Source organism: Flagellimonas hymeniacidonis (genome assembly GCF_008040165.1).
GTDB lineage: Bacteria > Bacteroidota > Bacteroidia > Flavobacteriales > Flavobacteriaceae > Flagellimonas > Flagellimonas hymeniacidonis.
In genome coordinates, this window is the sequence record NZ_VRUR01000001.1 from 611142 (window position 1) to 668812 (window position 57671).

A 57671-nucleotide genomic window follows, 5' to 3' on the forward strand; every position below is an offset into this window, starting at 1 on the left:
TGATTGTGTAATTGGCATGCATTTTTACCTGCAAAAGGAGCCATCTCGCCATAGGAATAAAAGCCAGTAATTTTTGCCTGCCCACCTATAACTTCTGCTACTTCTTCAATTTCATCTTCGGTACGTTGATCTAGTACTAGTTTACGTCCTACACAGCTCACCAATATGGCCAATTCAGGTTGATTTTTTCTATCTCGCATTGCTAACTCAGCTGCGTTGCTGGCACCTTCGGCTATATCATCCATAGTGGACATCATCAATTGCACCTTGGAGTTTAAAGGAACATCTCCGGCCAAAATCATGGAGCTCGCCTCTTCATCTATGTTTAGAATAGTACGCACTAGAGCTTCTGATTCCTCATTTTGTTGTACGGTCAGGGGATATAAAAGTGCTGCTTTGGGTAATTCATCAGCTTTTTCTCCTAAATATTTTTTATAAAGATCTAAAGCTGGTGTTCCATCAATTTCAAAAAGCACATTTCCTTCAGACCTGGTAATAGTGCGTTCTGGACCAAAGGGTGTCCAACCGCCAAAGTTGGCATAGGAAACTTCCAAATCCTCACCATAAAACCCTATAGCAATTACTTCTCCTTGTTTTGGGTTTTCATTATAGGAGGTCAATGTTTTTTCAAAACGGGCACCGTCTCCACAAAGTCCTCCAGTAATAGACGCTTTAAATCCATCTGCGGATTCCAAACCTTCTATGAGACCACTTCCATTCACAAAACTACCATCTGAAACAATAAACATATGATTGAGTTCTTCTTGTTGGAATTTATTTGAAATGGCCAATCCCATTTTTTCAATATCCACATGGTTCGAAACATTCTCACTTACGATACTGAACTTTGTTCGCTCAAATTCTATCGCAGTAAGTGCGATACTTTCTTCATAAACACTAGTTTCCATGATTTCTCCAGAGGTAGAGCCAAAAACAATATGCCCATCAGGGTAAAGGTTTTTTACCTCATCAAAAATGTCTTTATTTTCTAATAAATATCGATCTCCGAATACTAAAACCAGAGGTTCTTTTAGTGGTTGCTCTTGGCTAAATTCCCAGGCTCCTCCTTTAAAACGTTTTGCTTGATTTATCTTCATCCTTTTTTATTTTTTTGTTCTTTTTGTAATGTAAAATAGAAGGTTGTTCCTTCTCCTATCGCGCTTTGCAACCAAACTTTACCATGATATCTATCTATGATTCTCTTGACTATGGAAAGCCCAATCCCTGTAGAGCGCTCTTTGTTTCCTATGGATTGAAAAATTTGAAAAATCTTCTCGTGATATTCCTTGGGAATTCCAACGCCATTGTCTTTTATACTAAATTCCCAGTGCGTTTCATCTTCCTTATAATCTATCTCGACCAATCCTTCTTTTTTATCAATATTGACTACTGCATTGCTCAAAAAGTTTTGAAACAATTGGTGGATTTTAGTTTTGTCCGCCTTTATTAATGGTAGCTTCTTTTTGGTCTTTATGGAAACATGTTCTGGAATGTAGATGATTTCCTTTATTTCTTGGATTACCTCATTTACATCAACTTCAGTATGATCAAAAACATCGCTATTTACGGTTGAATACTTGAGAATTCCGGTAATGAGTTTATCCATTCCCTCAATTTTCTCCTGCATCATTTTTAGATTATACAGTCCGGTTTCATCTAAAGTATCTTTGTAATCATCGTATAGCCAGGTGGCCAATGCACTCACACTTCGTAAAGGAGATTTTAAATCATGTGAGACGATATGCGCATATTCTTGAAGTCCTTTATTACTGGATTCCAACTCTTTTAAAAGAGTTTCTTTTTGCAGTTCAAGATGTTTTTGTGCGGTAATATCTAAATGAATGCCTATGGACCCTACAACATTACCTGCGTCATCAAATCTTGGAGCGCCACTTACCAACCAGAATCGTTTTTCTCCATTGGCAATTTTCACCGCTACCTCATAGGAATCGGAAATTCCTTCTTCTCTCTTTTTATTTTGTTGCTTTAATTCATCTTCACCTTCACTAATAATAGGCATGGTCTCATAAACATTTTTCCCTATTAGCTCATCGGAAGTATATCCAATCATGTCGCTAAAACTTTGGTTGACCATTAAGATGTTGCCATCTCCGTCGACCTCAACAAGTCCAAGATTCATGTTTGCAATGATGCTTCCATATTTTTCCTTCTGAATCTCAAGGTTTTTTCTATAATTCTTGCGTAGGGTTACATCACTATAGCTCCATAAATGGCCTTGGTACTCGCTCCCATTAAAAAGGGGGATGTAATCACGCTCAAAAGTTCTTCCGTCCAAAAGTTCCATTTCATCTGCGGTCACCACTTCTTTTTTCTCAATAACATCGCTTATTCTATTTAGGGCCATCTCTGGCTCTAAAAACATTCTTTTGTATTTATGGGTGGATTGTTCACTATTGATTCCTTTAAGGGAATCTGGAGAAACAGAAATTCCAAATAGGTCGCAAAACTTTTTATTGGCAAGTACAATCTTCCTATTTGGATCTTCAAGCAGAATACCGGTTTGTAAATTCTTGATTAATTTGGCCAACCGTTCTTCGGATGCTTTCAGTTTTTCTTCTGAGATTTTTTCATGGGTAATGTCCTCAATCATAGCTACGCTATATTCAATCTCTCCTTTGGAATCCAATACCGAGCTCATTGAGGTTTTTCCATAGAGAGTGTCTCCGTTTTTCTTATGAAATTTTCGAACTATGGAGAATTTTTTTGTGTCGTTTTCTAGGCTTTTCTGGAGAAGGTCATCGTACAAAGTACTGTCTTCCAAAGAAGAAATATCATTGATAGAAACTTTTTTTAGTTCAACTTCTGAATACCCCAAAAGGTCTATAAATGATTTATTGGCCTTTACTATTTTATCCTTTACTATAAGTAAAATCCCCAGAGAGGAATTTTCCACAATAATATCCTGCTGCTTTTTTTGACTTTCCAGAAGTTTACGTATTTCCACTTCTTGTGTAATGTCTCTAATTACTCCTTGAGCCGCAATAGGATTACCACTTTCATTGTAAATAAGGCTTGCATTAATATTTACATATTTCTCTTCATCATTTTTAGTAATAATCTTGGCAGAGTAATTTTTAAGCATCCCTACTTTTAGCAAGGTTTGAAAAGATTCCGCGGTATATTCCACATAATCTGGGTGTACTATATCGGAAAGGCAGACATCCTCCTTGGTATGATCGTATCCTAAAAACTCCTTAGCTGAGGAATTCATGTTGAGCACATTGGTCATCATATCCATGACAACATATGGATCAATAATATTTACAAAAGCACTATCTATACGAGTACCCTTGTTGTTCAACATCGTTTCTAAACGACCATTGGCTTCTTTCAAGTGCAAAGAGGCGTCATAAAGATCTTTGGCTTTATTTTCCAACAGGTTTTCAGCAGTTTTGCGGGCTTTTTTTTCCCGAACCAGTGCTCGTTTTAATATGGAGATTTCGTTATTATCCATTTTGGACGATAGCGAACTTAACTTCTGTGCCGTTTTCATTCAATAGTTTATAATCCACTTTTGCCAACTTTCCGAAGTGTTCAAAAGTTTTTACGATGAGTCCATGAGCCAGAGCATACAATCCTCTAGATGAGATATAAATTAATTCTAGGGAATTTTCTGTTTTTGAAAGGATTTTAAACCGAGGGAGTTCTGCATCTGGATACAACTTCCTTACATGTACATGAATATGATCTTCTATACAGTTGAGAAGTCCAATGGGAGTTCTATATCCTGAGACAACCTCTGGGTGTGCCTCTACCAGACCTACAAACAAATGATGTCCAAAGGAATATAACAAATCTACTTGGGAGATGTTTTTTTCTTTGCCGAGTTGGCCAATTAAACTAACCATCTCATTAAAGTCATATGTACCTACTGATGTATATGCACCGCCAGAGGGAAGATCACAGTTCTCCAATATGGAATCCACGGTCTCTAATCCATACAAGGATTCGACCATTTCTAGAAACTCTGTGAAAACAATTCCTTTCATAATAAAGAATATTATGATTTAAAAGTAGGAATTGTACTACCTATTTATAAAAATAATGTTGTGAAATTAGGGATTTTGTTAGGCTTTAAACAGTTCACTTACTTCCCAATAATCAAAAACTTTTTTAAGCTTTGACTCGTAATCCTCATATTTTAAAGGCTTTATGATATATCCAGCAATACCAATCTCAAAGCATTTTAGCAAATCCACTCGGTTTTCGGATGTGGTCAAAATAATCGTAGGCAGGTATTTAAGTTTCTCATCTGCTTTAATAATGGAAAGAAATTCTATTCCGCTCATCCGAGGCATATTCAGATCAAGAAGAATAATATCTGGCAGACTTCCTGCCTTTAAAACCTCTAAAGCCTCTTCACCATTTTTTGCCTCAACAATCTTATGCTTGCACTGGAACTTTGAAATTGCTCGTTGCAACTTCATTGTCTCTATCATATCATCTTCTATGAATAAAACATTCATGACACTTTGCGTTTAGTATACAAAAGTGCATAAATATCATAGGAAAAAGACTACGAATTAGTCAAATTCAAAAAAACCATCGATGAATGGTAGCATTGTTTCGGTCAATTATCAATTATTTTCCTAACTACCTAAAGGGCATCTAATTGACTTCGCAAGTTCTTGGTAAGTTTAGAAACTACTAAGTCGTATGAATGGTTTACAAGCTGCATTATCAAATCTGGTGGAAGGTTTTCCAAAAACAACGTATTCCAATGTACTTTGCTCATATGGTATCCCGGGGTAATATCTCCATCATATTCTTCCCTAAGTGCTATGGCCCTTTCTGGGTCACACTTTAAATTACATTGGGACGGTATTCTTTCCAAGGGTACCAAAGCAAACATTTTGCCCATAACCTTAAATACCAAAGTGTGTTCATCAAAAGGGAATTCCTCTGTTACACCTTTTTTAGCAACACAGAAGTTTCTAAGTTCTTCAACATTCATCTTTATATCCCATTTGAATCATATACAATTACCTTCTCCCAAAGATCCTTGCACTCTTCAATAAAAATTAAGTGGGCCTCTTCTTTTTGATATCCTTCCTGCGCTTCCGCAGATTCAAACGTTACTATCAAGGAATAGGTGAATGACCCATCCACCACATCTCTAGTCGATGTTGGCGGGGTACCAATAAAGTTGGTCTTTGCATATTTGGAGTTGTTGAGGAAGGTCTTTAAAGAAGTTTCAAATTTTGCCTTGTCCGCACTGCTGTTAGGATTTTTAAACCAAAAGTAAACAGTGTGGGCAAAAGCGGAATCAAAAGTTTTCATAGTGTCTTTAGTTTGTGCATAATTGGTAGTTGCTGCTACGCCAATCAATAATAAAGTGATAATTCCTGTTTTCATACTAATTTATTCTTCTATAAGTTTTTTGTCGCTTTTTGTTATTTCCAGTGTTGAATAATCAAGGGTCCACCCTATGGTCTCCACAATTTTTTCAACCAGTAATACAGCTTGCAAGGCTTCTTTTTTTGCTGTGACCATTAAACCACTCTCCGGTATTTTTTGTTTGATATGGTCTTTGGCTTCCAGGTTCAGTTTTGTCAAATCATCTGGCGAAAAGCTATTAAAAAGACCATTTTTTATATCATAAAACTGAAGGTCTGGCTCAATTGATAAAATTTCTGGTTCTGGAAAATCGGCAAGTATGATTCGCTTATTTTTATTGTCAGCTTTCAAATTCAATTTCTTTAAATCATACCCTATGTGGGCTCTCGCCTTTACAACAACCAATGCTTTTTTCTTGCTACTTAAAAGGCTCATAAAGCCTTCTTTGGTATTTTCATAGTGGTATATTTCGGCAAAATCCCCCTCTACGGAAATCAATTTACACACACTTTGAATTTTGTCCAATAATACCGTGGACTGTTGTTTGGTCAGCTCCTTACTTTTCTTTCTTCTAAAAGCGGAGAACAACCAATACATTAATATTGCTCCTAAAATAAGACCTAAAAAAGCTTCTACAGCGCTATCCACGTTTTAAATATATAAAGATTGTAAAGAACTCCTTACTCCATTGGGGCATATAAAATAGGCCTGCTTGGGCTGGCATCATTTTCAAAAGGGGCTACCTGGAGGTTTAAAAAATAGCAGCCATCTTCTATCTCATTCCCTACATAGATAAACTCTGTAATTGTCGCACTTGATCTTGGTTTATCATTCATCCTCCAAAAGGCATTATGTGCCAAAAGAGCACCGCCATCTTTTTCCTTGTCCACAGAAGGAAGGTCAATTAGTAAGTGTGATATGCCCTTATCAACCAAATAACTAGCCGCCGCCTCTAGCAGATAAGGTGGGTTTTCATTGGAATACTTCATCGACTTCTTGTTTTCAAGGTTCGGAATGGTCCTAATAATCAATGCCTCTCTTTTTTTATTGCCCAAGGCATATTTTAATTGCTTTTCCGATATCACAAAATCATCTCCTTTCTTCTCAGGGGCAACAGTTATTACTTCTGCTAAAAAAAAGAATTGTTTTAATTCTTGATTTATGGAGTAAAACCCTTCTGTAATATGACCCAGACATTCGGTGTGCGTCACATGGGAATGCGGATTGAACCAAATATCATTAAAGTTGGTAGAAGCCCCCTCAGAAACTTTTCCGATAAAACCACCTTCTTGATGCGGACCAATTTTAGGAGAATCCAAGTACCACGCATTTACATTCTCACTCCCATCCCGAAGCGGGATTGAAATATCCAAAGGATTGGATAAATCGATTTTATAATTCTTGGAATTATATTTAATGTTGGCAATCATGATTCCAAATTAATCATAAAAAGGTCCGATGCAATTCCATCGACTAGAAACTTTCCTTTTTTGGTTGCCAACAATTTTCCATCATCCACAAAAAGCAGATGCTTCTCCAAGTATTTTTTGGTTTGTTTATTTAAATAATCAAGATACGTCTGTCCAAAATCGTGTTTGATTTTTTCTAGAGAAACACCCCAAATAGTTCTCAACCCGGTCATCACGTACTCATTATATCTATCTGTTTTGGACAAGGTCTCTGTCTCCTTGGGCAGTACCTCTCCTTCTAAAGCCTTTATATATTTTGGGTTGTTCCTAATGTTCCAACTCCTATTTTGCCCATCAAAAGAGTGAGCCGAAGGACCAATACCTACATATTTCTTCCCTTGCCAATACGAAGTATTGTTTTTTGAAAAATACCCTTGCTTTCCAAAGTTGGAAATCTCATAATTCACAAAGTCATTTTTCTCCAAAACATCCACTAATATATTAAACTGTTCCTGTGCCTGTTCGTCATCCACATTGGCCACGATTCCTTTTTCTATAAACTTTTTAAGTGCCGTTTTTGGTTCAACGGTTAAGGCATAACTAGAGATATGGGGGAGTTCAAAAGAAAGCGCTTTTTCAATATTTGCTTTCCACCTTTTGTTATCCATGCCTGGAATTCCGTAAATTAAATCGATTGAAATATTATCAAAGTACTGAGTTGCCGTTGACAATGATTTGATGGCTTCGTCGGATGAATGTGCTCGATTCATCAACTTTAAATCTTCATCAAAAAAAGATTGGATACCTATACTAAGGCGATTAATGGGACTATTGGATAGCTCAACGATTTTATCATCCGTTAAATCATCAGGATTGGCTTCTAAAGTGATTTCTGGGTTTTCAACAAGCTTGTAATTTTCGTGAACGGCTGTTACTAAAGTTTCTATTTCAGTTGTAGTCAAAATAGAAGGTGTTCCGCCCCCAAAATATATGGTTGCTACCTTATGATTTTCAAACTCATCTTTTCGGAGTTCAATTTCCTTTTTGATTGCTAGCAGCATGGCCTCTTTCTTTCCCAGTTGCGTAGAAAAATGAAAATCACAATAATGGCAAGCTTGTTTACAAAAGGGAATATGGATATAGATTCCGCTCATTTTAGTGTTCAATTATCAATGAACAATTTACAATGAATCATTTGTTCATTCTTGTAGTTTTTAAAATCGAAAACATGATTTTTGAAAGTTCGTCTGCATTTTCAATCAATCTATCCGCTTCCTCAACACTCAAATAATCCGAATCTTTTAAAAGCGAGAGCCAATATTTAGTTTCTAAGCTTTCTTTATATGAAATTGAAATCTTTGCTGAAAAATCGGCTTTAGAAATTGCCCCGTTAGCCTCTGAAATATTAGCACCAATAGAAGTTCCTGAACGCAATAGCTGTTTAGACAAAATATACTCTCTTTTTTCTTTGTTCAGCTTTTTATAAAGTTGAATGATATTTAAGGCAAAATCATACGACTTGCTAGCTAAGGGATTCTTTTTGCTCATATTAAGTAGGTTTTGATTTGTTATTTGGTCTGGTGGTTCATTGTTCATTGTTTATTGGCCATTGTTCATTGCTTATCGATTTTATCAGTGTTCTGCTTTACAAAAGCGTCCCATCCGGTGTAGTGCTTTCCAACCTCAACTCGACCTTCATTATAAAAATGGCAGACAGCAGCAGCAAGTCCATCCGTACTGTCTAAATTTTTAGGTAATGTTTTCAGTTTCAACATACTTTGAAGCATTTTGGCCACCTGCTCTTTGGTAGCATTTCCATTGCCTGTTATGGCCATCTTAATCTTTTTGGGCATGTATTCTGTAATAGGAACTTGTCTGGAGAGCCCAGCGGCCATGGCCACTCCCTGTGCCCTGCCTAGTTTAAGCATGGACTGCACATTCTTGCCATAAAATGGAGCTTCAATGGCAATCTCATCTGGGTGAAAGGTGTCTATCAACTCCAAGGTGCGTTCAAAAATCAATTTCAGCTTGGTATAGGGGTCATCGTATTTTTTTAGCATCAACTCGTTCATTTGAACAAAATGCATTTGTTTATTGATCACCTTGATGATTCCAAAACCCATAACCGTTGTACCTGGGTCAATTCCTAAAATGATTTTTTCTGTTGCCAAGTCTTTAATTCGTATTTAAAACTATGGGAAGTCTAAACTTTAGTCCTACGGGAATACCTCGTTTTAATGCGGGAGCAACCGTAGTTAGATCATTCAATCGGTTGGATATTTTGGCATTAAAATCTGGTATCTCATTTAAAATGGCAGTATTCTCCTCAACATTTAAAACCGATATAAATCCATGCTCATCAATTGAAAAATCTATATACATGGTATCGTTCAAATCCTTATCCACTTGAAATTGTAATCCTTCCAATGCTTTGGAAAAATGATTAAGCATTGCACTTTGAAAACAGTCACGCTGTGCAGGTTTGGTAGCTGTTTCATCACAATCTTCAAAAAGTGGGTATTGGTCAACATCATTCCAATCAATGGACAACAATTCTTCATTGACCATTTTTTGGGTCTTATCTTCTTTGGACATAAAAAGTTCGCAAGAAGCGAGCAAACCAAAAAAACTTAACACAACCAACTTACGCATACAGCCCCAAATATTTGGCTGAAATTACGATTTTTTGGATAACTCAATAACATCTTAAATAGTGAAAACCGAAGATTTCACTCCGGTTTTCACGCTGAGGAAGTTTAACAAACAATAACCAAACTCTGCTGCTTTTACTTCGCTACCTTATAACTCAAATTTAATGGGGATTGAAAACGGAACTTCCACTATCCTTCCTTGGTGTTTGCCCGGTTGCATTTGAGGTAGCTTAGAAATGATTCGGTGGGTCTCTTCTTCTAACAACTCATGTGGCCCTCTCATCCTAATTCCAGTAACCTGGCCTTCCCTTGTAATTGTGAAAAGTACATTCACATTTCCTTGAATACCCATTTCTTCAGCTTTTTCTGGGTATTCAAAATTCGTTGTGATGTGTTCTCTTATTTTTTCCATAAAACAGGATTTTTGATCCTCTGCATTTTCACAACCAGGAAAAATTGGAACCTTATCAACTATATTAAACGGAGTTGGATCTCCATTAATTTTAGATCCAGCTTTTTTATCCTCAACAGAATTTTTTTGTACTTCTACTTTCTTTATTTCGCCCTTATCAATATAAAGTTTTACTGAATTGCTACCATCTTCTACCATCAAAGTTTGTGGGGATTTTAATTGAATCAGTTCATCCGTTAGCCTTTGCTGTATATTCTTTTCACTTTCCGACATATTATTTAAGTCGTCAACAACAAGAAAAGATTCATTCTTTTCTTTTCTAATTGAACTATCAATTCTACCTTTCTCATTTTCACATGAAGTATATAACAACATACTAACCGTAACTGGCAATAATAAAAGATATTTAAGCCGATAGATTTTTCCTGATTTTTCTTTCTGCAACATAACTATTCGTTTTTTGATTAATGATTTTTTAAAAAATTGATTGACAAAACTGATATTTTGAGTTCGAAACACATCCGATAACAATAATTGATATTGCTCTTTTTTATTTCCTTTGGAAACCTCGGAATCTGCGATAAACTCATGTAATTCCGAAGCTTTACTTTGATAAACATAAACCAAAGGATTGAACCAAAAAATTATTCGCATTAGCTCAAAAAAGATAAGATCAATAGTATGTAGCTGTCTCACATGTACCAACTCATGGGCTATAATTTGTTGCTGTTTATCTTGTTTAATATCCTGACCTAAGAAAATGTTTCGGAAAAATGAAAAAGCTGTTCCACTTTTTGGAACTACTATCTTGGTATAATCTTTATGGTAATGGACGTCCCCTTTATGCTTTAATCTAAGGATTTGGAAAAGTTTGATTGAAAACCAACAGTACATTACCAACATACCAATACCAAACACCATATGCTCCCAAGAGATGGATTCGAAAAAGCTTTCGTTATTATTTTTGCTATACACCGTAATCTCATCTAACTGCCATAAAAAAGAGGGATACACTATTAACTCATTTGGAACCAAGGCTTGAAGTGCTTCAATTCTTATCCAAGGGAGTATCAAAGAAAGTGTAAATGTCCCTATAAGGTAAATTCGATTCCATTGAAAAAAAGTTTCTTTTTTCAAGAACAAATCATACGTCAATAAAAAGATTAACTGAAAGACCAAACTTTCTAAAACATACTGTATCATTCTTCCTCTTCTTTTATTTGATCCATAATACTCTCTAATTCACTAAGGCTAATGTCATTTTTCTTCATAAAAAAGGACACCATACTTTTAAATGATCCTTGAAAATAACCTTCCATTAGTTTGTTGATGGATTGGTTACTATAGTCCGATTTTTTAATTAATGGAAAATAGATATGTCCTTTCCCTACCTTCTCGTGACTCACAAAACCCTTGTCTTCTAATATGCGAACAATGGTAGAAATTGTGTTATATGCTGGCTTTGGTTCTGGTAGTTCCTCAAGAACTGCTGCGACATTGCATTTTTCAAGTTTCCACAAAATATGCATTACCTCCTCTTCCGCTTTGGTCAATTGCTTCATCATTTAACTAAGTTTTTAGTTATAACATGAAGCAAATATAACTAAATTTTTAGTTTAAACTAATTTTTTAGTTCAATTAAATAATCTAAACTCGGTTTTAGAATAGACTTGTAACATTTCATTACTAAATTTGTCTTATAGTCAAAACCAAAAATGGACATTGCTTTACTTGTTTTAGGGTTTATATTAATGCTAGTAGGTATTTTGGGTAGTTTTCTACCAGTGTTACCCGGTCCACCGGTAAGTTGGCTAGGATTATTGCTGTTGTATTTGACCAAAGCTGTTCCAGATGATTGGTGGATGCTGGGTATAACGCTCTTTTTTGCGCTACTGATTACGGTAATGGATTATGTGATTCCAGCCATGGGGACTAAAAAATTTGGCGGCAGTAAAGCAGGTATGTTAGGGACCGTAATCGGATTGTTGGTCGCTATATTTTTCCCCATATTAGGCCCGTTCGGAATTATCATTTGGCCTTTTGTAGGTGCTTTGGTTGGCGAACTTATTAATAAAGCAGATCAAAAAACCGCATTGAAAGCTGCTTTTGGTTCCTTCTTAGGTTTTCTTACAGGAACATTTATGAAGTTCTTAATAGGGGTAATCTATTTTGGGATCTTTATTTGGAAAGCCATTGAATACGGTTCGGAACTGTTCACTTTTAGTTAATCAAACCACTCTACTTTTTCTTCAATAGGAGTTCTTGTTGATGGTTCTACCGGATTATCATAATACCCCATATATAGGAATCCAAGACATTTCTCACCTTCATTAAGATTGAAAAACTCATCCATGTATTTTATCAAACCAGGAGAACTCCAATAACATCCAATTCCCATTTCCGTGCTGCAAAGCCACATATTTTGCACTGCCATCGCTGTAGCTGCCAATTCTTCCCACTCGGGTATACATTCATTAGGATCACGTTGCATACAAATGGCAATTACCGCTCCTGAACGAACTGGATTATCTTGCAATTTTTTGATTTTTAATTGTTTGGGTTTGGAATCTACTTCTTGGTATTTATCCGACATAAATTTTCCCAAAGCTTCTTTTTTTGTGCCCATCAACACCTTAAATCGCCAAGGTTCGGTCTTTTTATGGGTAGGTGCCCAGTTGGCTGCTTCCAACAACTTCTCAATGGTTTCTTTTGAGATGGGCTTATCATTATATTGAATGGGAAAAACACTTCGCCTTTTCTTAATTATATCAAATGCCATAGTCTATTTTTAAGCTTTTCAAAGTTACACTTTGGAAAATTTTTATGCTATAGTTTTAAAAGTAAATCAATACAATTTTGTAGTACTGGATTTCGGTTGTCCTCTTTCCAAACCATAGATAAAATAGCCCGTTGTTTAATCTTTTTGAGTTCGATGAATTTTACTTTCATTTGAAAACCGTATTGCAAGGCAGTGGGCACTATTGCAATCCCCAATTTATTTTCCACCAATTTAAAAACAGTTTGAGCATGTACCGATTTATGGGAAACATTGGGTGAAAAACCAGCATCTTCACAAATACTTAAAACCGTATCATAATATTGTGGGCTATAATCCTGCGAGAATAGGATAAAATCATCCGTGGCGACTTGATTAATGCTTTTAAAATCTTTCTCATTCAATATATGGTCCGCTGGCAAAACCAACGAAAAGGTATCTTCAAAAACAGGTTTCAACTTCAGCCCTTTTGGCACTCTTGATAATCTTACAAACCCTAAATCCAATTTGTCCCTTAAAATAGCACTTATCTGAGCTTTGTTTGAAAGTTCTTCAAGGCTGGTATGTATGAAAGGGAACTTTTCCTTTAAATCCAGCAATAAATTTGGTATTACATTCTGCATTGCAGAACCTAAAAACCCAATTCTAATTTCACCTAAATGCCCCTCACCAATAAGTTTTAATTGTTTTTTGGTCTGCTCCAAATGGTTCAGAATAAACTCTACTTCCCCTTTTAAAAAATCTCCTGCCGGTGTTAACCTAACTTTCTTCTTATCTCTAATAAAAAGTTGGGTTTGGAGAATTCCTTCCATCTGCTTGATTTGCGTACTCAGTCCGGGTTGGGATATAAACAGCTTTTCTGCTGCCTTTCTATAGTGCAATTCTTCGGCCACAGCCAAAAAATAAATAAAATGTCGTAATTCTATCTGATAATTCATAGTTATTAAATACTACAAAAATAAGTATTGGTAATTATTAATCATACACGGTATCTTTATAAATCTCAAATTATACATATGCAACTACCCAAAACATTTCATTTTGGCGAACATCATCTAACTGCAAGTATCGCCATAGGCATTGCAAAGGGTTCAGTCAAAGGAATTATATCAGCAGATTATATCAAGAAAATTGAGGTAAGCAACCTTCGCGTTCAAAACATTGTTGCCAAAGGTGACACTGTTTATGGTATAAATACGGGCTTCGGACCTTTGTGCAATACCAAAATTTCCAAGGAGGATACTAAAATTCTTCAATCCAATATTTTACAAAGTCATAGTGTTGGAGTGGGAAAACCCATATCCGAAGAACTTGCCAAGCTAATGCTTATCTTAAAAATCCATGCCCTTGCCAAAGGATATTCGGGTATCGCAATTGCCACAATTAATCGAATGCTCTGGCATTTGGAGCATGATGCTATTCCTGTGGTTCCGTCACAAGGTTCAGTAGGAGCTTCTGGTGATTTGGCTCCCCTCTCCCATTTATTTCTTCCCTTAATCGGGCTAGGCAAAGTAAATTATAAAGGAGAAACCATTATTACAGATCAGCTATTTAAGAAAACCGGACTTCAATCTTTGGAACTTGGTCCAAAGGAAGGTTTAGCGCTCATCAACGGCACACAATTCATTGCTGCACACGGCATATTGGTCCTACAAAAACTACAGTATTGCCTAAGACATGCCGATATTATTGGGGCTATGATGCTGGAAGGACTTCAAGGCTCTATGAAACCTTTTCATGAAGAACTGCATACACTTCGCCCTTTTAAAGGAAACCAACATGTGGCCGGAAGAATACGAACACTGCTCCAAGGTTCCGAAATTTTGGAAGACCATATCGACTGTGAACGAGTCCAAGATCCTTACTCGCTTCGTTGCATGCCTCAAGTACATGGTGCATCTAGGAATACATGGCTGCACTTAAAAGAACTGTTGGAGGTGGAACTTAATTCTGTTACTGACAATCCGGTAATCATCAATGATGAGTTGACCATAAGTGGAGGTAATTTTCACGGACAGCCCTTGGCCATGGCTTTGGATTACGCCGCACTGGCAGCTTCAGAATTAGGGAGCATTTCGGACCGAAGAATTTATTTGGCGCTAGAAGGGAACAGTCCTGGAGTGCCTAAATTGTTGATGGGAGATACTGGAATCAACTCTGGATACATGATTTTACAGTACACTACAGCAGCATTGGCCAGTGAAAATAAAAGTCTATGTTTTCCGGCGAGCGCGGATAGTATCCCAACCTCTTTAGGACAAGAAGATCATGTAAGCATGGGATCAATAAGTGGGAGAAAAGCACTTCAGATTATTGAAAATGTTGAAAAGATATTGGCCATTGAGCTGTTAACCGCCGCTCAAGCCTTTGAATTCAGAAAACCTTTAAAATCAGGTGTTGTATTGGATGAAATTCATAAATTCATAAGAACCAAAGTTCCCTTTGCTGACAGTGATCGTGTTTTTGCCAACGATATTGAAAAAGGAATAGAAACTATTCAAAAAGGTGAAATAATTGCTCTTGTAGAACAAACAATGGCAGCAAAAAACCTTCAATGGAACGCCCCTTATCTGGAAGAATTTGAAACATACTAACACATGAGCAAACCACTATTAATAGGCCCATTTACGCAATTGCTTCCCATGTCGGGTTTGCCTTTGAAAGGAGCACTGCCCGATGAGCAATTGGTAATCATTGAGCAAGGGGGTATTCTTATTTCCGAAGGAAAAATCAAGGCTCTTGGTATTTTTGAGGATTTAAAGTCCGATGCAGTCGATATCCACCATATTGAAGGGCAGCATGTTTGCCTTCCGGGATTTGTAGATTCCCATTCCCATATCTGTTTTGGTGGTTCGCGAGCTAGAGATTATGCTTATAGAAATTCTGGAAAGACTTATCTGGAAATTGCCAAAGCCGGAGGCGGTATATGGGACACTGTGACACAAACTCGCAAAGCTTCTCAAGAGGATTTGATTGAAGGCATTATCTCAAGAAGTAAAATTCATCTAGAAAATGGCACCACTACTATAGAGGTAAAAAGTGGTTATGGCCTCTCTATTGATGAGGAGCTTAAAATGCTCAGGGCCATAAAACAAGCTGATAAAAAAACACAAGCAGACCTTATAGCTACCTGTTTAGCGGCTCACATGAAACCAAAAGATTGGAACAGTGACAAGAATTATCTAGAAGAAATTGCTTCAAACTTGTTCCCCCAATTAAAATCTGAAGGCCTTAGCAATCGGATTGATGCTTTTATTGAAGAAAGTGCATTTTCTGCACTAGAGATAGCGCCTTATTTTAAGAAAGCTAAAGCAATGGGATTTGATATTACCGTGCATGCGGATCAATTTACTACTGGTGGAAGTGAAATAGCCATACATTTTGGTGCCATAAGCGCAGACCATTTGGAAGCCAGCACCGAGAATGAAATTCAATTGTTAGCCAACAGCAATATTATTTCCACGGCATTACCTGGAGCTTCCCTAGGTTTAGGATGCGCCTTTACCCCTGCCCGAAAGCTATTAGATGCAGGCGGAGCTTTGGCCATTGCAAGCGACCATAATCCTGGTTCGGCACCAATGGGCCATTTGCTCACCCAAGCAAGTATTCTAGGGACCTTTGAAAAGCTCTCAAATGCGGAAGTATTGGCCGGGATTACGTTCAGGGCAAGTGCTGCTTTGAATTTGGCAGATAGAGGAATTCTAGAAGCAAATATGCTTGCCGATTTTGTTGTTTTCCAAACAGACAACTACCAAGAAATCACCTATCATCAAGGGCAATTAAAACCCAATATGGTTTGGAAAAAAGGTGAGAAAATTTATGAAAGAGACTAACATGACCACAACATTGACGGATTTTCAAGCGCAGCTAGTAAGGGGGATTCCCGAAAATCTTCCTTCAAAAAGAGAGTATCCAAAAATGGAAAATCCAGCTCCCAAGCGAAAAGATATTTTATCAAAAGAAGAGAAAAAACTGGCCGTTCAAAACGCATTACGATACTTTCCAAAGGCTTGGCATGTAGAATTGGCAAAAGAGTTTGCCAGCGAACTCAACAATTATGGTAGGATCTATATGCATCGCTTTAAACCGGACTATAAGATCTATGCCCGACCCATCTCTGAATACGCGGCCAAAACGAAGCAGGCTGCTGCAATTATGCTGATGATTCAGAACAACCTTGATCCCGCTGTGGCACAACATCCTGAAGAACTTATTACCTATGGCGGTAATGGTGCAGTCTTTCAAAACTGGGCGCAGTATCTGTTGACCATGAAATATCTTGCTGAGATGACCGAGGAACAAACATTACATATGTACTCCGGACATCCCATGGGGTTATTTCCTTCCTCAAAAGAAGCCCCCAGAGTAATCGTCACCAATGGCATGATGATTCCCAATTATTCGCAACCAGATGATTGGGAAAAATTCAATGCACTTGGCGTTACTCAATACGGTCAAATGACAGCAGGCTCTTATATGTATATTGGCCCACAAGGTATTGTTCACGGTACAGCCATTACCGTAATGAACGCTTTTAGAAAAGTTTTGAAAAAAGACGAATCACCTAATGGAAAGGTATTCCTAACAGCAGGTTTGGGCGGAATGAGCGGAGCACAGCCCAAAGCTGGCAATATTGCGGGCTGTATTACCGTCTGTGCGGAAGTGAATCCTGAAGCAGCTAAAAAAAGACACCAACAAGGTTGGGTAGATGAGTTGTTGACCGACATATCTGGACTAATTAAAAGAACCAAGGAAGCCATTACAAATCAGGAAGTCGTGTCTTTGGCGTATATAGGCAATATTGTTGAAGTTTGGGAACAGTTTTACGAAGAGGAGATTTTTGTTCACTTGGGATCAGACCAAACCTCTTTGCACAATCCTTGGGCTGGAGGGTATTATCCTGTTGGACTATCTTATGAAGAAGCCAATAACTTAATGGTTGAAAATCCTGAAGCATTTAAAAAACAAGTACAAGAATCTTTACGAAGACAAATAAATGCCATCAACAAGCACACAAAAAAAGGCACCTATTTTTTTGATTATGGCAATGCTTTTTTATTGGAAGTTTCTCGCGCTAATGGTGATGTAATGGCTGAAAACAATATTGACTTCAGATACCCATCTTATGTTCAAGATATTTTGGGACCCATGTGTTTTGATTATGGTTTTGGTCCTTTTAGATGGGTATGCACTTCTGGGAATCCGAAGGATTTGCAAAAAACTGATGCCATCGCCTTAAAAGTAATGCAGCAAATTAAGGCTGAGGCTCCTGAGGAAATTCAGCAACAGATGCAGGATAATATTACATGGATCAGTGAGGCAGAACAGAACAAATTAGTAGTAGGTTCCCAGGCAAGGATTCTGTATGCAGATGCTGAAGGACGCGCAAAAATTGCAGAAGCTTTTAACGATGCAATAGCTCAAGGACAACTTACTGCTCCTGTAGTGCTTGGTAGAGATCATCATGATGTCAGCGGTACCGATTCTCCCTTTAGAGAGACCAGCAATATTTATGATGGCAGCAAGTTCACTGCTGATATGGCCATTCATAATGTTATTGGCGATAGTTTTAGAGGCGCTACTTGGGTTTCCATCCATAATGGTGGTGGTGTAGGCTGGGGAGAGGTTATTAACGGAGGATTTGGAATGGTCTTGGATGGTTCTAAAGAAGCATCCCGCAAATTAAAAAGTATGTTGTTTTATGATGTAAACAACGGTATTTCCAGAAGAAGTTGGGCCAGAAACAAAGAGGCTTTATTTGCCATAAAACGTGAAATGGAGCGAACTCCCAATTTAAAAGTAACTTTACCCAATCTGGTGGAAACCGATATATTGGATCATCTTTTTTGATGCACAATGAAACAGTACATAAATCCAAATGCAGCTATTTGGCATGGAAGAGTCAGCAATAAGTATCTGTACCTCCATGAAAAAGTACGGTGCGCTCCTTTAAGTGAAATTTCAGAACCAGCAAAAAAATCAATTGCGCTACTGGGGTATGCCTGTGATGAAGGGGTAAAACGAAATCAAGGTAGGGTTGGAGCAGTAAAAGGTCCTGAAGCCATTAAAAACAGTCTAGGGAAATTCCCCAACCATCTTGCCAATACCGTATTATTACATGATGTAGGTGCAATAGTCTGTGAGGACGGAGACATGGAAGCTGCTCAAGAAGCGCTTTCAAAAGCAGTTTCCACACTTCTGGAAAAAAAGCAGTTTCCCATAATTTTGGGTGGCGGTCACGATATGGCCTATGGACATTACCATGGGATAAAAAATTATCTGGATTCAAAAAAAGAAGAACAGACAATCGGAATTATCAATTTTGACGCCCACTTTGACCTTCGTCAGAACACCCATAATAACAATTCTGGAACCCCATTCTATCAAATAGCAATTGAGTCCAAAAGAGAAAATAACATCTTTAATTATCTATGTCTTGGTATTCGGAAAGATGCCAATGACCGTACACTTTTTCAAACTGCAAAAGAATTAGATGTTAAATACGTGTTATCCGATACCTTTCAGATACAGTATTTAGATGAGATAAATACATGGATCGATGCCTTTATCAAAAATGTGGATAAGGTCTATGTAACCATAGATTTAGACGGTTTTTCTTCCGCTTATGCACCTGGGGTAAGTGCCCCATCTCCTATGGGGTTCACACCTCAAATTGTTGTGGAGTGCCTTAAAACCATCATTGGTTCGGGAAAATTGATTAGTATGGATATTGCTGAGATGAACCCTAAATTTGATATTGATGGGCAGACAACAAAGCTGGCCGCGTCTTTACTTCACCACATTATACACACCATCTACTAGAACCTATTCCAACAAAAAAAGCCTTCCATATGGAAAGCCTTTCATTGGTGAGCATCGTTTTGATGCTTCAACCTGATTCCAATCTAATTGTAAATTGAAATCCAACACAACGTTGCAAAGATAACAAAGGATTTGGATTAATCATTTGTTTTTGGCAATAACGAAACCTTCAAACTTCTTTAATCACATACGTCACGATTCCCCAAATCAACAAATCACTCTCTTTTGATACTTTAATGGGCTTGTATTTTTCATTTTCTGGCAAAAGGATAATCGCATCTTTTTCTATCTGAAGTCGTTTTACAGTAAACTCCCCATCCAAAAAACATACTGCAATTTTGCCATTTTCGGCTTCTAAACTCCTGTCAATGACCAACAAATCCCCATCATCTAGTCCAGCTCCAATCATGGATTTTCCACTCACTCTTGCATAAAAGGTTGCTTCCTTATTCTTTATTAAAGTATTGTCCAAACTAATCCGTTTCTCTTTAAAATCTTCAGCCGGAGAGGGAAAACCTGCTGAAACTGTATTATTGGATATGGGAATACCCAAACTCTCTGTTTCATCAGGGGTAAAAAAAGTGAGCGAACTATTTTCAAGAGGTTTTTTGGAACTCATTTCACTTTTATAATATCATTGATGTTGGTTGTATATCGAGGAGAGAGGTGCTCTTGCCGCATTTTCCAAGTACGTTTTAAATCTTGGTTCGCAATCTTCATTTTGTACCCATACTTATCATTAACATTATCCATCACCTTCATGATTTTATGATGCTTTGGGTTTTCGGACAAAAACAAATCCAATTGCCTTTCATTAGTGGGAACCAAACCAGATACAATAACCCCAGCCCTTTTATATTTAATTCCCGGTCTGTATATAGAAATTGCTGCTTTTACAGCATGGTTGGTTATGGTTAGGCTAGAATCTGTTGCATAGGGCAACGTAACAACCACACTACTTCTGTCTTGAGGCTCATTTTTCTTGTGTCTATTGCTTCGTAAAAGAACCACCACATGGTTACAACTACTGTTTTGGCTCCGCAATTTTTCGGCACAACTCCCAGCAAAAGTAGAAATACGCTCTTTAATATCTTCGATATCAGAATAGGTGTATTCAAAACTACGTGTTGTGGCAATGGCTTTTCTATCCCTCGTATCATCATCCAAATCCAAAGTTGGAATACCTTCCAAATCCTTTTTTAGCCGTAGACCAATAATTGCCATTTGTTTTTTCACCCATTCATCGGATAATTGGGTGAAATCGAATGCCGTCCTTACTTGTCTGGACTGTAATCGCTTTAAATTCCCGTGGCCAACGCCCCAAACACTTTCAATTTTTGTCCATTGTAGTGCTTTTATGCGTACTTCTTCTGATTGAATTACAAATACTCCACCTGTTTTTGATCTGAATTTTTTAGCAATCTTGTTTGCAACTTTTGCTAATGCTTTTGTGGGTGCTATTCCTATACTGATTGGAATCCCAGTACATTTTTGCACTGTATGCTGGATTTCTTTTCCATAAATATCAAAATCATAATTTTCAAATCCATCAAACTTTAAGAAGGCTTCATCAACACTGTATACTTCCATTTCCGGTGTAAATGTTCCCAGAATATTCATTACTCTAGTACTCATGTCGCCATACAAAGGATAATTGGAGGAAAACACTTTTATGCCATTGTCCTCACAGAATTTTCGATACTTAAATGCAGGAGCCGCCATGGGAAGACCAAGTTTTTTAGCTTCATCGCTACGTGAAATAAAGCAACCATCATTATTGGACAGAATGGCTATAGGGGTATTGTTGAACTGAGGCTGGAAAGCCCGTTCACAAGAAGCATAGAAGTTATTGCAATCTACTAAGGCAAACATGCTCTAAAATAATCGTTTTTAAGATTCTTTACTATTGAAAATAACCACTTTGTACCTTTTATATACTATGCAAGCTCTTGCAACGCATCCACCAAATAATCAATGTCCTTTTTAGTAATATAAATAGCAAAGGAAAGACGTAGCGCATTTAATCCATGGGTTGTCATGGGTCTGCAATCAATACCATAATTCTCCCAGAGCTTTTCTTTGATATCCTTAACGTCCTTTCCATTTACCTCTACCACCTGAATAGCACTAGAAAGGTCATCTAGCGCTGGGCTTTTTATGGTAAAATGGCCATTCCCTTCAATTTTAGCCCGAAAATAGGCCTTAAGTTCATAGCTGCGCTTATGTATTGCTTCGCTACCTACTGTATTATGAAAATCAACAGAGGCACCTAGCCCTAAAACTTCTGGCAGATTGCGGGTATTGTAATTCTCCAATCGACGAATACTTTCATCTGTATGTCCACGGGCGACCATTAAAGGTTTTAAATGGTGCTGACTTTCCTTCTTGGCATAAAACACTCCTACCCCTTTAGGTGAAAACAACCATTTATGGGAACTGGCCGCATAAAAATCACAACCCAATTCATGCAAATCTATTTTAAACATGCCTGCAGACTGTGCTCCATCCACGGCTACTAAAATCCCTTTTTCATGGGCTATTTTGGAAACTTCTTGAACTGGTAACAACATACCATTGGTATTCACCATATGGCACATGGAGATTATTTTGGTCTTTGGTGTTATTGCCTTTTTATAAACTTCTGTCAATTCTGAAACACTTTTAGGGAGAACCGGCAATTCTGGGCGAACCAACCGTATACCTTTGGTTTCTTGCCAGACCTCCCAAGGAATTGTTCCGCTTGGATGTTCATGGTCCGCCAAAATAATCTCATCCCCTGATTGAAAATCAAAACTCCGAGCAATAAGATTCATTCCCTCCGTGGTATTATGAATCAATGCAATTTCCTCTGCATCCACCGAAAAAAGGTTGGCAACACTTTCTCGAACTTTTTCTTTTTCCTTTTGCCATCCGCCCCACATGTATTTGGAAGGAAACCCATCTAATAAATCCCTAAACCCTAATGTGGCTTGGCGTATATGTGTAGAGGAAGCACCCAAGGAAGCATTGTTGAAGTAACGAAGTCCATCCGCCATATTAAATTGGGATTTAACCAATTCCCAATACGCTTCTGATGTATAATCGCCTTTAGTAAGTCCTTCTGCATTCCAATGGTCGGCCAAAGAATTACCAAATACAGGCAACGCAAAGGAACCTATTGCTCCTTGACCAAGACGTTTTAAAAAAGTTCTTCGGGCTTTATAATCCATTCCACTTTGTTTTACAGCAATAAAGTTACCATTGGCATAATCGCACCAATCTAATATAAGGATTTCACCTTGTCCTTTATTCCTAAAATGAAATGAACCTACCTAATCTATTTGAAAGCAGGAAGTCCTGTAATATCCGCACCAGTAATCAGTAGATGGATATCATGTGTTCCTTCGTAGGTAATTACACTTTCTAGATTCATCATATGACGCATAATGCTATACTCGCCTGTAATACCCATTCCACCCAAAACTTGTCTTGCTTCGCGTGCAATTTTGATGGCCATATCCACATTATTGCGCTTGGCCATAGAGATTTGGGCCGTAGTTGCTCTACCTTCATTTTTAAGTTGCCCCAACCTGAACGCTAATAATTGTGCCTTGGTGATTTCAGTAATCATCTCAGCTAATTTCTTTTGTTGCAACTGTGTAGCGGCAATGGGTTTTCCAAACTGAATACGCTCTTTGGCATACCTAAGTGCAGTATCATAACAATCCATGGCAGCACCGATTGCTCCCCAAGCAATGCCATAACGAGCAGAATCCAAGCAGCCCAATGGAGCTCCTAATCCACTTTTGCCAGGCAATAGATTTTCTTTAGGCACCTTCACATTATCAAAAATAAGCTCTCCAGTAGCTGAAGCTCTTAAGGACCACTTATTATGCGTTTCTGGAGTAGAGAAACCTTCCATACCACGCTCCACAATAAGCCCATGGATTCTTCCTTCTTCATTTTTTGCCCAAACCACGGCAATGTCCGCAAATGGTGAATTGGAAATCCAAAGCTTAGCACCATTTAATAGAAAATGGTCACCCATATCTTTATATTTGGTTTCCATACCACTAGGGTTAGAGCCATGATTAGGTTCTGTTAATCCAAAGCAACCCATCCATTCTCCTGTTGCCAATTTTGGTAAATATTTTTTTCGTTGTTCTTCTGTTCCGTACGCAAAAATTGGGTACATCACCAAAGAAGACTGGACAGAAGCCGTTGAACGAACTCCACTATCCCCTCTTTCAATTTCTTGCATGATCAACCCATAACTGATTTGATCTAAGCCAGCCCCTCCGTATTCTTCAGGAATGTATGGTCCAAAGGCCCCAATTTCAGCTAAACCATTTAAAATTTGATTTGGAAACTCTGCTTTTTGAGCATATTCTTCTATAATTGGTGAAATATCTCGCTTCACCCATTGACGGGCGGCATCGCGCACCAATTTATGTTCTTCAGAAAGTAAATCGTCAAGATTGTAGTAATCAGGGGCTTCAAATAAATCTGGCTTCATTCAAGAAAATTTTAATCAAAGGTAATAATGAAATATAACAATTCACATCCAAATTGTTACATTTTTAAATAGAATGCTTTCGTTAAACTAATATAATCCTTTGTGTATTGTTGACGTTCCAATTCAATGGTCAATTCATCTATTTCAGGCTTAGTCTCTAAAAAACCAAATTCCAGCATGCTCCTTATAAAATCAGAATTGGGATTCCCCTTTACTCTGGTTATTCTAATTGGATAAAGCCCAAACGCTTCCGCTAAATCAATAAATTGGATTTCTTCTTTGAAAGGAACAATTACTGAAAAAAAGCCATTTTTAGAAAGCAGTTTAGACACCCCTTCCAAAAGTTCATTGAAAGGCAAGGAACTATTCTGACGTGCCTTATCCCTAGAAGCATCTCCGCTTGTAACTTCTTCTGAATAAAATGGTGGGTTTGAAACTATCAACTCATAGCTATCTTCTATCTCATCCATGAATTCATCCAGCCCTGCGTGATAGCAAAATAGCCTATCTGCCCAAGGCGATGCTTCAAAGTTTTCCACGCACTGTTCATAAGCACTTTCATCCAACTCAATAGCATCAATGGTTTCTGCAGTGGAGCGTTGAGCCATTTGCAACGCAATTAAGCCAGTTCCCGCTCCAATATCCAAAATAGAATCAGGTTGGGATTCCAAAGATGCCCAAGCTCCCAGTAATACCCCATCAGTGCCAATTTTCATCGCGCAGCGATCTTGATGAACCTCAAACTGCTTAAACTTAAATGGACTACTCATCTATTCTACCTGGCTCTCTAGTTTCAGACCCTTCCAGCTCATATAAAGAATCTCCGAGTTTTGACCTCATATTATTGGCCAAATACTTGATTTTAGAAACTACTTCAGGGTTTTCAGATGCAACATTTTTAGTTTCACTAATATCATTTACCACATCGTATAGCTCAATTTCTTCCATGTCAATCATCCTATATTCACCCGGCAATCCATCCCTTCCCGGCTCTTGACCATCCATAGTTCGATAACGATGCGGAAAGTACAGTTTCCATTTTCCATAGCGTACTCCAAATAGTTCATTCACTCGATAATAAAAGAAATAGGCTTCCTGGACAGGTTCTTCACTTTCTCCGGACAAAACACTCCAGACATTCTTACCATCTATTATTTTCTGAGGTAATTCAGCCCCAACAAGCTCAGCAATAGTGGGTAGAATATCGATGGCCATTACAGGCACATCAACAACTTTTCCTGGCTTCAATTTGTTTGGATACTTTATAATGAATGGTTCGCGCTGACCACCTTCCCATGCTGTTCCTTTTCCTTCACGAAATGGCTCAGCACTTCCAGCATGATTTCCGTAGGATAACCAGGGACCATTATCCGAAGTAAAAATAACAATGGTGTTTTCTTCAAGGCCATTATCCTTAAGGGTCTTCAAAATCTGCCCTACAGACCAATCAATTTCCATAATCACATCCCCATACAATCCTCTTTTTGACTTCCCTTTAAATTTTTCGGAAACAAACAAGGGAACATGGGGTTGCGGATGTGGCACATATAAGAAGAAAGGATTATCCTTATTTCTTTTGATAAAATCCACACTACGCTCCGTTATTTGAGTGGTCAACTGTGACTGCTCCGTTAAAGTGTCAATTACAGTTTCATTTTCATACAACGGCAGGTCCGGAAAGTTAAAAATTGGCCCTTGTTGTGGGTGATAGGGCCACATATCATTGGAATAAGGAATCCCAAACCATTCATCAAACCCATGTCTGGTGGGCAAAAACTTTTGATGGTGCCCTAAATGCCATTTCCCAAAAATTCCGGTAGCATATCCCTTATCTTTTAGCATTTCGGCAAGGGTGGTTTCAGAAGTGTTTATCCCATGGGTATTGTCTGGCCCTAAGGCATTATGGATTCCAATTCTATTTGGATAACACCCTGTCAAAATACCAGCTCTTGAAGCTGAGCAAACAGCTTGTGCTGAATAATAACTGGTCAGCTTGACCCCTTCAGCAGCCATTTGATCCAAATGGGGAGTTTCTATGTCTGGTGAACCAAAAACACCTACATCTTGGTATCCCTGATCATCGGTGAAAATTAGCACAACGTTTGGTGGACCTTCTGTTTTTTTGGTTTCGTTCTTTTTATTTCCGCATGAAACAAGACAAAAAACTAAGACAATAAAGCAATAGCGAAACATAATTTGAAGATGAAAGATGGACTTAAATATAGTGCTAAATCACTACATTTTAGTTTTAAGATAGATAGAGATCAACCAATCCTTCTGGTGCCTTTACATGAATCTGTTTGTTCTGGCGGTCAACCTTGGTGATAATATCATCGGTAATGGGAATCAATAGTTCTTTCCCATCCTTTTCAGCTTCAAAAAGTTCTTGTGATGCACTGTCATTTACTGCTTTGATGATTCCAATATCCCCATGGATATCATCTATAAGAGTAAACCCAATGACTTCATGGAAATAAAATTTGTCTCCCGTTAAAGGTGGGAGCATATCCAAGGGCAAATACAATTCTGCCCCAATCATTTTGCCGGCAGTTGGCTCATCTTTTACCTCTTCAAAATCGATACGTAGCAATGCTGATTTATGTAATCGACAACGGTCAATAAAAAATGGAATCAGATTGTTCCCAATTGAAACAAATACTGATTCCATATTTTCGTAGATATCGGGCTCGTCGGTATCTAATTTCACCAACAATTCACCCTTAAAGCTATATTTTGAAACGACTTTGCCCAGGTAGAAGCAATCTTCCTTGCGCATCGTCTAAGTCTTTACTCTTCTTCTTTGCTAGCTTCAGCTTCTTCGGCAGGAGCAGCTTCCTCAGCTTTAGCTTCAGGCTCTGCAGCAACCTCTTCTTTTGCAGATTCTACAGGAGCTTCTTCTTTGGTTGGTTCTTCAACAACCGCAGCCTCTTCGGCAACAGCTTCAGTAGTTTCAACCGCTTCTTCAGCAGGAACAGCTTCCTCAACAATCTCTTCCTCTACTTCTGGCAATGCTGCAGCAGCTCTTTTGTTACTAACTTCTTTCTCGGCTTCCAGTGCTTTTGCTTTGGCCTCTGCTTTCGCTTTATCCAAACCACCAACTTTAGCAGCCACGGCTTTTTCTTTTTCTTCAACCCAAGCTTTGAACTTCTCTTCTGCTTGTTCTTCAGTAAATGCCCCTTTACGAACACCACCTAATAAGTGATGTTTCATCATAACACCTTTATAAGACAAAATTGCTCTTGCAGTGTCGGTAGGTTGTGCACCATTGCTCAACCATTTTACAGATCCATCAACATCTAAATTGATTGTAGCAGGATTTGTATTAGGATTATATGTTCCTAATTTCTCCAAAAATTTACCGTCTCTTTTTGATCTGGAATCTGCAGCAACCACCCAATAGAATGGTTTACCTTTTTTACCGTGTCTTTGTAGTCTAATCTTTACTGGCATATCACATTAATTTGTAGGGTGCCCGACCCTGATTATTAATTCTTTTTTATCGCTTTCCACTTAAGCGGGTGCAAATATAATTCAAATACCTTAACAGTCAATAGGTTTTGTGTTTTTTATTGGTTGATAAATCTTTACAACTCTTTTTTTTGAAACCTCTCTTCTTCCTTATTTTTATTCATTGTTTTTAATTTAGTTCTCGCTTCCGCTCAAACGGATAGAATCATATACTATGTACTTAATCTTTGATACTGAAACCACAGGCTTACCAAAGCGATGGAATGCACCAATCACTGATACGGATAATTGGCCCCGATGCATACAGATTGCATGGCAGTTGCATGATGAATTGGGCAATTTGGTGGAGCATCAGGATATGTTGATACAACCGGATGGTTTTAATATTCCATATGAAGCAGAACAAATTCACGGGATTTCCACAGCTTTGGCGGAGCAAGACGGGGTGTCTTTGAGTGAAGCCTTGGAACTTTTTAATGATGCGCTTTCCAAAGCAAAATTTGTTGTGGGACAAAATGTGGATTTCGATGTCAATATCATGGGGTGCGAATTCCATCGTTTGAGTGTTGAAAACTCCCTGACCGAACTTCCAGTTTTAGATACTTGTACCGAGGCTACGGCCGAACTTTGCAGAATTCCTGGAGGTCGTGGGGGGAAATTCAAATTGCCCACACTTACCGAATTGCACGAATACCTTTTTGGGGAACCTTTTGCAGAAGCACATAATGCCACTGCAGATGTGGAAGCTACCACTAGATGCTTTTTAGAACTCGTTCGAAAAAAGCATTTCTCTATCAGCGAGCTGGATGTGCAACCTGATTATTTTGAGCATTTCTCAGAAGCCAATCCGCAGACCATTGAGCTTATTGGATTAAAGCACATCAATCTTAAAAAAGCATCCAAAGCTATTTCAGATGCCCTTTGGGCAGAAGATACCGGTGAAATCTCAGAGGCAGAAATCAATGAGAATGTAGAAAGCCTAGCAGATGCATCTTTTGCTCATTTACACAACCATTCCCAATTTTCCGTACTTCAATCCACCATAAATATTAAAGATTTAGTAAAGTCAACTGCTAAAAATGGAATGTCCGCAGTTGCCTTGACCGATCATGCCAATATGATGGGTGCCTTTCATTTTGTAAAAGAAGTGAAAGCGCATAATAAAACCGTAAAAGAAAAAAATGCTGAGCTAGAGGCCAATGGCGAAACTCCTATTGAAAAGGAAATAACACCAATAGTTGGTTGTGAGTTTTACGTTTGTGATGACCATACCAATAAAAATGTAAAAGATTATGGGTATCAGATCGTATTGCTAGCCAAAAATAAAAATGGTTACCTCAACTTGGCCAAGATGTCTTCCACTGCCTATACAGATGGGTTTTACTATGTTCCTAGAATCGACAAAAAAATTATTGAACAGTACAAGGAAGATGTCATTGCACTTACTGGAAATCTTTATGGTGAAGTACCCAACAAAATATTGAATGTAGGCGAAAAGCAGGCGGAAGAAGCATTGCTTTGGTGGAAAGAACAGTTTGGTGACGATTTATACATGGAAATGATGCGCCACGGTCAAGAAGATGAAGATCGGGTAAATCAAGTTTTGGTGCCATTGGCCAAAAAGCATCAAGTAAAACTGGTGGCCACCAACAACACGTATTATTGCGACAAAAAAGATGCCGAAGCACACGATATTTTGCTCTGTGTAAAAGATGGAGAGAAACAAACCACTCCTATAGGAAGAGGACGTGGCTACCGCTATGGATTGCCAAATCAGGAGTATTATTATAAGTCTTCGGATGAAATGAAGGCCTTGTTCAAGGATGTTCCAGAGGCCATTTTAAATGTGCAGGAGATAGTCGACAAGGTGGAGCCCTTTGATTTGGCAAGGGACGTATTACTTCCAAAATTTGATATTCCAGAAGAATTCAAAGTACAGGACGATGAAGTCGATGGTGGAAAGCGTGGTGAAAATTCTTATTTAAAACATATCACTTACGAAGGTGCTAAAAAACGCTATAGTGAAATTACCGATGAGATTAAGGAGCGTATTGATTTTGAACTAAAAACCATAGAAAATTCTGGATACCCTGGATATTTTCTTATTGTTGAAGATTTCATCCGAGAAGCGCGAAACATGGATGTATCTGTAGGACCGGGTCGAGGTTCAGCGGCAGGTTCTGTGGTCGCCTATTGTTTGTGGATAACCAATATAGATCCTTTAAAGTATGACCTTCTTTTTGAGCGTTTCCTAAATCCGGATAGGGTATCCATGCCCGATATCGATATCGATTTTGATGATGAAGGCCGAGGTAAGGTGATGGACTATGTTATCAATAAATATGGCGCCAATCAAGTTGCTCAAATTATTACGTATGGCACCATGGCGGCCAAATCTTCCATTAGGGATACCGCGAGGGTTCTGGATTTACCCCTTAACGATGCAGATCGTATTGCAAAGCTTATTCCCAACATGTCCAAATTGAACAAAATCTTTGGCGTTGAAGAATCAGAACTAAAGAAAAAATTCCGTTCAGACGATTTGGATAAAGTACATCAACTCCTTAATATTTCTGAAGGAGATGATTTGGAGGGCCAAACCGTAAACATGGCACGTGTTCTTGAGGGTTCACTTCGTAATACTGGAATACATGCTTGTGGGGTCATCATTACCCCAGATGACATTACCAATTTTGTTCCCGTAGCTACAGCCAAGGATTCAGACTTATATGTAACCCAGTTTGACAACTCTGTGGTAGAGAGTGCCGGTCTCCTAAAAATGGATTTCTTGGGATTGAAAACCTTGACACTTATCAAGGATACAGTAAAGATTGTTAAAGCCAGAAGAGGTGTTGAATTGGTCCCAGATGATTTTCCATTGGATGATGAAAAAACATATGAGTTGTTCCAACGTGGAGACACCGTGGGAATATTTCAATATGAATCCCCGGGAATGCAAAAGCATATGAAAAACCTGAAACCAACGGTTTTTGATGACCTTATTGCCATGAATGCCTTGTACCGTCCTGGACCAATGGAATATATCCCCAGCTTTATTGCTCGTAAACATGGGGATGAAGAAATCACCTATGATCTTCCAGACATGGAAGAATATTTAAAGGAAACTTACGGAATTACGGTGTATCAGGAGCAGGTGATGTTGCTTTCTCAAAAGCTTGCAAGCTTTTCCAAGGGTGATGCAGATGTTCTACGTAAAGCCATGGGGAAAAAGATTTTCGCCCTACTACAAAAATTAAAACCACAGTTTCTGGATGGAGGTGAAAAAAATGGCCATCCAAGAGATGTCCTCGAAAAAATCTGGAAGGATTGGGAAGCTTTTGCATCCTATGCTTTCAACAAAAGTCACTCTACCTGTTATGCGTTTATTGCATACCAAACTGCATATTTAAAGGCCCATTACCCTGCTGAATATATGGCAGCTGTATTGTCTAACAATATGAACGACATTAAGCAAGTCACCTTCTTTATGGAGGAATGTAAACGCATGGGACTGGAAGTACTTGGGCCAGATGTGAATGAATCGTATTACAAGTTTGCCGTGAACCAAAACAATGCAGTTCGTTTTGGCATGGGAGCAATTAAAGGTGTTGGACGTTCCGCAGTTGAAACAATAGTTGAAAATCGTAAGGAAGATGGTCCCTATAAGTCAGTTTTTGACCTTGCTAAACGTGTTGAACTCCGTGCTGCCAACAAAAAATCTTTTGAAAACCTAGCGCTGGCCGGAGGTTTTGATTCTTTTGGGGATACCCACAGGGCTCAGTACTTTCATGATGAAGGAGATGGGATAACTTTTTTGGAAAAAGTAATAAAGTCGGCATCAAAATATCAGGAAAACCAAAACTCCTCACAAATGGATATGTTTGGAGGAATGAGCGAGGCGCAAATTGCCGAACCTGTTGTTCCTCCCTGTGAAGATTGGGGCACTATGGAAAAACTCCGCCGTGAAAAAGAAGTGGTAGGCATCTATATCTCAGGGCATCCTCTGGATGACTTTAAAAAAGAGATTACAGCATTTTGCAATAGTAGCGTATCAGCTTTTACCACTTTAGAAAATTATGTGAATCGGGAATTGACCGTTGCCGGGGTTATCACAGATGTACAACACCGTATTTCCAAAAACGGTAAGGGTTGGGGGCTTTTCACTTTGGAAGACTATACAGATACGCATGAATTCCGGATTTTTGGCGAAGAATACCTCAAATTCAGACATTTTTTAATGATCAATTCCTTTGTTCACGTTAAAGCATTTGTTCGTGAAGGCTGGGTAAATAGAGAGACGGGGAAAAAAGGAGATCCTAGATTACAATTCAATGATTTTAAACAGCTTCAGGATGTAATGGATGCTTATGCCAAAAAACTCACCATAAAATTGGATATTGACCGTTTGCAAGAAAAGCGGATTCAAACACTAAAAGATACCCTTATTTCCCATAAGGGCGATCATCCTCTTAATTTTGTGGTGTATGAAATGCAGGATGAAATAAAGTTGAATCTATCCAGTAGAAAACAAAAGGTCAAAATCAATAGTGAGCTTCTTTCTGCACTGGAGGAGAATGAGATACATTACAAACTGAATTAACTCCTTATAGTTAATACTGATGGCGCAATAATTAAAACGAATGTATGACCCGTAAGGAAACTGCATGATATTTGACTAACTTTGCAAATATTAAAACAAATAAAATGGCACTAGAAATAACAGATGCAACTTTTGACGAAGTAGTACTTAAAAGCGACAAACCTGTCGTGGTAGATTTTTGGGCTGCGTGGTGCGGTCCTTGTAGAATGGTAGGTCCGATCATTGATGAGGTTAGCTCTGAATATGAAGGTAAAGCTGTAGTTGGAAAGGTGGATGTTGATGCCAATCAGCAGTTTGCCGCTAAATATGGTGTTCGTAATATCCCTACTGTTCTTGTTTTTAAGGATGGTGAGATTGTAAATCGTCAAGTTGGGGTATCTCCAAAGAAAGTATATACAGATGCAATTGAAGCTGTATTATAAGCTTTATAGTAATACAAAGTTTTAGAAAAGGTTTGGCAAATGCCAAACCTTTTTTGTTTTATATTGAGCCATCAATCATTGTATGGATATTAAATCAGAACTTCATAAAGGACAACTCTTTCAAAATCTTGAGCTTTTGGCAAATCAAATTGTTGAAGGCTTTATTAGTGGTATCCATAAAAGTCCGTTCCATGGTTTTTCCGCTGAATTTGCAGAGCACAAAATCTACAATCCAGGGGAAAGTACTAAACACATAGACTGGAAGCTTTATGCAAAAACTGATCGGTTGTACACCAAAAGATATGAGGATGAGACGAATTTAAGGTGCCATATGATTTTGGATAATTCGGCGTCCATGTATTACCCTGAAATACAACAGCCAACTATTAATAACCTAAATAAAGTGAGTTTCGGAGTTTTGGCCATAGCCGGACTTATGCAAATTTTAAAAAAACAACGTGATGCAGTTGGATTAAGCATCTATTCAGATTCTTATAACTTTTATGCAACTGAAAAAAGTAGTGAACGACATTTTCAAATGCTGTACTCGAAATTAAATGAAGTTTCAAGAGTTAAAAATAATTCGGATACCACCAAAACATACACGTACTTACACCAAATTGCGGAAAAAATACATCGTCGCAGTCTTATTTTTTTGTTTTCAGATATGTTCCAAACAGAAACAGAAGAGGAACAATTGTTTGAAGCGCTCCGTCATTTAAAATACAATAAGCATGCTGTTGTGCTTTTTCATTTACTCGACCATAAACATGAATTAAATTTTGATTTTGAGAACACTCCCAAGCGCTTTGTAGATGTAGAAACGGGCACACATATAGATTTATATGCTGACAACATTAAAAAGGGATACCATGAAAAAGTCAAACAATACCAAGAAAATCTAAAATTGAAGTGTGCACAATACAGGATAAAATATATGGGTGTTGATATTAATTCTAGTTTTTCACAAATTTTCAACACGTTTATGATTGAACGACAGAAATTTGCCTAGTTCTTTATTTTATTTTTCAAAAATCTTTTGTTGAATCGAAAATGCAAATGTATATTTGCAGGCGCTTTGAGAAAAGCGATTGTAACAAGGTTTGAATCTGACTGTTGTCAGAGTCTATTTTAGATAAAATCATTGGTCTGGTAGTTCAGTTGGTTAGAATACCTGCCTGTCACGCAGGGGGTCGCGGGTTCGAGTCCCGTCCAGACCGCTTGGTTAATTCCAATAGATTCCAAAAGCCTGTAAATTAAATATTTACGGGCTTTTTTATTTTGAAATGATTCCAAATAGAACCATTTGAATACAATAAAAAGGTGAGCTTTTCGGTAATCCAAAAACGCCTTTGAAAAATCCGCAAAAATCACTTAAATCAACTGTTAACGAAATCCTTACGTGTAATTTCGGTAAGTTCTTTTTGTAACTTCTGGTGAGCTTTTCAGAAAACTCGCCAATGTTTGGAACAATGAACATCCTATTTTATCCCAAGAAAAAGGGAGCCAAAAATACCGAAATGGTACCGATATATGCACGGATTACCATTAATGGTAGGCGTAGTGAGTTCAGTATCGGTCGTAAGGTCCAGCTTAGAAGATGGGATTCCCAAAGTGGTAAGCTGAGGGGGACGGCCCTAGAAATATCAAACTTCAATAGGTTCCTTGAAAGTGTAAAGAACAAATGCTTTGAGATTTATGAAAACTACCTGAAGGAAGGTGAAAGAGTATCAGCCTCTATTATTAAGAATGCTTATTTGGGAAAATCAAAAAAGGTGTACGGTACCTTGGAGGTTTTTAAAAACCATAATGATGAAATGCAGAGCCTTTTGGGTAAAGATTATTCCCGTGGCACTTTACAGCGGTACCAAGCGGCTTACAACCATTTGCAAAGCTATATCCGTTATTCTTTGAGGACAGGAGACACTCCCATCCATAGAGTGGACCATAAGTTCATAACAGGTTTTGAATATTTCCTAAAGACCAAACAGAAGCTTGGCCATAACACCACTATAAAGTATGTGGTTAACTTCAAAAAAATCATTCGTATTGCTTATGCCAACGAGTGGATTAAGAGAGACCCATTTTTTTACTGGAAAGCAAGTTGGAAAAACAAGAATCGTGAATGTTTAACTGAAAGTGAACTATCCCTGCTGGCCGAAGAGCATTTTGAAAACAAACGTTTGGATAGGGTCAGGGACATTTTTCTTTTCTGTTGCTACACGGGATTGGCCTACGTGGACGTGAAAAAGTTGAAAAAAGATAATATCGTCATCGGAATAGACGGAAAACGTTGGATAAAAACATATAGAAACAAAACCAAGACTTTGAGCAGTATTCCACTTTTGTCAATAGCTGAGATTATTCTCAAAAAGTACTCCCATCATTCTACGGTACATCCCTACGGAAACCTACTCCCAGTGCCCACCAATCAAAAAACGAATGAATATCTTAAGGAAATCGCAGATGTCTGTGGCATTAAGAAGAATCTCACCACCCATTTGGCTCGTCATACCTTTGCTACAACTGTTACCCTTTCCAATGGAGTACCAATAGAATCGGTCAGCAAAATGTTAGGTCATCAATCCCTGAAAACGACTCAAATCTATGCTAAAGTACTCGACAGAAAAATTGCGGATGATATGGCTGCATTAAGAGAGAAAATGGGAAAGGTAAATTATTACGATAAAATTGTAGAGGTCTGACATTTTTCCTCTAAAGAAAATATAGAAGAGCAAGAGGACAACACGCTAAAGCGATGTTGTGTTTGTAAACAATTGTATTTCCAATGATTACGATTTTAAAGAAATGCAGCACTAGGACATTTTTATCATAACGTGTCTGGGAAGCCCCATAAACACTGGATTCCATTATCATAACACTAGGACAATGGTTGCTAACAACACGCAAATCAATTCATCTTTTTCGATTGATGTTGTCAAATCAAAAAGTCTCAATGAAAAGCGAGCTAAATGAAAATTTCGCGCTGCAAGCGTCCCAAAACTTACACAAACTAATACTACGGAGCGAGGTAACAATCATCTTGCTTAGAGGTGGAATAGCCCAATAGGCATTCTTCTAAAAAAGGACCTTATTCAAATCTAAGGTTAACCCCACAAATTAAACGCAGAGCCACTATAAATTGGCACTCTAATAGCATTTGGGGGTCACATTTTACCTTAAGGGGGTCAGCAGGGGTCAATTATGGGGTCAAGCAGGTTTTCAATAGATTCCTAAACTATTGAAAAACAAATAATTAATATATGCAACATCGCTTTAGCGTGTTGCCCTCTCGCTATTCCATTCAAAAAGTATGGTGCGCCCTATCCGATTTTTGCCTCACACTTATCTTTCCGAACACTACAAAAATCGAACAGGATCCACGCGCAAAGTTTAAGGGTAAGGATTTGGGACTTGCAGCGCAAAACCCTGTTTTGTTTGCTCTACATTACATTCTAAGCATTCTTTGGGGATACTCCTGCAAGGAGAATGGATGACCTCAAATAACCAGTTTAAACACCTATTGCTTAAATCTATATTAGTCTACTATTTCGATAAAAAAATCTGGAGATGGCATTCCAAAATCAAGTCGAGGTCTTAATAAGCCAGAGGAAATACTAATCAACTGTCCAAGATGGTTTTCAAATATGAAATGGGGATAGCCCTTGGTTTCATATTGTTCCAAAGCTTGGTTGGCCCTGTTATAAGCGTAGGCTTTTTTCTCATGCATAGAACTCAGAAGGTCAATAGCATTTGGGTCATTCTCAGACCCAAATATCCTATTACCATCATTGCTGATTCCATAAGAAAAATTAGGTTCCGAAAAACTATCAATTACCGCATAGCCTGTTGTGGAATATATCTGCCCTTCAACTAAATTAATAATGTAACTCTGATTGGCGTTATAAAACGTTTCCTTTTTCCAATCCGATAAAATAGGAATCGGTACAGTGTTTCGGTCCGTTAGAAAACCATTAATATCAATAGTAAACCTAAGGCTATTTGGCTCATTGGAATGTCCAACAAGCACTTGGTTATTGTCCAGTGCAATGATTTGATAGTTATTCGAAGATTGGTGTTCGTTAAAATGAATTTCACTATCAATAAGGTTCAAATCTTTACCATTTCTACTGCATGTAAAAACATCATCGCTATCGGTAAATACCCATACGTTATCATTTAGATAAGCCAAATCGTCAAAAGAAGGAAAAAGCCCCACGACCCTCATTTCATACTTAAAATTCAAGGATGTGGCTTCATAGACATTAATACTGCTTCCTTGGGCAAATAGAATTTCCTTTCCTTCTTCCGAGGCAATGACCTTCATATCGACATCAGTGTGGGCAGAAGGGGGTAGATCAGATGTTGCTTCAATGCTATGCGTATTATAGTTATATCGGATGATGTTCAGTTCTTGCGTTCCGCTTTCCCTACCATATAAATAAATTATGGTCTCATCAGGGTCAATAGCAAGTTTCCTAATGAAATCTAACTCGAGCAATCCATTTCTAATAAAATTTGTCTGCCAACTATTTGCCCCTTCAATTGTTCCAAGACTTTTGTTTCCGAATATATCGATGACATGTACTGAATACACCGGATTTGCAAAGTAAGGTGGGTCATTGTCAATATATTCTAATGTATCAACATCATCAACCGTTGCTATGGTAACTTCTTGATAACCATATCCTGAGCCACTTTGGTAATTTCGAGCTGTAACCTCATAATGTGAGAAATAGCGGCCAGAGTACTTAGACCAATTAAGACCGATTGATTCACTTCCAACAACAGGCTCGGATACTGTCACCGAGGAAACCTCCAAACGCCCCGTGTCGACGGATACCATTTCACTTTCTCCCAATAAGCCTTGATCCGTGTAAATTCTGAAATAATAGCACAGATTACTGTTAATAGCAGGATTTTCATCAATAAAAAACCCTTGGTCGGGCGAATTCAAAGTGGCTATAAGCTCAGCATTTGTCTTGTCACAGTCTCCTGCGTTTCGATAGATTTCATATCTACTGAATTGATTATATCCTTTATAGGGTTCCCAACTCATCTGTATCTTATCTAAATATTCCACGGTATTATTATGAATGAATGTTGAAGAATAAATGTCCATCTCCGCAGGTGGCGAATATCTCCTTGCATAAAAGGTCAAAATATCCAAAACTCCGTCTTCATCTATATCAAATTGAGCTCTGAAGTTCAATATTTCCGATGTCAGTTCGGTAATTACCAATTCTTCTTTTTGTCCAAATTGGTTGGTCAGTGTTACAACACCATTGAGCAAATCAACGTTGTAATTGTTTGTTTCCGGAACACAAGAACTACTTGTAAATAGGAATTCTGAATATCGGTTCTCGGTGCTAAAACTGAAAAAATCCCTTCCACAATCTTGGGTAGTTGGTGGCACCGAAACTCTATTCCCATCAGACTCTGCTTCAAAAATCGACCATGTACCAACCAGATTTGAGATTGTTGTTGATTTCAAGGCACCAGCATAGAAAGAATTACTTACTGACCCATCATCGTCTTTTGAACAACCAAAAAAAAGCAGTCCCAGCAATGGTATAATCAAGTTAAAATTTCTGAGGTAAGGAAATTTAAAGGATTTAAACATAGCAAGTAAGTTTTATCAAAATCTATTGGTGTAATTGTTAACAATAGGTTGAATCTTAATGTAAGAGGTAACAATTTATTATTTCAACCAAAAATAAAACGGTTTATATAAATTAACCAATAAAACCGATTTAATGTAAATTATAACTGACAACCTTTTATCTTAATGATTCACTCTAAATTCTGAAATCAAATATTGATTTCATATCGTGTACTTCGTCCCCCACCGATAGGCTTGAAAATACTTTTGGTAACTAGGTCTTGCAAATCTCTTGTAGCTGTTGCTTTGGATGTTTTCGCAAGCGAAAGATATTTACGAGCATTCATGCCTCCCTTAAATCCCTGATGACCTTCTTCCAACATTCTCTTAACCACTTTTTGTTGACGCTCATTGAGTTCATCCTTATGTTGGTCAAAGAACTTGGTCTTCTTTAGGGTGAATTCGATTTCTTGCTCGGCATCTATTTGGGCATCGAGAACTGTCTGGACAAAGTAGTTTATCCAATTGGTGATTTCATTGGAACGTTGTGCGTTTTGCAATGCGTCATAATAGGTTTTTTTGTTTCCCTCAATGGATTTGGACAGACTGAACAGTACTGGGCGGCCAATGCTTTGCGATAGTGCTTTTTCGGCAATAGCCCGACCTATCCTGCCATTACCATCTTCGAACGGGTGTATGGACTCAAAATAGAGGTGGGCGATGGCAGACCTCAGGACAGGTTTCTTGATTTCGTCCTGTGAGGTATTGAACCATTGAATAAAACCATCCATTTCAGAAGGCACTTTATTCGATTGTGGGGCTTCAAAATGGACAACCTCTCTTCCAATTGCACCGGAAACGATTTGCATAGGCTCTTCATGGGTCCGCCATTGGCCTATTTCAATTTGGGTATTGCCTTTCATCAACATGGTATGCCAATCGAATAGCATTTGGGTTGTCAATGGTTTTGAAAAGTCGTTTCGAACGGCCAGCATCAGTTCGGCCACCCCCTCGGCCCTTTTGTCTTTGGTGAGCGGTAATTCCGGGTTGAGTCCCAAGTTTCTGCGGATAGAGGACATCACATCATTTCGACTCAGGTATTCCCCTTCGATTTCCGAGGTTTTGATGGCTTCGGAAACCATCAAGTTGATTATGGCCTCGGTTTGCTCAGTTTCCGAAAGTCCCTCCAAAACACCACTAATCCGCCCAGTTCGCTGCGCAAAATCAAAAAGGCTGTCCTCAATATCCGTAGTTTGATATTGAAAATTGGGCCAATCTTTTTGTTGCCAATTGTAGCGCATGAGCCGATTAGAATCTTTATTCGGCTCAAAAATACTAAATATATGAGTTGATTATAAATTTTATCAGCTCAAATTGAGTGTAGATTATAAACGTCAACAAACATTCACGGATGTTATAAAGGCTACAACCATGTAGGATAGTTTAAAAAACCATAAAGAAAATCTAATAATACGTTGGAATTTTCATGTTAAAATATAACCTTGTAAGCACACACCAAGCCAAGATGAAATATCCAATATTTTTGAAAACTTCTCCAGAAGGGGAAGACTTATTTAAAGGAAAATCACAAGAAAAGATTGCTGGCATAATTGAAGAAGTTATTGAAAACCAATCTTTTGAAAACCATGTTATTGGCCTTGAGGGTCAATGGGGTTCTGGAAAATCTAATACAATAGATATTCTAAAAAGGAAATTCGATACCAAAGAAAAACCTTATCATTTTTTCACATATGATACTTGGGGACATCAAGAAGATTTGACCAGAAGATCATTCCTGGAAGAAATACTACACGAGCTTTTGAGTAAAAAATTATTAGTTAATGTTGATAAGAAATGGGAAAATCTTGAGGCACAATTATTAGCAAAAAAATCTACAAAGCATACTAGCAAGTTTCCTCAGATAAAAAGATTTTGGGTACTCTTCACCACATCATTTTTGCTATTTACAATACTATCTACTGTTATTGATGATTTAGTTCAGGCCAGCTATATTTCGTCATCAAGCTTTTGGATATTTCTATTGAAATATCTTCCACCAGCCATTTTCCTGTTTTTTGCATTTCGTGATTTTTGGATTGAGTTCAGACAAATGAAACCTGAAGACGTTGGGTTTGATAAAAATTATGACCTATCAGGTTGGGAAAAAATAGGGTTCTTAACTTTTTGGTTCAGCGGGAAAGATGTTACATCTAGAGAGGTCGAAAATATTATTGAGGAAGAACCTTCGGTCAAAAAATTTAAGGAATATTTTCAGCAGATTGTAGGTGATTTAGATACGTCAAAGATAAGTGGTCTGGTACTAATTTTTGATAATATGGATAGATTATCCTCTTTTGAAAAGGTAATGTCTTTATGGTCATCTATACACACCTTCTTTGCTGAATGTAAATATTCCAAAGTCTGGGTTTTAATTCCTTATGATAGAACTCACTTGGCAAATTTTTTCGATAGACAATCCCCAGAAAAGGGAAGATTAATTGCTCATGAATTCATTTCAAAAACCTTTTCCACTTCATTTAGGATTTCACCTCCTGTCATTTCAGATTGGAAAGGTTTTTTCAGAGAAAAGATGAGCATTGCTTTTGGTAAGGACTTTTTCAAAAATAAAAAGGTTGTTGATGAAGCCTACTTTATTGAAACTATTTTCGATTATTCTTATCCTAAGTCTGTTAATCCAAGACAAATAATCTCTTATATAAATTCAATAGTCGGTCTATACAAACAATGGAACAATTCAATTCCGATTCGTTATTTGGCATTGTTCACAATAAAAAAACATAAGATTTTGGATAGCCCGATAGAAACAATTAGTAATAGGTCTTATCTAGGTAACTTATCAGGTCTTTTTCTAGAGGATAATAAATTAGAGCAGTATATGTCCGCTTTGGTTTTCAATGTTAATTTAGAAAAGGCAAATGAGGTACTTTTAAAACCAGAAATAGAGCAGATAATGGTTAACGCCAACCTAGATGGACTTACTGAAATAAAAAAACACCCACAATTTCTATCATATTTTGATATGGTAATCAAGGAACGGGTTAATTCTGATTCAATTATTCTAGAGAACATTTCAAACGTTTTGGTGTCATGCAAGGACATACTTAACACGTCGGTCTATCATAACTATTGGCGTAGAATCAACAATGAATTAGATATAAAAATAACCAACAGAAAACAGTACCACGAAGAGTTTAGCAACATACATAAATTGTCCCTTACAGAAAGTAAATTTCCGAATGGAAAGCCAAAAACTATTTTGAAGCAATTAATTGAGTCTTGTAAAAAATCAGTCTATCAGGATGATTCCAAAAAAGTCACTTCTGATTATTACACTTTCTTAAGTTCTATTCAAGAATTTCTGCAAAATGAAAAAATAGAAATTGGCATAACAGAAATAGTACCATATTGTACTGCTGATGGTAATAATTATGTAAAAATAATTGAAGAAGCAAGAGAGAATATTGCAGAATATAAAATACTAGTTACTGAAAAAGACATCTGCAACTATCTTATTGAAAACGATTATGGACTGACGGAAGTGGAAAAGGATTCTTCCCAAAGATATCTCCTTGAAATTATCTTAGAAGTCAACAAGGCATCAAAACTAAGTATGTTTAAAAAGCATATCGAAACTGAACTTGACAAAGTAACCTATGATCAAAGTGAAGCCTTGGGTAATTTGATAATAGCAAATAGGATTTTAATGTCTGATGACAAAAAACCCCTGAAAAAGAAATTATCTTTTGAAACGGCAAGAGGTCATTTCATAAATGAGGAGCCTGATGAAGAAGCTGAATACTTTTATGATTTAATAGCAACTTTAATAGCTTACCAAACAAATAAAAAATACGAAGGAGAAGAATTTATAGAGATTCTACAGAAGGAACGGGAAATAGATTTGATAAGATTATCTAGTATAATAGAGTATTATATATCCTATGGAGACTTGTTGAAAATGTGTATTCATGGAGATGACTATTACGAATTGATAGCAGATGTTGCAAAGCATATTACAAATAAATCATATGGAACAAGCCGTTTACTTGCGAGTTGGGTGTTCAAAAATTGGGATGATATACAGAGTACAATTTTTGATGGGGAATTCGAAAATTTCATGAGGCGATTCGATAGATGGGAAAAACACTTCTCTGATGACATCAATGTTGATAATGTAGTAGATTCGGTAGATTTAGCCCTTTTTACTGAAATCGACATCAAAGAACAACAACAATATAAATCCCTAAAATTTGTTTGCGATTTAACGGTAAAAAGGTTTGAAAATTTTTCAACTACGGAATGGGCATCAATTTTTGATAAAAAAAATAAGGAAGAAAAGTTCTTTAAGCACCTTTATGTTAAAGGAAAAATTTCAAATAGAATACTGAAGTCCAGTGATTTCAATACTGCGTATGAAAACCATATGTACAAAATAATTTCTGGAGAAGTAGAAAATTATGATTCTTCGTTTTGGAAAGAGTTGGTTATCAAAGAAAGACTTAATGTAAATAGTCTAAAAAGAATATTCAATGTTATTCTGGATAAATTATTACACTTCGACCATTCAATAAAAATTAAAGAATTACTCTTTTTCAAAGAAGGTTTGCTTAATTATTGCTCGAATTTTTGGAAATACTCTTCCGAAGTTCAAAGACAAATATTAATTCCACTATTGAAAAATAAAAAAGGTTTCGAAAACTTCATCATTGGAAATGAAGATAAAATAATACGTGTTTTTAAAGCTTCAGACGAATATATTCATGATATTAAAGAAGCTATGAAAGAAAATCTAGATACAGATATTGAAGCCCATAACAATAGTGCTAAATATATTATAAATAATACTAAAATCGGTAATTTAATTAAGTCTGATAAGAAAAAAGAATCTAACGAAGATGATAATGAAAAGTAAATATAATTACTCAATGATTTCTTTTATTAGACGACAAAACGTTAAAGTTTGTTAAACGGTGAGCAATTCGGTGCCTCTTGATTTTGACCCTTTCGGAAGTCCCGAAAAACAGGCTTTCTCGGTAAAAAGTTCGAGTCCCGTCCAAAGACCGCAAAAAGTCTTCAACAAATGTTGAAGGCTTTTTTGTTTTCAGAATTCTCACCACAAATCTATCCCCATGTTCTCTCAAGAAATTTTATAAAATTAAGATGCATGATATTTTCAATATCATCATTTGAATATCCTCTTTGAGACAATAGAAGAGGTATTTTCTGTAAATCAGCTATAGTTTCGAGGTCATCTGGAGATTGTTCTTTGCCAAATGCTCCATCAAGATCGGTTCCGATGCCTACATGCAACGAATTCCCGGCCAATTGGCATATGTGATCAATGTTTTCTACCATTTGGTTTAAGGTAACACCCATATCTTTTGGAGTAGACTCTCCTCTTATCCAATTAGGTACCATCATCCATGCATCAAGTGCAATTCCTACAACCGCTTTTCTACTGATAAGCTCATTGAGTTGTTCATCTGAAAACTGCCTATTATGGTTTACAAATTTTCTGCAATTATTGTGGCTTGCCCAAACTGGTCCATTGTACGCTTTCATCGTTTCCCAAAAACTCATATCACACAAGTGGGTAGCATCTAAAATAAGATTGAGTTCCTCAATTTTTTTGAGAAGTTCTTTTCCTTTAGTGCCAATTCCCCCGATGGAGTCAGTGCCATGTGCATATGTCCCAGGCCCATAGTGTGCAGGACCAATAGCCCTTAACCCCATTTCATGGGATTTTTCAAGATGGTCTATGGTAACGATTGAATCTGCGCCTTCCAAGCTAAGTATGTATCCAATTGGTTTTTTGGAGTCACTATCATCACGTTCCCAAAGTCCCATATGCGTTTTTAACTCCTTCAGGTTGGTAACCTGTACCATCTCGCCAATTTCTTCCATAGCCTTGTACCACGCCAACTGTCCCTGGGTCTGAGCCCAAGCTTGGTGTGGGGAGTTCCAGCCAGGCAATGGACTTCCTTTTTTTACATAACGTGCAATTTGTGTTGCCACACAGAGACCCACATTACCTTTTCGCATTGCTTGCAATGAGACCGTATTTTTACCCCGATCTGGTTTATCGGTCATCCCTTCTTCGCTCTTCCGAATATCTTCAACGGTCCAGGTCAAATCCCTGTTCCACTCCAAAGCGTTCATGGCCAAATCCAAATGAGCATCAAATACGAACATAGTTAGGTATTAGTAGTATAACATATTACGCCAGCCTTCTTTTTGTTGCTTTAATGCAACTGAAACATCGCCTCTACTTCAACAGGAATATTATCTGGTAACATCATGCCAACAGCACTTCTAACTCCTATTCCATTTTCTTTTCCGAACACATCGGCCATAAGTTCACTGAAGCCATTTACTACATAGGGTTGCCTACCAAAATCGGGTGTTGAATTGACCATTCCCAAAACTTTGACTACTCTTTTTATTTTATCCAGACTACCAAAATGTGTTTGAATGGTAGCCAACATCGTTAGTCCAACTTGGCGAGCTGCCAATTTAGCTTCATCTTCATTTAGATCATCTCCCGCGCGACCAATCATCAAAGTTCCATCAAGATTAATAGGTCCTTGTCCAGAAATGTACAGAAAATTGTCCACGACCAGCAACGGCCTATATACTCCAAGAGGTTTGGGGGCAGGAGGAAATTGAAGCCCTAATTCTTTTATTCGTTCTGAAGGTAATTTATCCATTATTTTAAAAAATTAAATAAACATATTCAATGTTAATACTCCCAAGAGTCCAATTATACCGACCAACGTTTCCATAACCGTCCACGTGGACAGGGTTTCTTTGACCGTAAGATTGAAATACTCTTTGAACATCCAAAAACCGGTATCATTCACATGGGATAACATTAGACTTCCTGAGCCAATGGCCAATACCATAAGTTCTGTATTAACACCTGTCCCCGATGCCAATGGAAGTACAATACCCGCTGCTGTTAATCCAGCAACGGTGGCAGAACCAACACAAACGCGAATTGCAGTGGCAATCAACCAAGCCAAAACTAAGGGAGATACTGATGAACCTTTTAATAAATCCGCTATATAATTGCTCACGCCACTATCCACCAATACTTCTTTAAGAGCACCAGCACCAGCAATGATGAGCAGAATCATGGTAATACTGGATACTGAGCTTGATAGCGAATCCATCACCGCAATCATTTTTTTGCCTCTTGCCAAGCCCAATGTATAAATCGCGACCAGCACAGAAATTAGCATCGCAATTACTGGATTTCCCAAGAAAACAAGAATAGTCTTAATGGTACTTTCTTGCATAAATTGATCTACTGCAATAGAGAGACCAATTAATATTATAGGTAATAAAGCAGTCATTATACTAACCGCTACACTCGGTAAATACTCATCTTTTATGATAACAGGATTGTAAAATTCTTTCAAAGGTTTAGCCTCTATTTTTTTAATTGTTCGAGCAAAAAGAGGGCCTGCTATTACAATTGCGGGAATTGCTATTATAATACCATAAATCATAGTTTTTCCGATATTGGCATTAAACATTGCGGCAATAGCCGATGGAGCTGGATGCGGTGGTAGGTATCCATGGGTTACAGACAAGGATGTGAGCATAGGTAACCCAACATATAATAATGGAAGACCTGTTGACATAGCAATGGTGAATACCAAAGGAATCAATATTACAAAGCCAACAGAATAAAACATTGGAATACCAACAATAAATCCAGTTAAAACTACTGCCCACTGTACATATTTAACCCCAAATGCTTCTACTAATTTTGTGGTAATCTGCTGAGCTGCCCCGCTATCGGCAACAAGTTTCCCCAACATGGCGCCTAGACCCAATATCAAAACCAAAAAACCAAGCGTATTCCCAATACCTGCCTGGATGGATTTAACAAGACCTTCTAATTCCATGTTTTGGGATATTCCAACAAATAGAGAAACGATTATAAATGAAAGAAAAGCATTGAGCTTAAATTTTGCGATGAGCAAAAATAATAGGAGTATCCCTATTACAACAAAAACTATTGGCATAAACTATGATTATTTGGTTGCTTATAAATGTAAGGATTCAAGAATAAAAAAGCATCAATAATTTTCTATGGATTTCAATCAAAAATGGTAAATATTGTGATGTTTATAAGGAAACTCTTTATTAAATTTTCCCAGTTACCATCAATTCCATATAGTTGAACCTTTGGTTTCCCGGCTTGTTAAGTATTTGATGAGATTAAAGGAATATATTAACAGTTGCAAATCTTAATTGCTTCAGACTATCCTTATGCTAGACTTTTCAAAATAAGATCATGTATGGAATGTTTTATATTATTTACAATGCTTGATTAGCATATTTTTAATAAAAAACTTAGTTTTAGAACAACTAAAACACAATCCCATGGGTAAATTTGAAATAAAAAAAGACAAATCTGGACAATTCAGATTTAATTTAAAGGCCAACAATGGTCAAGTTATTCTAAGCAGTGAAGCATATACAACCAAGCCTGCTTGTGAGAATGGTATTGCATCCGTAAGAACTAATTCTCAAGATGACAATAGGTTTGAAAGAAAGACCGCCAAAGATGGCAGTCCTTATTTTAACTTAAAGGCCTCCAACGGACAGGTAATCGGTGCAAGTGAAATGTACTCCAGTGCATCTGCCATGGAAAATGGTGTTGCTTCTGTAAAAAGTAATGCTCCAGATGCTTCTGTTGAAGACAATTCATAGTTTATCTAAAATATGTTCTTTATATCATGTTTCTATTGATATAAAATTTATGACGGCCCAATTGGGCCGTTTTTATTATATATAATTTTTCCTCCTCATTCTTGTCGTTGCGATTATCAAATGACCATTTAAGTACCACAGAGAAAGTCCCCATAATTAGGTTATCATTACAAGTACCATCACAGCAATAATCTATTATCGAGTATTATAAAAAAGCAACTAAGAAAATATTGGGGTTAGATATAGGTACCCACTTTTATTAATGAACTTAGTTCATTTCAATTTACTCACCTTTTTCCATGTTCTCTAGACTAAGCATACCTTTCTCCGTATACCAAGTTCTTATTTCGAACTTAAAAATCCCTTTCTTAACCGCAGGGTCTTCTTTCACTAAAGCTTCGGCTTCTTCTTCTGAGTTCGCGTTTAAAATAAATAACCCTCCTCCACTCTTAAAAGGCCCGGCAAGTAATAATTTACCTTCTGATGCCATTTTTTTAATATTCCCTAGATGGGCCATTTGTGTTTCCTGTAAAACTTCAGGTTCAAAATCAGACCCTGCATCGGTTTTGACCAATTCCACAAAATAATAGGTAGCTATATCCATGGATTGTCCATCTTGCGCTTTGGACTCCATTGAAAAGGAAATTAGAAAAAGTGCGCAAAAAATTAGTTTTAAAGGTACCATCACATATTTATGTTTATGTTGAATAAATATAATTGCCTTGTAAAGCATAGGTCAAGACAATGAAGTAGAAACCAAAAAAAATGAAGTAGAATCAGATTACAGCTTAAATCACTACCCCGAGCTTCCCACCTATATTTAATATTTTTGAATTATGCAGAAAATGGAACCAAAACAGGACAAGTATTATTTAATGCTTGCTTGGTTGTTAATTGTAATCCTCACCATTGTTCAAATGTCGATAGATAGGTCTTACGCGGATGAACATGCAGTAAGATCCCTTTTTTATTGGCCGATTTCTATTTTTATCTCAGGATATATCTCAATAATTTTTTGGATTGTACCTCTTTACAGAAGAATTATAAGGGTACAAAATCCATATAAAATCATCCTATTTATTTTACATGGTTTGGTTTTTTCTCTAATCTATATGGCCATTTCAATAATTATCTATGAGGTACTTTTCTTAAAAAGTCCCTTTAACGATGCTAAAAAAGTATTTTATGAGTTTGGTCTATCTGCTTTTCACCAGCATGCCAAAACATATCTTTTTATGTTGGCAAGCTTGTTGGCGTTAGACTATTTGAGAGGGCGTGAAAAAATAATTGTTTCCAATAAAAACTTGGAAAACGAGCTAAATCTGGTAAAACTTGCCACGATAAAGGCAAAATTGCAACCCCATTTTCTTTTCAATACTTTAAATAGTGTTGTGGCAATAATGGACGAAAACACATCAAAAGCGCAAAATGCCCTTATTAATTTGAGTGACCTGCTTAGGTATTCCATGGAGATGAAACCAGAGAAATTGATTCCGATAAGTGGGGAAGTGGAACTGTTGAAAAAATACATTTCGATTGAAAAAGCCCGATACGAAAATCAACTCAACATAAAATGGGTCTGCACTGACTTAGATGCAAAATTTAAAGTTCCAGCTATGATTCTTCAGCCAATCGTAGAAAATAGTATAAAACACGGTTTTAAAAGAATAAAAACCAGCTTAAACCTCATCATCGAAATAGATGCCATCCATACAAAAATCATTGTCAAAAATGATGGCAATAGCTTACCCCAAATCATAGAAAAAGGAACCGGTCTACAAATTGTAAACCAACGAATTAAAAATCATTTTGGTGATGCTTCCTTTTTTAGAATCCATCAAGACGGAGAATGGGTGACCAACACAATTCAGATTATCCAAAATACACAGAAATGAAGGTGGTCAAAACGGTTTTAGTAGAAGATGAGGGCGCTGCATTGAGAAGATTGGAGAAACTTGCAAGCAACATCTCATCATTAAACATTGTAGGAACAGCCAAAAGTGGACGTGACGCTATACAAATCATTAACAACACTAAACCGGAGCTGATCTTATTGGATATTGAGTTAAAGGATATGACTGCATTTTCAGTCCTGGCCAGTTTAAAAAACTCATTCAAGGGCCAAATAGTTTTTACAACAGCCTATAATCAATACGCCATTAAAGCTTTTGAAGTTGCTGCCACGGATTATTTGTTAAAACCATATGATGAAAAACGGTTTAGCCAAGCTATTACTAGGGTAATTGATAGACATGGCCATTTGAACATTCAAAAACTGACGGAAACCCTAAAACACGGTTTTTTACAAACCCGAACATCAAAATTTGAAATTATAGAGGGTGCACAAATTCATTATTTTTATTCTGAAGACATTATTTGGATTGAAGCCCAAGGATACTATTGTTTAATCCATAAATTGGATACAACTCGGGTGCTATTGAGAAAAACGTTGAAGGAGATGGAACTTTCATTGCCCTCCGAATCATTCGTAAGAGTGAATAGATCTTCAATAATCAACAAAAATTATGTTGAAAAAGAGAGTAGGAATTTAATGCACCAATTCTTCTTTCTTAAAGGAGGTTTTAAAGTGAAAAAGTCAAGTAAATATCTGGAGTGACTTGCGTAATCTTCTATCTGGTTTCAAATATCGACAGGTTCACTTCATTATTTCGTGATTAGCAGCCTATGAGCTATTAATAAATTCTACTATCCTTATCTTTTATGAAATATTCATAAAATTACATGGACTATCTAGGATATAAAAGGTTCATCTGTTTTCTTGCTGTTTTAGGATTACAAGCTTGTTTTAACAATGGTGAAACAGAATTATTAAAGGATACACGTACAATTGATCTTAAAACATCTCCCGCGACATTAGAGCTTTTTGGCGACGGAATCATCTCAACCGGATTAAACGAAAGGGATTTGGCCATTTCCCCAGATAAAAAAGAGCTTTATTATACGCTGGGAACTCCTAATGATGGGAAGAGAGCAATCATAAAAATGATAAAAACCAACCAAGGCTGGGGACAACAAGAAATTGCATCGTTCTCAGGAAAGCATAATGACATTGAGCCTTTTATCTCTCCAGATGGCAGTAAGTTTTTTTTCTGTTCGGATAGACCTATGGACACCGATTCTACTCGATCAGATTATAATATTTGGGTCATGAATAAATCTGTCGATGGATGGGGGCAGCCTAGTCCATTAAATGAAAAAATTAATACTACAGGTAATGAGTTTTATCCTTCCGTAAGCAAAAATGGGAACTTATATTTCACAGCATCAAAACCAAAAAGCCCTGGCAGGGAAGATATTTATATAAGCAAATACATAGATGGAGAATACCTTGACCCGATTCCTTTGGATACCACGGTAAACTCTAAAACTTTTGAATTTAATGCCTTTGTTTCCCCTAATGAGGATATTTTGATCTTTAGCTCCTATGGGAGAGCCGACGACCTTGGAGGAGGAGATCTGTATATGAGTATTGGGGACTCTCTCGGCAATTGGCAAAAAGCTAGAAACTTAGGGCTGTTGGTTAACTCAGAAGGGTTAGACTTTTGTCCATTTATAGACTTTGAGAATGAAACGTTCTACTTTACCAGCAATAGATTAGCCAAGGAGTTTGTGATAAACGATTTCAACGCATACCAAGAGACTCTTAAACAGCCAAAAAATGGTGCCGGGGACATCTATCGGATTAATCTCGAGAAGGTATTAAATGTAAAATAGGACATGGTTATGAATTCATACTATTTTAATTGCATAAGAGATGAAAACTAAAAACTACTTAAAAATTGCCTTAGCCGTAATATCTGGCGAGCTATTAATGGTATTGCTTATAACACTTGCACAAGAAATAGTGGTTCCTGGAGTAAAACTTGGGATATCTTCAACAAGTGATATCATTATAGGAGGTTTCGGCACCCTACTTTCAGGAACAATAGCTGGTTTTACAGCCACCTTAATAGGTGGAAAAACAACTACGCTCCCCAGTATTCTTCTTTCTATTCTAGTTGTTCTGGAAACATCTTACCTCATATTCGCAAATAAAATCCTAAACCCTGTTTGGTTTGATGTTACTGCAGCGCTATCCTTAATTGGAGCCATTTGGGTGGGTTACTATTTGTGCGCAAATGGATTTTTTTTCAAGAAGGACAATATCTCTAGGATTTAAAATCTTTTTAGAAGTATTCAGATCAATTAAAAACCAACTCATCCACGAAGATGAAACTGTTTCCTCCCGGCACTGCATGCCAATCTGGGTTTTTTAAAGGGCTTTCCACCAAGAGCCGTACTTTCTTTAAAGCGATAGGATCAAAATCAATGTTATAGGCTTTTCGCTCGATAATTACAGAGGGTTTTTGTATTGGCAGTTTAACCGTTTTAATCTTGGTAAAGTTGTTCCCATCTACAGAACCCCATATTGTATAACCCGTTGGGAAGAAAATCCAATCGTTGGGTATGGAAAGACTACCTACCGAAATGTTAGACACGGTGGTTTGGTTTTTAAATTCGATTGTTGCGGTCATGTGCTGATTTTCATATCCAATCCAGTTGCCGTCCACAAAATTTGTTGTCCCTCTTTTTAAATCCATAAGGGTTTTTCCTCCTTTACCGCTGTACTTGGGATGCGGAGATTTAGCAAGTGATACTTTACTCACTTCAACCCTACTTTTTAAGAAATCTTCTGTGCTAACCTCACTTGACTCCCAACCTTCTAAGGTTGTATATGCCTTTAAAACAGAGGTTTCTGAAATATAAAATGGTGATATATATTCCTTGGCAATAGTATCTTTTTTAGAATTTTCCGTAGTGTAAAATATCTTTGCACCTTCAAAATATTGCTCTAGGGAAACCTTAACGGAGTCTATAAAAATCTCTTTGTCAGCTAAAATAACCGGAGGGGATAAGGTGCTTGCTGCAAAAACACTATCCGCTATTTGACTTTGAACAGCAATCAAGGCGTTTTTATTCCGAAACTCAGACAGTCCGTCTTTCGTCATTTTAGTCTGCCAAACATAAAGCTTCTTTAAATGAGGGAGTGATGAAAATGCAGCAAGGCTTGAGTCATCCAACTCCGAACCAAAGAGGTTCAGGGATTCAAGAAACTCAAAATTTTTGAATAGCTGAGTTACTGCATTGGTTATTTTAGTCTGTTGCAGCTGCAGTTTGGTGAGGTTTTTAAACTGTTTTAATTGTTTCGCCAATTCATCATCTAAATTGGTATACCCCAAATTCATTTCTACAACGTTGTCCTTGTACTCTTTAAGGATTTCAAAATCAGCCACGGTTAAATCCTTACGTTGTAAAAAATTAACTGCTAATAAAGGCATCTCCTCTGAGACCAACTGTGCGGACATCTTATTTTGGTTGAGCAATGCCAAATACTCCTCTGGGACATCATCTACATTTTCTGCAATTAATGCTCTGGGGGAAGTGTCTTTTTCCAATGATGCAAGAACAGATTCCAATTTCTTATTGATGGGCAAACTTTCTGTAAGACACTCAAAACAATTTTCATTTTTCATCCACCATTCCAACAACATAATTTCTTCAGGTGTGAGCTGCACTTTCCCTTTTGGTGGCATGTGCTCTTTTTCCTCTAAAGGCATGTGAATGCGGTGCATCAACAAGGAAGACTCTTCAGCTTTCAAAGAATCCAATAAAGATCCGGAATCTCCACCAGCCAACAACTCCTTTTCAGATGTTAGTAGTAACCCTCCTTTGGCTTTCCCATCATTATGGCAACTAACGCATTTTCTATTGAGAATGGGTTGAACGATATCAGCAAACACTACCGCCTTGTCCACATCTTCAATTATAGGTTCTTCATATGCTTCTTCAAATAAAAAATCCTCTCCATGAGTAAGACTGCCTCCAAAGTGCCCCGTTAGCGTTAGGAGTACCAACACCACTGCAAAAACTGGAAAGTATGCCTTGCGTGCCAATTGCTTCTCTGATTTTTTCAAGAAAAACAGCCCCAAAGCACCTACAGAAAATGCTATTGCAATCCATTTATGTCTAAAAAGTAATTCTTCATCATATCCACCATTATCTCCCAGCAGCCATCCAGACGCGATTGAAAATAATGCGCTTAGCGCACCAATTCCTAATGCAAACAAAACCGTTCCATTGTCTTTTGGCTCTGGTTTTCTATAATAATAGATTTCCATTAAGAATGCCAGAACCAGAATTCCAATAGGAAGATGGACAAATAAGGGATGTAAATTACCTAATTGCATTTTTTATTATTTATTCAACTATAATTTCATCTATAAACAACCAAGGCAAAGTACCCTTACCCTGATGCCAATCTGGGATTTCATGCAAAGCAGCTACCTTGATATTTATTTCTTTGTATCGTTCTTTTTTAATAGGAATTTCCAAAAAATCCAAGCTCTTACTGTTTTCTACAGCACTATTATTCAATGTAATATTCCCAATAATATCATCTTTAGAACTTACCGACACAGTCTTCGGCAAGAAAATCCAAGACCCTTGATCTTGAAGGGCACTCACAACTATCTTTTCAGCCAAAAGTGGTCTCGAAAATTTAAGATGTATATTGATCTCACGTTCTTGAAAACCCAGCCATCTATTTCCATTTCTAAAATTAATTGAACCTTTTTGACTGTCAATCAAAGTAATGTTGCCGTCTCCATAATAATTGGCATTGGGTTCCGGTTCAATGGTAACTTCAGAAGATGAAATATTGGTTTTCATTTTTCGAATGATAACCCCTTGATTTTCACTAGGCATATAGTGAGGATGAAAGGCTTTGACATTTACCACGGATGTCTTATTGATCTTTATAGGTGAATTATACAGCGTAGAACCTTCCGAAACCTCACTTCCATCTAAAGTGTATTTAATAAAAGTGCTTTCTTGAGCCAGATTAAACTTTAGGGTTGCCGCATTCCTAAAGAGCATAGAATCAATAGTAATTACTGGTTTCGCCAACTGAATGCTATCCAAACTTAAAAAACTGATCTTTTGCGATTGGCAGGACATGGTGACTAAACCAAAAATGAACATGATGGTTTTAATCTTGGACACTTTATTCTTGAATTTTACCTCACTTTTTAATGGAAAGGAAAAAAATATCATACTCGATACAGTTTTATGGGATATGTCCCCCAGGAATTCCATTGAGCCACATATATATTTTCATCCTCATCAATACATACATCATGTGGATGACGAAAGATTTTTAAGGCTTGATGCATAGGATTTAAATCATCATTTTCATAGGAAGGAATACTGCCTCCCGGTGCAGAAATCAATTTATTGTTTTTGTCCAATATGGAAATAAAGCCAGTGCCTTCCGATCCATCTCCAGACCATATGGTAGCCAGATACACATGTCCATTATGAATTACCGGTCTACAAATGTAAGCCCCTGGCAAATCAATGGAATCTATATATGTTCCATCCAGAGAAAATCGTTTCAATTTGTTTTGTTGCCTGGCAGTAATGAGCAAAATTGGATTCTTTGAGTCGCGATCATCAATACAAATGCCATGGGCATTGTTAAAGAGATGGTCCTCTTCCCCCCTACCACCAAACACATTCTTTACCTTGCCATTAGCATCATAGTGGATTATATATTGCGCTCCATAACCATCTGCCACATAAATATCACCATTCTCGGCAATGGCGGTTTCTGTAGGGATATATTCTTCTTGTTTATGATACTTTCCTGTTTCCTTTGGAAAAGGAAAAACCTGAATCACCTTTCCTTCTAGGGTAGTTTTAATAACCTCATGCCGATCATTATCTGCTATATATAAAAATTCTGTTCCATTTTCATTGTGTAACGTTAGACCATGAGCCCCTGGATATTCACTTCCCCAAGAGCCCAATAACCTCCCGGATTTATCATAGATAAGAATGTTGTTTTTGGTATGATTGGTCAGTAAAATAATCCTGCCTTTAGCATCTTGGACCATTTCGTGACAGTCTTTTACAGGAAAGTTTTTGCTATTTAGTTTCCCCCAGTTTAAGTCAACTTTATAGCGATGGCTTCCATGTCCAATGATGGCATCTTTTAGCATATTTTCTGAAAACGACATCGCATTTAGTGATGCAAGCCCTAAAGTGGCCAAGCCACTTTTTTCAATGAATTCCCTACGTTGCATCATGCCAAAATATCCTTTACCAAATGTCCTTCTACATCTGTAAGTCTAAATCTTCTTCCTTGATATTTATACGTAAGCCGTTCATGATCTATTCCCAATAAATGAAGCATTGTAGCTTGAAAATCGTGAACATGCACTGGGTTCTTTACAATATTATAACCAAATTCATCTGTCTCGCCATATACAAATCCGGGCTTAATGCCCCCTCCTGCCATCCACATGGTAAAACATCTTGGGTGATGGTCCCTACCATAGCTCTCTGGTGTTAATATTCCTTGGGAGTAATTGGTTCTACCAAACTCACCACCCCAAACTATTAGCGTATCTTCCAGCATACCTCGTTGTTTAAGGTCAGCTACTAAGGCAGCGGAGGCTTGGTCTACATCTTTAGCCTGTTTTTCAATGGCTCCGGGTAAATTATCGTGCTGGTCCCACCCCATATGATACAACTGAATAAAACGAACATCTTGTTCTGCAAGTCTTCTCGCCAATAGGCAATTGGCCGCATAGGTACCGGGTATTTTTGCATCAGCACCATACATTTTATAAATGTAGTCTGGTTCGTTTTCAGTATTCATTACATCGGGAACAGAAGTCTGCATACGATAGGCCATTTCATACTGCGCTATTCTACTCTGTATTTCTTCATCACCAAATTCCTTGTACTGTTTTTCGTTTAATTCAGCAAGGTTATCCAAAATGGAGCGTTTTGTTTCTTTGGATATTCCTTTGGGGTCGTTCAGATAAAGGACTGGATCTTTTGCTGCCCTAAATTGCACTCCTTGATGCAGGGAATGCAGAAAACCATTCCCCCAAAGCCTTGTATATAAAGGTTGTCCATTAGGTCTTCCTGTCCCTCGTGATAAGAGCACTGTAAATGCTGGCAGATTCTCATTTTCACTCCCTAATCCATAGCTTAACCAAGACCCAATACTAGGCCTGCCAGGTTGTTGTGAACCCGTTTGGAAAAAAGTGACCGCCGGATCATGATTAATGGCCTCGGTATACATCGATTTTATGATGCATAATTCATCTACCATTTTAGCGGTATAAGGTAACAAATCACTTATCCATGTTCCATTTTTACCGTATTGTTGAAATCCAAAGTTGGAGCCTACCAAAGGAAAACTATCTTGTCCTGATGTCATCCCGGTTAACCGTTGTCCATTTCTAATGGACTCGGGTAAGTCTTCACCTCTTCTCTCATTAAGTAAGGGCTTATAATCGAAGAGTTCTAATTGCGATGGACCTCCACTTTGAAATAAGTAGATTACCCGCTTTATTTTAGCCGCATGATGTGGCGAATTGAGGATTCCTTTAATCCCCATTGGATTTTCAGTTTTGGTGATTAAACTGCCCTCTTTTTTGTAAAAATTGCAACCAAGCAAAGAACCTAAGGCTAATCCACCAACGCCTAAGGCGGTTTTTCCCATAAAAGCTCTTCGGTTGAGGTTAAGTGCGTTATCTGCTATTATTTTCTTCTCACTCATAACTATCCTCTTGATATGGTTTCGTCTAAGTTTAATATGGTATGTGCGGTTAAAGCCAATGCTGCCAGGTCCTTTTGTGAAATATCAGAAACCACGGCAAACTCTCCTATGGACAGATATTCTTCTGTTACAACCTCTCCTGTTTCTATTTTTCTCAACGTATCTTGATAAAAATTGGTCAAGATTGCCATTTCTTCCTCACTTGGAGCTCTTGATGTTGCATTTTGAAAAATATACGCAATTTGATCTTTAGGCTCTTTTCCAACAACACCAATTGATTTATAAGCCAATGCTCTTGCGGCTTCAATAAGCTGTGGGTCATTTAATAGCACAAGCGCTTGTAACGGAGTATTTGTTTCTTGACGTTTTACTGTGCACAGATCGCGAGAAGCGGCATCAAAAGTCATCATACTAGGAGGCGGGACTGTCCGCTTCCAAAAAGTATAAAGACTCTTTCGATACAAATCCTTGCCCGAGCTTTGAATATAGGTTGATGTGCTTCCACCGCCACCGCCTGTGGTCTCTTCCCAAATCCCTTCTGGTTGATATGGTTTTACGCTTGGACCGCCTACCTCATCATTTAAGAGACCGCTTATCTTCAATGCTTGATCTCTTATCATTTCTGCACTTAGCCTCAATCTTGAAGCTCTTGACAAATAGGTGTTTTCAGGGTCTTTTTCCTGCATTTCTTCGGAAATTTCACTGCTTTGCTGAAAGGTTTCGGAAAGTGCCATAAACTTTATAATGTTTTTGACATTCCATTCTTCCTTTTGAAATTTTATGGCAAGGAAATCCAATAATTCTGGATGTGAAGGAAGTGCTCCTTGGTTTCCAAAATCATAAGAACTTTCTACCAAACCTTTTCCAAACATTCGCTGCCAGATTCTGTTTACGGCAACACGCGCCGTTAATGGATGGTCTTCATGAAACAACCATTTGGCCAAGCCTAATCTATTTTTAGGGAATCCCTCTGGAAAAGGCAAAATTGCCTCTGGAGTCCCAGGAAAAACCTGATCAGCTGGCTGATCGTACACCCCTCTATTTAATACAAAGGTTTCCCGAGGTTTTGACATATCTTTCATTACCATCACCTCAACTTTGGGAGTTGGACTATTGGTCATGTTTACAAAATCCAAGACCCCATCTGCATCTTTTTTGGAAACAGTAATATAGGGTTTGGGTATTTCTTGTGCATTGGCCATGAGCCCTTTTTCATCAATATTGTTGAAAAATCCAAATAACTGGAAATGGTCTTTTTGACTTAAAGGATCATATTTATG

General features: G+C 37.5%; 50 protein-coding genes and 1 tRNA gene (2 of these 51 cut by a window edge). 16 read left to right on the forward strand and 35 right to left on the reverse strand.

Translation table 11 applies throughout. The features are described from left to right. The 14 genes from FVB32_RS02700 to FVB32_RS02765 form a co-directional block, all read right to left on the reverse strand. Positions 1–1097: the 5' portion of an FIST signal transduction protein gene (locus tag FVB32_RS02700; protein WP_147741046.1), read on the reverse strand. Its footprint begins 31 nt before the window's first position; 1097 of the gene's 1128 nt are visible here — the first part of the coding sequence; its start codon is at positions 1095–1097; its stop codon lies off the left edge, out of view. Then, positions 1094–3514, reverse strand: coding sequence for a PAS domain-containing sensor histidine kinase (locus tag FVB32_RS02705; RefSeq protein ID WP_246139817.1), 2421 nt, complete (start codon positions 3512–3514; stop codon positions 1094–1096). Before FVB32_RS02705 ends, FVB32_RS02700 begins: the two co-directional genes overlap by 4 nt. Further along, the gene (locus FVB32_RS02710) at positions 3468–4010 is read right to left on the reverse strand and encodes a heme NO-binding domain-containing protein (protein WP_147741047.1); all 543 of its coding nucleotides are present in this window, start codon (positions 4008–4010) and stop codon (positions 3468–3470) included. Before FVB32_RS02710 ends, FVB32_RS02705 begins: the two co-directional genes overlap by 47 nt. Positions 4011–4088: 78 nt before the next feature. Further along, entirely contained in the window at positions 4089–4487 is a 399-nt protein-coding gene (locus tag FVB32_RS02715) for a response regulator (protein WP_147741048.1), read from the reverse strand. Between the two features lie 131 nt (positions 4488–4618). Next, positions 4619–4975, reverse strand: coding sequence for an MmcQ/YjbR family DNA-binding protein (locus tag FVB32_RS02720; protein ID WP_147741049.1), 357 nt, complete (start codon positions 4973–4975; stop codon positions 4619–4621). A gap of 2 nt (positions 4976–4977) precedes the next feature. Further along, positions 4978–5376, reverse strand: a complete 399-nt coding sequence (locus FVB32_RS02725; protein ID WP_147741050.1) for a Dabb family protein — start codon at positions 5374–5376, stop codon at positions 4978–4980. Positions 5377–5382: 6 nt separating this feature from the next. After that, positions 5383–6006, reverse strand: a complete 624-nt coding sequence (locus tag FVB32_RS02730; RefSeq protein WP_147741051.1) for a DUF4230 domain-containing protein — start codon at positions 6004–6006, stop codon at positions 5383–5385. Between the two features lie 32 nt (positions 6007–6038). After that, positions 6039–6788, reverse strand: a complete 750-nt coding sequence (locus FVB32_RS02735; protein WP_147741052.1) for a cyclase family protein — start codon at positions 6786–6788, stop codon at positions 6039–6041. Beyond that, on the reverse strand, positions 6785–7921 hold the full coding sequence (gene hemW, locus FVB32_RS02740) for a radical SAM family heme chaperone HemW (RefSeq protein ID WP_147741053.1): 1137 nt from the start codon (positions 7919–7921) through the stop codon (positions 6785–6787). Before hemW ends, FVB32_RS02735 begins: the two co-directional genes overlap by 4 nt. Positions 7922–7958: 37 nt before the next feature. Next, the gene (locus FVB32_RS02745) at positions 7959–8315 is read right to left on the reverse strand and encodes a four helix bundle protein (protein WP_147741054.1); all 357 of its coding nucleotides are present in this window, start codon (positions 8313–8315) and stop codon (positions 7959–7961) included. 65 nt (positions 8316–8380) lie between these two features. Then, entirely contained in the window at positions 8381–8938 is a 558-nt protein-coding gene (gene ruvC, locus FVB32_RS02750) for a crossover junction endodeoxyribonuclease RuvC (protein ID WP_147741055.1), read from the reverse strand. A gap of 4 nt (positions 8939–8942) precedes the next feature. Beyond that, a complete protein-coding gene (locus tag FVB32_RS02755) occupies positions 8943–9419 on the reverse strand; it encodes a hypothetical protein (RefSeq protein ID WP_147741056.1) in 477 nt (158 codons plus the stop codon). Between the two features lie 147 nt (positions 9420–9566). Further along, positions 9567–11033, reverse strand: coding sequence for a M56 family metallopeptidase (locus FVB32_RS02760; protein WP_147741057.1), 1467 nt, complete (start codon positions 11031–11033; stop codon positions 9567–9569). Beyond that, on the reverse strand, positions 11030–11392 hold the full coding sequence (locus tag FVB32_RS02765) for a BlaI/MecI/CopY family transcriptional regulator (RefSeq protein ID WP_147743397.1): 363 nt from the start codon (positions 11390–11392) through the stop codon (positions 11030–11032). Before FVB32_RS02765 ends, FVB32_RS02760 begins: the two co-directional genes overlap by 4 nt. A 153-nt stretch (positions 11393–11545) precedes the next feature. Here FVB32_RS02765 and FVB32_RS02770 point away from each other — a divergent pair, with 153 nt between their 5' ends. Continuing rightward, entirely contained in the window at positions 11546–12058 is a 513-nt protein-coding gene (locus FVB32_RS02770) for a DUF456 domain-containing protein (protein ID WP_147741058.1), read from the forward strand. On the opposite strand, the gene FVB32_RS02775 is transcribed toward FVB32_RS02770, so the two are convergent. Together FVB32_RS02775 and FVB32_RS02780 are read right to left on the reverse strand one after the other, a co-directional pair. Next, a complete protein-coding gene (locus FVB32_RS02775; RefSeq protein ID WP_147741059.1) occupies positions 12055–12609 on the reverse strand; it encodes a nitroreductase family protein in 555 nt (184 codons plus the stop codon). The genes FVB32_RS02770 and FVB32_RS02775 overlap by 4 nt on opposite strands. A gap of 47 nt (positions 12610–12656) precedes the next feature. After that, positions 12657–13544, reverse strand: a complete 888-nt coding sequence (locus FVB32_RS02780; protein ID WP_147741060.1) for a LysR family transcriptional regulator — start codon at positions 13542–13544, stop codon at positions 12657–12659. Positions 13545–13622: 78 nt separating this feature from the next. Here FVB32_RS02780 and hutH point away from each other — a divergent pair, with 78 nt between their 5' ends. The 4 genes from hutH to hutG are packed head-to-tail and all read left to right on the forward strand — an operon-like array spanning position 13623 to position 19428. Continuing rightward, positions 13623–15200, forward strand: a complete 1578-nt coding sequence (gene hutH / locus FVB32_RS02785) for a histidine ammonia-lyase (protein WP_147741061.1) — start codon at positions 13623–13625, stop codon at positions 15198–15200. Positions 15201–15203: 3 nt separating this feature from the next. Beyond that, the gene (hutI, locus tag FVB32_RS02790) at positions 15204–16439 is read left to right on the forward strand and encodes an imidazolonepropionase (RefSeq protein WP_147741062.1); all 1236 of its coding nucleotides are present in this window, start codon (positions 15204–15206) and stop codon (positions 16437–16439) included. Beyond that, positions 16426–18456 (forward strand): urocanate hydratase, encoded by a 2031-nt coding sequence (locus tag FVB32_RS02795; protein ID WP_246139818.1) that lies wholly within the window; start codon positions 16426–16428, stop codon positions 18454–18456. The genes hutI and FVB32_RS02795 overlap by 14 nt, the downstream gene beginning before the upstream one ends. Positions 18457–18462: 6 nt before the next feature. Then, positions 18463–19428 carry a formimidoylglutamase gene (gene hutG / locus FVB32_RS02800; RefSeq protein WP_147741063.1) on the forward strand — a complete coding sequence of 322 codons (966 nt, stop codon included), beginning with the start codon at positions 18463–18465 and terminating at the stop codon, positions 19426–19428. A gap of 169 nt (positions 19429–19597) precedes the next feature. Here the strand turns inward: hutG and FVB32_RS02805 are convergent, their stop codons facing one another. From FVB32_RS02805 to FVB32_RS02840, 8 genes are all read right to left on the reverse strand, one after another. Further along, a complete protein-coding gene (locus FVB32_RS02805) occupies positions 19598–20047 on the reverse strand; it encodes a LexA family protein (RefSeq protein ID WP_147741064.1) in 450 nt (149 codons plus the stop codon). After that, on the reverse strand, positions 20044–21300 hold the full coding sequence (locus tag FVB32_RS02810) for a Y-family DNA polymerase (protein ID WP_147741065.1): 1257 nt from the start codon (positions 21298–21300) through the stop codon (positions 20044–20046). The genes FVB32_RS02805 and FVB32_RS02810 overlap by 4 nt, the downstream gene beginning before the upstream one ends. Positions 21301–21365: 65 nt before the next feature. Then, positions 21366–22637, reverse strand: coding sequence for an aminotransferase class V-fold PLP-dependent enzyme (locus tag FVB32_RS02815; RefSeq protein WP_147741066.1), 1272 nt, complete (start codon positions 22635–22637; stop codon positions 21366–21368). 107 nt (positions 22638–22744) lie between these two features. Next, entirely contained in the window at positions 22745–23923 is a 1179-nt protein-coding gene (locus tag FVB32_RS02820; RefSeq protein ID WP_147741067.1) for an acyl-CoA dehydrogenase family protein, read from the reverse strand. A gap of 56 nt (positions 23924–23979) precedes the next feature. After that, positions 23980–24693: a tRNA1(Val) (adenine(37)-N6)-methyltransferase gene (locus FVB32_RS02825; protein ID WP_147741068.1), complete on the reverse strand. Its 714-nt coding sequence runs from the start codon at positions 24691–24693 to the stop codon at positions 23980–23982. Then, positions 24686–26116 carry a sulfatase family protein gene (locus FVB32_RS02830; protein ID WP_147741069.1) on the reverse strand — a complete coding sequence of 477 codons (1431 nt, stop codon included), beginning with the start codon at positions 26114–26116 and terminating at the stop codon, positions 24686–24688. Before FVB32_RS02830 ends, FVB32_RS02825 begins: the two co-directional genes overlap by 8 nt. 55 nt (positions 26117–26171) lie before the next feature. Continuing rightward, positions 26172–26699 carry a ribosome maturation factor RimM gene (gene rimM / locus FVB32_RS02835; protein ID WP_147741070.1) on the reverse strand — a complete coding sequence of 176 codons (528 nt, stop codon included), beginning with the start codon at positions 26697–26699 and terminating at the stop codon, positions 26172–26174. An 11-nt stretch (positions 26700–26710) separates the two neighbouring features. Further along, a complete protein-coding gene (locus tag FVB32_RS02840) occupies positions 26711–27373 on the reverse strand; it encodes a 30S ribosomal protein S16 (protein ID WP_147741071.1) in 663 nt (220 codons plus the stop codon). A gap of 232 nt (positions 27374–27605) precedes the next feature. Between FVB32_RS02840 and dnaE the strand changes: the two genes are divergently transcribed. The 5 genes from dnaE to FVB32_RS02865 all read left to right on the forward strand — a co-directional run bounded on the left by dnaE (position 27606) and on the right by FVB32_RS02865 (position 35118). Beyond that, positions 27606–31991: a DNA polymerase III subunit alpha gene (gene dnaE / locus FVB32_RS02845; protein ID WP_147741072.1), complete on the forward strand. Its 4386-nt coding sequence runs from the start codon at positions 27606–27608 to the stop codon at positions 31989–31991. Positions 31992–32095: 104 nt separating this feature from the next. Next, on the forward strand, positions 32096–32413 hold the full coding sequence (gene trxA / locus FVB32_RS02850; protein WP_147741073.1) for a thioredoxin: 318 nt from the start codon (positions 32096–32098) through the stop codon (positions 32411–32413). 82 nt (positions 32414–32495) lie between these two features. Further along, the gene (locus tag FVB32_RS02855) at positions 32496–33425 is read left to right on the forward strand and encodes a DUF58 domain-containing protein (RefSeq protein WP_147741074.1); all 930 of its coding nucleotides are present in this window, start codon (positions 32496–32498) and stop codon (positions 33423–33425) included. 134 nt (positions 33426–33559) lie between these two features. Continuing rightward, positions 33560–33633, forward strand: a tRNA-Asp gene (locus tag FVB32_RS02860). A 252-nt stretch (positions 33634–33885) separates the two neighbouring features. Then, positions 33886–35118 (forward strand): site-specific integrase, encoded by a 1233-nt coding sequence (locus FVB32_RS02865; RefSeq protein ID WP_246139819.1) that lies wholly within the window; start codon positions 33886–33888, stop codon positions 35116–35118. A gap of 833 nt (positions 35119–35951) precedes the next feature. Here FVB32_RS02865 and FVB32_RS02870 read toward each other — a convergent pair. Then, positions 35952–38036: a lipocalin family protein gene (locus FVB32_RS02870; protein ID WP_147741076.1), complete on the reverse strand. Its 2085-nt coding sequence runs from the start codon at positions 38034–38036 to the stop codon at positions 35952–35954. Positions 38037–38224: 188 nt separating this feature from the next. After that, entirely contained in the window at positions 38225–39316 is a 1092-nt protein-coding gene (locus FVB32_RS02875; RefSeq protein ID WP_147741077.1) for a Fic family protein, read from the reverse strand. Positions 39317–39540: 224 nt separating this feature from the next. Here FVB32_RS02875 and FVB32_RS02880 point away from each other — a divergent pair, with 224 nt between their 5' ends. Continuing rightward, positions 39541–42945 carry a P-loop NTPase fold protein gene (locus tag FVB32_RS02880; protein WP_187269480.1) on the forward strand — a complete coding sequence of 1135 codons (3405 nt, stop codon included), beginning with the start codon at positions 39541–39543 and terminating at the stop codon, positions 42943–42945. A gap of 209 nt (positions 42946–43154) precedes the next feature. Here the strand turns inward: FVB32_RS02880 and FVB32_RS02885 are convergent, their stop codons facing one another. From FVB32_RS02885 to FVB32_RS02895, 3 genes are read right to left on the reverse strand one after another with little or no spacing between them, the layout of a single operon-like run. Next, entirely contained in the window at positions 43155–44225 is a 1071-nt protein-coding gene (locus FVB32_RS02885; RefSeq protein WP_147741079.1) for a dipeptidase, read from the reverse strand. Positions 44226–44275: 50 nt separating this feature from the next. After that, on the reverse strand, positions 44276–44740 hold the full coding sequence (locus FVB32_RS02890) for a RidA family protein (protein ID WP_147741080.1): 465 nt from the start codon (positions 44738–44740) through the stop codon (positions 44276–44278). Positions 44741–44752: 12 nt separating this feature from the next. Beyond that, complete coding sequence (locus FVB32_RS02895) at positions 44753–46066, reverse strand: gluconate:H+ symporter (protein WP_147741081.1); 1314 nt, start codon at positions 46064–46066, stop codon at positions 44753–44755. Positions 46067–46427: 361 nt separating this feature from the next. Here FVB32_RS02895 and FVB32_RS02900 point away from each other — a divergent pair, with 361 nt between their 5' ends. Further along, positions 46428–46757: a YegP family protein gene (locus FVB32_RS02900; RefSeq protein WP_147741082.1), complete on the forward strand. Its 330-nt coding sequence runs from the start codon at positions 46428–46430 to the stop codon at positions 46755–46757. A gap of 283 nt (positions 46758–47040) precedes the next feature. Here the strand turns inward: FVB32_RS02900 and FVB32_RS02905 are convergent, their stop codons facing one another. After that, positions 47041–47391, reverse strand: a complete 351-nt coding sequence (locus FVB32_RS02905) for a YciI family protein (RefSeq protein ID WP_187269481.1) — start codon at positions 47389–47391, stop codon at positions 47041–47043. A gap of 202 nt (positions 47392–47593) precedes the next feature. On the opposite strand from FVB32_RS02905, the gene FVB32_RS02910 reads away from it, so the two are divergent. From FVB32_RS02910 to FVB32_RS02925, 4 genes are all read left to right on the forward strand, one after another. Next, positions 47594–48652 carry a sensor histidine kinase gene (locus FVB32_RS02910; RefSeq protein ID WP_147741084.1) on the forward strand — a complete coding sequence of 353 codons (1059 nt, stop codon included), beginning with the start codon at positions 47594–47596 and terminating at the stop codon, positions 48650–48652. Further along, positions 48649–49374 carry a LytR/AlgR family response regulator transcription factor gene (locus FVB32_RS02915; protein ID WP_187269482.1) on the forward strand — a complete coding sequence of 242 codons (726 nt, stop codon included), beginning with the start codon at positions 48649–48651 and terminating at the stop codon, positions 49372–49374. Before FVB32_RS02910 ends, FVB32_RS02915 begins: the two co-directional genes overlap by 4 nt. A 125-nt stretch (positions 49375–49499) precedes the next feature. Beyond that, on the forward strand, positions 49500–50492 hold the full coding sequence (locus FVB32_RS02920) for a TolB family protein (RefSeq protein WP_147741086.1): 993 nt from the start codon (positions 49500–49502) through the stop codon (positions 50490–50492). A 40-nt stretch (positions 50493–50532) separates the two neighbouring features. Then, positions 50533–50937, forward strand: a complete 405-nt coding sequence (locus FVB32_RS02925) for a hypothetical protein (protein WP_147741087.1) — start codon at positions 50533–50535, stop codon at positions 50935–50937. Positions 50938–50959: 22 nt separating this feature from the next. Here FVB32_RS02925 and FVB32_RS02930 read toward each other — a convergent pair whose 3' ends face one another. The 5 genes in view from FVB32_RS02930 to FVB32_RS02950 are tightly spaced (at most 10 nt apart) and all read right to left on the reverse strand, a layout consistent with a single transcriptional unit that may run on beyond the window. Further along, entirely contained in the window at positions 50960–53005 is a 2046-nt protein-coding gene (locus FVB32_RS02930) for a c-type cytochrome domain-containing protein (protein ID WP_147741088.1), read from the reverse strand. A 10-nt stretch (positions 53006–53015) separates the two neighbouring features. Continuing rightward, positions 53016–53870 carry a chitobiase/beta-hexosaminidase C-terminal domain-containing protein gene (locus tag FVB32_RS02935; RefSeq protein ID WP_187269483.1) on the reverse strand — a complete coding sequence of 285 codons (855 nt, stop codon included), beginning with the start codon at positions 53868–53870 and terminating at the stop codon, positions 53016–53018. Then, positions 53867–54904, reverse strand: a complete 1038-nt coding sequence (locus FVB32_RS02940) for an NHL repeat-containing protein (RefSeq protein WP_246139820.1) — start codon at positions 54902–54904, stop codon at positions 53867–53869. Before FVB32_RS02940 ends, FVB32_RS02935 begins: the two co-directional genes overlap by 4 nt. Further along, entirely contained in the window at positions 54901–56391 is a 1491-nt protein-coding gene (locus tag FVB32_RS02945) for a DUF1501 domain-containing protein (protein WP_147741090.1), read from the reverse strand. Before FVB32_RS02945 ends, FVB32_RS02940 begins: the two co-directional genes overlap by 4 nt. A gap of 2 nt (positions 56392–56393) precedes the next feature. Next, positions 56394–57671 carry the 3' portion of a PSD1 and planctomycete cytochrome C domain-containing protein gene (locus tag FVB32_RS02950; RefSeq protein WP_147743402.1) on the reverse strand. Its footprint extends 1020 nt past the window's final position, so 1278 of the gene's 2298 nt are visible here — the last part of the coding sequence; its start codon lies beyond the right edge, outside the window — the gene reads right to left on this strand; it ends in the stop codon at positions 56394–56396.

What these genes read in the sequence shown, in the direction of transcription:
- FVB32_RS02705 (WP_246139817.1), bottom strand. Translation starts at nt 3,514, where the DNA reads ATGAAAACGGCACAGAAGTTAAGTTCGCTATCGTCCAAAATGGATAAT.
- FVB32_RS02710 (WP_147741047.1), bottom strand. Translation starts at nt 4,010, where the DNA reads ATGAAAGGAATTGTTTTCACAGAGTTTCTAGAAATGGTCGAATCCTTG.
- FVB32_RS02715 (WP_147741048.1), bottom strand. Translation starts at nt 4,487, where the DNA reads ATGAATGTTTTATTCATAGAAGATGATATGATAGAGACAATGAAGTTG.
- FVB32_RS02720 (WP_147741049.1), bottom strand. Translation starts at nt 4,975, where the DNA reads ATGAATGTTGAAGAACTTAGAAACTTCTGTGTTGCTAAAAAAGGTGTA.
- FVB32_RS02725 (WP_147741050.1), bottom strand. Translation starts at nt 5,376, where the DNA reads ATGAAAACAGGAATTATCACTTTATTATTGATTGGCGTAGCAGCAACT.
- FVB32_RS02735 (WP_147741052.1), bottom strand. Translation starts at nt 6,788, where the DNA reads ATGATTGCCAACATTAAATATAATTCCAAGAATTATAAAATCGATTTA.
- hemW (WP_147741053.1), bottom strand. Translation starts at nt 7,921, where the DNA reads ATGAGCGGAATCTATATCCATATTCCCTTTTGTAAACAAGCTTGCCAT.
- FVB32_RS02745 (WP_147741054.1), bottom strand. Translation starts at nt 8,315, where the DNA reads ATGAGCAAAAAGAATCCCTTAGCTAGCAAGTCGTATGATTTTGCCTTA.
- FVB32_RS02755 (WP_147741056.1), bottom strand. Translation starts at nt 9,419, where the DNA reads ATGCGTAAGTTGGTTGTGTTAAGTTTTTTTGGTTTGCTCGCTTCTTGC.
- FVB32_RS02760 (WP_147741057.1), bottom strand. Translation starts at nt 11,033, where the DNA reads ATGATACAGTATGTTTTAGAAAGTTTGGTCTTTCAGTTAATCTTTTTA.
- FVB32_RS02765 (WP_147743397.1), bottom strand. Translation starts at nt 11,392, where the DNA reads ATGAAGCAATTGACCAAAGCGGAAGAGGAGGTAATGCATATTTTGTGG.
- FVB32_RS02770 (WP_147741058.1), top strand. Translation starts at nt 11,546, where the DNA reads ATGGACATTGCTTTACTTGTTTTAGGGTTTATATTAATGCTAGTAGGT.
- FVB32_RS02775 (WP_147741059.1), bottom strand. Translation starts at nt 12,609, where the DNA reads ATGGCATTTGATATAATTAAGAAAAGGCGAAGTGTTTTTCCCATTCAA.
- FVB32_RS02780 (WP_147741060.1), bottom strand. Translation starts at nt 13,544, where the DNA reads ATGAATTATCAGATAGAATTACGACATTTTATTTATTTTTTGGCTGTG.
- hutH (WP_147741061.1), top strand. Translation starts at nt 13,623, where the DNA reads ATGCAACTACCCAAAACATTTCATTTTGGCGAACATCATCTAACTGCA.
- hutI (WP_147741062.1), top strand. Translation starts at nt 15,204, where the DNA reads ATGAGCAAACCACTATTAATAGGCCCATTTACGCAATTGCTTCCCATG.
- FVB32_RS02795 (WP_246139818.1), top strand. Translation starts at nt 16,426, where the DNA reads ATGAAAGAGACTAACATGACCACAACATTGACGGATTTTCAAGCGCAG.
- hutG (WP_147741063.1), top strand. Translation starts at nt 18,463, where the DNA reads ATGAAACAGTACATAAATCCAAATGCAGCTATTTGGCATGGAAGAGTC.
- FVB32_RS02805 (WP_147741064.1), bottom strand. Translation starts at nt 20,047, where the DNA reads ATGAGTTCCAAAAAACCTCTTGAAAATAGTTCGCTCACTTTTTTTACC.
- FVB32_RS02810 (WP_147741065.1), bottom strand. Translation starts at nt 21,300, where the DNA reads ATGTTTGCCTTAGTAGATTGCAATAACTTCTATGCTTCTTGTGAACGG.
- FVB32_RS02815 (WP_147741066.1), bottom strand. Translation starts at nt 22,637, where the DNA reads ATGGATTATAAAGCCCGAAGAACTTTTTTAAAACGTCTTGGTCAAGGA.
- FVB32_RS02820 (WP_147741067.1), bottom strand. Translation starts at nt 23,923, where the DNA reads ATGAAGCCAGATTTATTTGAAGCCCCTGATTACTACAATCTTGACGAT.
- FVB32_RS02825 (WP_147741068.1), bottom strand. Translation starts at nt 24,693, where the DNA reads ATGAGTAGTCCATTTAAGTTTAAGCAGTTTGAGGTTCATCAAGATCGC.
- FVB32_RS02830 (WP_147741069.1), bottom strand. Translation starts at nt 26,116, where the DNA reads ATGTTTCGCTATTGCTTTATTGTCTTAGTTTTTTGTCTTGTTTCATGC.
- rimM (WP_147741070.1), bottom strand. Translation starts at nt 26,699, where the DNA reads ATGCGCAAGGAAGATTGCTTCTACCTGGGCAAAGTCGTTTCAAAATAT.
- FVB32_RS02840 (WP_147741071.1), bottom strand. Translation starts at nt 27,373, where the DNA reads ATGCCAGTAAAGATTAGACTACAAAGACACGGTAAAAAAGGTAAACCA.
- dnaE (WP_147741072.1), top strand. Translation starts at nt 27,606, where the DNA reads ATGTACTTAATCTTTGATACTGAAACCACAGGCTTACCAAAGCGATGG.
- trxA (WP_147741073.1), top strand. Translation starts at nt 32,096, where the DNA reads ATGGCACTAGAAATAACAGATGCAACTTTTGACGAAGTAGTACTTAAA.
- FVB32_RS02855 (WP_147741074.1), top strand. Translation starts at nt 32,496, where the DNA reads ATGGATATTAAATCAGAACTTCATAAAGGACAACTCTTTCAAAATCTT.
- FVB32_RS02865 (WP_246139819.1), top strand. Translation starts at nt 33,886, where the DNA reads ATGAACATCCTATTTTATCCCAAGAAAAAGGGAGCCAAAAATACCGAA.
- FVB32_RS02870 (WP_147741076.1), bottom strand. Translation starts at nt 38,036, where the DNA reads ATGTTTAAATCCTTTAAATTTCCTTACCTCAGAAATTTTAACTTGATT.
- FVB32_RS02875 (WP_147741077.1), bottom strand. Translation starts at nt 39,316, where the DNA reads ATGCGCTACAATTGGCAACAAAAAGATTGGCCCAATTTTCAATATCAA.
- FVB32_RS02880 (WP_187269480.1), top strand. Translation starts at nt 39,541, where the DNA reads ATGAAATATCCAATATTTTTGAAAACTTCTCCAGAAGGGGAAGACTTA.
- FVB32_RS02885 (WP_147741079.1), bottom strand. Translation starts at nt 44,225, where the DNA reads ATGTTCGTATTTGATGCTCATTTGGATTTGGCCATGAACGCTTTGGAG.
- FVB32_RS02890 (WP_147741080.1), bottom strand. Translation starts at nt 44,740, where the DNA reads ATGGATAAATTACCTTCAGAACGAATAAAAGAATTAGGGCTTCAATTT.
- FVB32_RS02895 (WP_147741081.1), bottom strand. Translation starts at nt 46,066, where the DNA reads ATGCCAATAGTTTTTGTTGTAATAGGGATACTCCTATTATTTTTGCTC.
- FVB32_RS02900 (WP_147741082.1), top strand. Translation starts at nt 46,428, where the DNA reads ATGGGTAAATTTGAAATAAAAAAAGACAAATCTGGACAATTCAGATTT.
- FVB32_RS02905 (WP_187269481.1), bottom strand. Translation starts at nt 47,391, where the DNA reads ATGGAGTCCAAAGCGCAAGATGGACAATCCATGGATATAGCTACCTAT.
- FVB32_RS02910 (WP_147741084.1), top strand. Translation starts at nt 47,594, where the DNA reads ATGCAGAAAATGGAACCAAAACAGGACAAGTATTATTTAATGCTTGCT.
- FVB32_RS02915 (WP_187269482.1), top strand. Translation starts at nt 48,649, where the DNA reads ATGAAGGTGGTCAAAACGGTTTTAGTAGAAGATGAGGGCGCTGCATTG.
- FVB32_RS02920 (WP_147741086.1), top strand. Translation starts at nt 49,500, where the DNA reads ATGGACTATCTAGGATATAAAAGGTTCATCTGTTTTCTTGCTGTTTTA.
- FVB32_RS02925 (WP_147741087.1), top strand. Translation starts at nt 50,533, where the DNA reads ATGAAAACTAAAAACTACTTAAAAATTGCCTTAGCCGTAATATCTGGC.
- FVB32_RS02930 (WP_147741088.1), bottom strand. Translation starts at nt 53,005, where the DNA reads ATGCAATTAGGTAATTTACATCCCTTATTTGTCCATCTTCCTATTGGA.
- FVB32_RS02935 (WP_187269483.1), bottom strand. Translation starts at nt 53,870, where the DNA reads ATGATATTTTTTTCCTTTCCATTAAAAAGTGAGGTAAAATTCAAGAAT.
- FVB32_RS02940 (WP_246139820.1), bottom strand. Translation starts at nt 54,904, where the DNA reads ATGATGCAACGTAGGGAATTCATTGAAAAAAGTGGCTTGGCCACTTTA.
- FVB32_RS02945 (WP_147741090.1), bottom strand. Translation starts at nt 56,391, where the DNA reads ATGAGTGAGAAGAAAATAATAGCAGATAACGCACTTAACCTCAACCGA.